The sequence below is a fragment of the Leisingera thetidis genome (assembly GCF_025857195.1).
Lineage (GTDB): Bacteria > Pseudomonadota > Alphaproteobacteria > Rhodobacterales > Rhodobacteraceae > Leisingera > Leisingera thetidis.
Genome location: NZ_CP109793.1, coordinates 57,672 through 109,966, shown reverse-complemented (window position 1 = coordinate 109,966; position 52,295 = coordinate 57,672). Strand labels below are relative to the sequence as shown.

41 protein-coding genes and 7 pseudogenes (1 of these 48 only partly in view) are annotated in these 52,295 nt (G+C 59.4%); 26 read left to right on the top strand and 22 right to left on the bottom strand.

The features are described 5' to 3' along the window. Nucleotides 1–691 precede the first annotated feature (691 nt). The 3 genes from OKQ63_RS25835 to OKQ63_RS25825 all read right to left on the bottom strand — a co-directional run bounded on the left by OKQ63_RS25835 (nt 692) and on the right by OKQ63_RS25825 (nt 2,997). Entirely contained in the window at nt 692–1,804 is a 1,113-nt protein-coding gene (locus OKQ63_RS25835; protein WP_264214730.1) for a Fic family protein, read from the bottom strand. A gap of 383 nt (nt 1,805–2,187) precedes the next feature. Next, entirely contained in the window at nt 2,188–2,601 is a 414-nt protein-coding gene (locus OKQ63_RS25830; protein ID WP_264214729.1) for a helix-turn-helix transcriptional regulator, read from the bottom strand. A 12-nt stretch (nt 2,602–2,613) separates the two neighbouring features. After that, a complete protein-coding gene (locus OKQ63_RS25825; RefSeq protein WP_264214728.1) occupies nt 2,614–2,997 on the bottom strand; it encodes a hypothetical protein in 384 nt (127 codons plus the stop codon). Between the two features lie 116 nt (nt 2,998–3,113). Here OKQ63_RS25825 and OKQ63_RS25820 point away from each other — a divergent pair, with 116 nt between their 5' ends. Together OKQ63_RS25820 and OKQ63_RS25815 are read left to right on the top strand one after the other, a co-directional pair. Continuing rightward, on the top strand, nt 3,114–4,061 hold the full coding sequence (locus OKQ63_RS25820) for an ornithine cyclodeaminase family protein (protein WP_264214727.1): 948 nt from the start codon (nt 3,114–3,116) through the stop codon (nt 4,059–4,061). Nucleotides 4,062–4,079: 18 nt separating this feature from the next. Then, nucleotides 4,080–5,201 carry an aminotransferase gene (locus OKQ63_RS25815; protein WP_264214726.1) on the top strand — a complete coding sequence of 374 codons (1,122 nt, stop codon included), beginning with the start codon at nt 4,080–4,082 and terminating at the stop codon, nt 5,199–5,201. Nucleotides 5,202–5,566: 365 nt separating this feature from the next. On the opposite strand, the gene OKQ63_RS25810 is transcribed toward OKQ63_RS25815, so the two are convergent. Further along, a complete protein-coding gene (locus tag OKQ63_RS25810) occupies nt 5,567–6,406 on the bottom strand; it encodes a hypothetical protein (protein ID WP_264214725.1) in 840 nt (279 codons plus the stop codon). A 13-nt stretch (nt 6,407–6,419) separates the two neighbouring features. After that, complete coding sequence (locus OKQ63_RS25805; RefSeq protein ID WP_264214724.1) at nt 6,420–7,298, bottom strand: nucleotidyl transferase AbiEii/AbiGii toxin family protein; 879 nt, start codon at nt 7,296–7,298, stop codon at nt 6,420–6,422. Between the two features lie 120 nt (nt 7,299–7,418). On the opposite strand from OKQ63_RS25805, the gene OKQ63_RS25800 reads away from it, so the two are divergent. Then, on the top strand, nt 7,419–8,456 hold the full coding sequence (locus OKQ63_RS25800; RefSeq protein ID WP_350356326.1) for an IS4 family transposase: 1,038 nt from the start codon (nt 7,419–7,421) through the stop codon (nt 8,454–8,456). 28 nt (nt 8,457–8,484) lie between these two features. Next, nucleotides 8,485–8,829: an IS4 family transposase gene (locus tag OKQ63_RS26220; protein ID WP_350356325.1), complete on the top strand. Its 345-nt coding sequence runs from the start codon at nt 8,485–8,487 to the stop codon at nt 8,827–8,829. A gap of 244 nt (nt 8,830–9,073) precedes the next feature. Here OKQ63_RS26220 and OKQ63_RS25795 read toward each other — a convergent pair whose 3' ends face one another. Together OKQ63_RS25795 and OKQ63_RS25790 are read right to left on the bottom strand one after the other, a co-directional pair. Then, the gene (locus OKQ63_RS25795; RefSeq protein WP_264214723.1) at nt 9,074–9,796 is read right to left on the bottom strand and encodes a hypothetical protein; all 723 of its coding nucleotides are present in this window, start codon (nt 9,794–9,796) and stop codon (nt 9,074–9,076) included. Between the two features lie 262 nt (nt 9,797–10,058). Next, on the bottom strand, nt 10,059–10,382 hold the full coding sequence (locus OKQ63_RS25790) for an H-NS histone family protein (protein WP_264214722.1): 324 nt from the start codon (nt 10,380–10,382) through the stop codon (nt 10,059–10,061). A gap of 915 nt (nt 10,383–11,297) precedes the next feature. Here OKQ63_RS25790 and OKQ63_RS25785 point away from each other — a divergent pair. Both OKQ63_RS25785 and OKQ63_RS25780 read left to right on the top strand, forming a co-directional pair. Next, a complete protein-coding gene (locus OKQ63_RS25785) occupies nt 11,298–11,660 on the top strand; it encodes a DUF2958 domain-containing protein (RefSeq protein ID WP_264214721.1) in 363 nt (120 codons plus the stop codon). A 188-nt stretch (nt 11,661–11,848) separates the two neighbouring features. Further along, nucleotides 11,849–12,364, top strand: a complete 516-nt coding sequence (locus tag OKQ63_RS25780; protein ID WP_264214720.1) for a hypothetical protein — start codon at nt 11,849–11,851, stop codon at nt 12,362–12,364. Between the two features lie 585 nt (nt 12,365–12,949). On the opposite strand, the gene OKQ63_RS25775 is transcribed toward OKQ63_RS25780, so the two are convergent. Further along, nucleotides 12,950–13,915 (bottom strand): lysozyme family protein, encoded by a 966-nt coding sequence (locus OKQ63_RS25775; protein WP_264214719.1) that lies wholly within the window; start codon nt 13,913–13,915, stop codon nt 12,950–12,952. Nucleotides 13,916–14,195: 280 nt separating this feature from the next. Between OKQ63_RS25775 and OKQ63_RS26295 the strand changes: the two are divergent. Next, nucleotides 14,196–14,290: pseudogene (locus OKQ63_RS26295) on the top strand (IS481 family transposase); the annotation flags it as partial. A 1-nt stretch (nt 14,291) separates the two neighbouring features. Here OKQ63_RS26295 and OKQ63_RS25770 read toward each other — a convergent pair. Together OKQ63_RS25770 and OKQ63_RS25765 are read right to left on the bottom strand one after the other, a co-directional pair. Next, complete coding sequence (locus tag OKQ63_RS25770; protein ID WP_264214718.1) at nt 14,292–15,668, bottom strand: L-serine ammonia-lyase; 1,377 nt, start codon at nt 15,666–15,668, stop codon at nt 14,292–14,294. A gap of 92 nt (nt 15,669–15,760) precedes the next feature. Further along, a complete protein-coding gene (locus tag OKQ63_RS25765; protein WP_264214717.1) occupies nt 15,761–16,810 on the bottom strand; it encodes a LacI family DNA-binding transcriptional regulator in 1,050 nt (349 codons plus the stop codon). 220 nt (nt 16,811–17,030) lie between these two features. Here OKQ63_RS25765 and OKQ63_RS25760 point away from each other — a divergent pair, with 220 nt between their 5' ends. The 9 genes and pseudogenes from OKQ63_RS25760 (at nt 17,031) to OKQ63_RS25720 (ending at nt 30,597) form a co-directional block, all read left to right on the top strand. Further along, entirely contained in the window at nt 17,031–18,503 is a 1,473-nt protein-coding gene (locus tag OKQ63_RS25760; protein ID WP_264214716.1) for an aldehyde dehydrogenase family protein, read from the top strand. A 77-nt stretch (nt 18,504–18,580) separates the two neighbouring features. Further along, nucleotides 18,581–20,212, top strand: coding sequence for a choline dehydrogenase (locus OKQ63_RS25755; RefSeq protein ID WP_264214715.1), 1,632 nt, complete (start codon nt 18,581–18,583; stop codon nt 20,210–20,212). A 92-nt stretch (nt 20,213–20,304) separates the two neighbouring features. Next, on the top strand, nt 20,305–21,336 hold the full coding sequence (locus OKQ63_RS25750) for a proline racemase family protein (protein WP_264214714.1): 1,032 nt from the start codon (nt 20,305–20,307) through the stop codon (nt 21,334–21,336). A 28-nt stretch (nt 21,337–21,364) separates the two neighbouring features. Then, entirely contained in the window at nt 21,365–22,858 is a 1,494-nt protein-coding gene (locus tag OKQ63_RS25745) for an aldehyde dehydrogenase (protein WP_264214713.1), read from the top strand. Nucleotides 22,859–22,948: 90 nt separating this feature from the next. After that, complete coding sequence (locus OKQ63_RS25740; protein WP_264214712.1) at nt 22,949–23,821, top strand: dihydrodipicolinate synthase family protein; 873 nt, start codon at nt 22,949–22,951, stop codon at nt 23,819–23,821. A gap of 65 nt (nt 23,822–23,886) precedes the next feature. Further along, the gene (gene alr, locus OKQ63_RS25735) at nt 23,887–25,032 is read left to right on the top strand and encodes an alanine racemase (RefSeq protein ID WP_264214711.1); all 1,146 of its coding nucleotides are present in this window, start codon (nt 23,887–23,889) and stop codon (nt 25,030–25,032) included. Further along, a complete protein-coding gene (locus OKQ63_RS25730; RefSeq protein WP_264214710.1) occupies nt 25,025–25,900 on the top strand; it encodes an HAD-IIB family hydrolase in 876 nt (291 codons plus the stop codon). Before alr ends, OKQ63_RS25730 begins: the two co-directional genes overlap by 8 nt. Continuing rightward, a pseudogene (locus tag OKQ63_RS25725) lies at nt 25,897–29,336 on the top strand (pyruvate carboxylase). The gene OKQ63_RS25730 and the pseudogene OKQ63_RS25725 overlap by 4 nt, the downstream one beginning before the upstream one ends. Nucleotides 29,337–29,664: 328 nt before the next feature. Beyond that, nucleotides 29,665–30,597: an IS5 family transposase gene (locus OKQ63_RS25720; RefSeq protein WP_264214709.1), complete on the top strand. Its 933-nt coding sequence runs from the start codon at nt 29,665–29,667 to the stop codon at nt 30,595–30,597. A gap of 306 nt (nt 30,598–30,903) precedes the next feature. Here the strand turns inward: OKQ63_RS25720 and OKQ63_RS25715 are convergent. Both OKQ63_RS25715 and OKQ63_RS25710 read right to left on the bottom strand, forming a co-directional pair. Next, nucleotides 30,904–31,932: pseudogene (locus tag OKQ63_RS25715) on the bottom strand (IS110 family RNA-guided transposase). 235 nt (nt 31,933–32,167) lie between these two features. Next, nucleotides 32,168–32,962 carry a GntR family transcriptional regulator gene (locus OKQ63_RS25710; protein WP_264214708.1) on the bottom strand — a complete coding sequence of 265 codons (795 nt, stop codon included), beginning with the start codon at nt 32,960–32,962 and terminating at the stop codon, nt 32,168–32,170. Here OKQ63_RS25710 and OKQ63_RS25705 point away from each other — a divergent pair. The 4 genes and pseudogenes from OKQ63_RS25705 to OKQ63_RS25690 all read left to right on the top strand — a co-directional run bounded on the left by OKQ63_RS25705 (nt 32,961) and on the right by OKQ63_RS25690 (nt 35,899). Next, nucleotides 32,961–33,308 carry a hypothetical protein gene (locus OKQ63_RS25705; RefSeq protein WP_264214707.1) on the top strand — a complete coding sequence of 116 codons (348 nt, stop codon included), beginning with the start codon at nt 32,961–32,963 and terminating at the stop codon, nt 33,306–33,308. The two genes, OKQ63_RS25710 and OKQ63_RS25705, sit on opposite strands and share 2 nt — an antisense overlap. Next, the gene (locus OKQ63_RS25700) at nt 33,298–33,636 is read left to right on the top strand and encodes a malonyl-CoA decarboxylase (RefSeq protein WP_264214764.1); all 339 of its coding nucleotides are present in this window, start codon (nt 33,298–33,300) and stop codon (nt 33,634–33,636) included. The genes OKQ63_RS25705 and OKQ63_RS25700 overlap by 11 nt, the downstream gene beginning before the upstream one ends. Beyond that, complete coding sequence (locus OKQ63_RS25695) at nt 33,524–34,318, top strand: malonyl-CoA decarboxylase domain-containing protein (RefSeq protein WP_350356328.1); 795 nt, start codon at nt 33,524–33,526, stop codon at nt 34,316–34,318. The genes OKQ63_RS25700 and OKQ63_RS25695 overlap by 113 nt, the downstream gene beginning before the upstream one ends. A 14-nt stretch (nt 34,319–34,332) precedes the next feature. Further along, nucleotides 34,333–35,899, top strand: a pseudogene (locus OKQ63_RS25690) (malonate--CoA ligase). A gap of 81 nt (nt 35,900–35,980) precedes the next feature. On the opposite strand, the pseudogene OKQ63_RS25685 reads toward OKQ63_RS25690, so the two are convergent. Continuing rightward, a pseudogene (locus tag OKQ63_RS25685) lies at nt 35,981–37,228 on the bottom strand (IS256 family transposase). Nucleotides 37,229–37,680: 452 nt separating this feature from the next. On the opposite strand from OKQ63_RS25685, the gene OKQ63_RS25680 reads away from it, so the two are divergent. The 6 genes from OKQ63_RS25680 to OKQ63_RS25655 all read left to right on the top strand — a co-directional run bounded on the left by OKQ63_RS25680 (nt 37,681) and on the right by OKQ63_RS25655 (nt 42,915). Further along, nucleotides 37,681–38,691 (top strand): ABC transporter substrate-binding protein, encoded by a 1,011-nt coding sequence (locus tag OKQ63_RS25680; RefSeq protein ID WP_264214706.1) that lies wholly within the window; start codon nt 37,681–37,683, stop codon nt 38,689–38,691. Between the two features lie 108 nt (nt 38,692–38,799). Continuing rightward, nucleotides 38,800–39,615, top strand: a complete 816-nt coding sequence (locus OKQ63_RS25675; RefSeq protein WP_264214705.1) for an ABC transporter permease — start codon at nt 38,800–38,802, stop codon at nt 39,613–39,615. 4 nt (nt 39,616–39,619) lie between these two features. Next, a complete protein-coding gene (locus OKQ63_RS25670; protein WP_264214704.1) occupies nt 39,620–40,435 on the top strand; it encodes an ABC transporter ATP-binding protein in 816 nt (271 codons plus the stop codon). A gap of 100 nt (nt 40,436–40,535) precedes the next feature. Next, nucleotides 40,536–41,597 (top strand): ABC transporter substrate-binding protein, encoded by a 1,062-nt coding sequence (locus OKQ63_RS25665; RefSeq protein ID WP_264214703.1) that lies wholly within the window; start codon nt 40,536–40,538, stop codon nt 41,595–41,597. Next, a complete protein-coding gene (locus OKQ63_RS25660) occupies nt 41,584–42,351 on the top strand; it encodes an alpha/beta hydrolase (RefSeq protein ID WP_264214702.1) in 768 nt (255 codons plus the stop codon). The genes OKQ63_RS25665 and OKQ63_RS25660 overlap by 14 nt, the downstream gene beginning before the upstream one ends. Nucleotides 42,352–42,450: 99 nt before the next feature. After that, a complete protein-coding gene (locus OKQ63_RS25655; protein ID WP_264214701.1) occupies nt 42,451–42,915 on the top strand; it encodes an RbsD/FucU domain-containing protein in 465 nt (154 codons plus the stop codon). Between the two features lie 741 nt (nt 42,916–43,656). On the opposite strand, the gene OKQ63_RS25650 is transcribed toward OKQ63_RS25655, so the two are convergent. From OKQ63_RS25650 to OKQ63_RS25610, 9 genes and pseudogenes are all read right to left on the bottom strand, one after another. Then, the gene (locus OKQ63_RS25650; RefSeq protein ID WP_264210717.1) at nt 43,657–43,953 is read right to left on the bottom strand and encodes a hypothetical protein; all 297 of its coding nucleotides are present in this window, start codon (nt 43,951–43,953) and stop codon (nt 43,657–43,659) included. After that, nucleotides 43,953–45,581, bottom strand: a complete 1,629-nt coding sequence (gene tnpC, locus OKQ63_RS25645) for an IS66 family transposase (protein ID WP_264213928.1) — start codon at nt 45,579–45,581, stop codon at nt 43,953–43,955. The genes OKQ63_RS25650 and tnpC overlap by 1 nt, the downstream gene beginning before the upstream one ends. A 62-nt stretch (nt 45,582–45,643) precedes the next feature. Further along, a complete protein-coding gene (gene tnpB, locus OKQ63_RS25640; RefSeq protein WP_141889229.1) occupies nt 45,644–45,991 on the bottom strand; it encodes an IS66 family insertion sequence element accessory protein TnpB in 348 nt (115 codons plus the stop codon). Beyond that, nucleotides 45,988–46,389: an IS66-like element accessory protein TnpA gene (gene tnpA, locus OKQ63_RS25635; RefSeq protein WP_175393025.1), complete on the bottom strand. Its 402-nt coding sequence runs from the start codon at nt 46,387–46,389 to the stop codon at nt 45,988–45,990. The genes tnpB and tnpA overlap by 4 nt, the downstream gene beginning before the upstream one ends. A 120-nt stretch (nt 46,390–46,509) precedes the next feature. Next, nucleotides 46,510–47,759, bottom strand: a pseudogene (locus OKQ63_RS25630) (IS256 family transposase). Between the two features lie 140 nt (nt 47,760–47,899). Then, the gene (locus OKQ63_RS25625) at nt 47,900–49,672 is read right to left on the bottom strand and encodes a SulP family inorganic anion transporter (RefSeq protein WP_264214700.1); all 1,773 of its coding nucleotides are present in this window, start codon (nt 49,670–49,672) and stop codon (nt 47,900–47,902) included. Between the two features lie 219 nt (nt 49,673–49,891). Continuing rightward, nucleotides 49,892–51,563 (bottom strand): annotated as a pseudogene (locus OKQ63_RS25620) (sulfatase-like hydrolase/transferase). Between the two features lie 190 nt (nt 51,564–51,753). Continuing rightward, nucleotides 51,754–52,218 carry an alpha/beta fold hydrolase gene (locus tag OKQ63_RS25615; RefSeq protein WP_264214699.1) on the bottom strand — a complete coding sequence of 155 codons (465 nt, stop codon included), beginning with the start codon at nt 52,216–52,218 and terminating at the stop codon, nt 51,754–51,756. Continuing rightward, nucleotides 52,167–52,295, bottom strand: the 3' end of a protein-coding gene (locus OKQ63_RS25610) for an alpha/beta fold hydrolase (RefSeq protein WP_264214698.1). The gene runs 141 nt beyond the window's last position; the window shows 129 of its 270 coding nt (coding positions 142–270); its start codon lies beyond the right edge, outside the window — the gene reads right to left on this strand; its stop codon occupies nt 52,167–52,169. The genes OKQ63_RS25615 and OKQ63_RS25610 overlap by 52 nt, the downstream gene beginning before the upstream one ends.

Here is a 52,295-nt window from a genome sequence, read left to right as displayed (position 1 = left end):
TCACTGCTCCTTGTCCGGCCGTCTTTATCGCGGCTCTTCCGTAACGCCGAACGGCCGCTAAGCAGCTTTGTGCGTTACAGTTTCCGTGATGCCACCAAATACCCGCTCCTTGCAAGAGATTTCCATGTAGTGATGATTGTAGTCATGTAAGCGCCTACCGCTATATCTAGTATTATCGCGCAGCTGAGTTTTGTTAACGTATTGAAAGATATTAGCTTTTGACCTCTTCAGGCGGGGTGGAGGCTGACTCCACTTGAAAACTGACGAGGACGGTATAGCGGGGCACAGCGTTGGCGCGGGCCGCTTGCCTAGAAAACGCTCCTAAAGCGATTCTCTTGGAGACTGCAGTAAGGGCCATAAGCTACCGCTACGAAACGCATACTGGATGAACGCTTCCATAACGCGTTCAAACCACGTGGCCGCACCTAAGAGCTTCCACCGCTCTCCGACTACATCACCTATTCTATTGATCTAAGCGCCTTTGGCTGGCCGCTACTAGCCGCTCTAGGATGCCCGTACATGAGTTCATCTCAATCAACCACTGGCAGGGCAAACAGAGTGAAACTTGACGAAAACAAGATACCGGGCTAGCCAGCAGAATTCTGAATGATCTGAAACGAACGCCGGACTGGACGCTTCTTTCACTGGCCACCTGAGAAATACAGCCGACTAGCAGAAGCGGCCGGCGTTCTTAGGCCTCTTCGTCCAGATTCAACCAATATCGCGTATAACGGCGTTCGCCGGTTCGGCTGAGCGCGCCCTTTTCAACGAGATCCTGCAGATCCCGGGTTGCCGTCGCCCGCGATGTACCGGTGATCTTGAGGTACTTCTCAGCGCTCAGCCCGCCTTTGAAACCTTCGGAGCCTTCCCTGAACATCCGCGCAATTGCCTTGGCTTGCCGCTCGTTCAATTGGTCCCGGTGCCTGTCATAGAAGCGCGCCTTACCGATGAGGAAACCGACCCGGTCAAGTGTGACCTGCTGAGCCTTCAGCACAATCTCAGCGAACCAGACAAGCCAAGTTGTTACATCAAGCGTTTTTTGGTGCACTTCGAGCTGGTCGTAATAGGCTCTCCTTTCCCTTTCTATGGTGAAGGCAAGGGCAATGAGGCTTGGTTGACCGAGGTCCTGCGCCAAAGATTTTTCGGCAAGGGCGCGGCCCAAACGGCCGTTCCCGTCTTCGAAGGGGTGAATGCTCTCGAAGTAAAGATGGCTCAGCCCGGCCCGGGTCAGGGCAGGGAGCGGCTCAGGAGCACCCGGCCCGGTGGTATTGAACCAGCCAACATAGCGTTCCATCTCGCGCAGGACCTGACCCGAAGGCGGAGCTTCGAAGTGTACTGTCGGCCGGTCAAGGCGGCCGGAGACGATTTGCATTGCTTCCGCGTGCCGCCTGTAGCCGCCGATGGCTTCAAGACGGCGGTCATGGGACAGGAGCATATGGTGCCAGCGATACAGTGTTTCGTGAGAAAGCGGGCCTGCAAAGCTGGAATAGACGTCCACCATCATCTCGGCGACACCTCGCTCCCGCGGTTTTGCCGGATAGCTGTCAGGCGCCAGCCCCAGATGGCGGCGCAGCGAAGACTGAACGCTGAGCCGGTCCAGGATCTCACCTTCGATGGCACTGGTTTGCATTGCCTCATCGCTGAGTAGCTCGATGCGGAGTTGCTCGCGTTCAGAGCGGCTGACGTGATGCACGGCTCCGAGAATCTCGCCGGAAGACAGCAGAAATTGCCGTTCCAGTGGCTCGAGAGCCAAGGCATCATATCGAAAGCCTGGCCACCCGGGCATTTTCCAACTCCATGGCATGAGGTATAGAGATCCCTTCTATAGCTCAAATAATGTCACATTTCGATCTATAGGGGTCAAGGCTATCGATCAACTGCAATCCAGTTGGGCTCAATGCTATGTGGAAGCGGATGCATGACTTGTCATTCTCAAGTTAGGGGAAGTCACTTTCGAATGGGGCCTTGGCGTAAGCTTGAGGCAGCGCCCGAAAAGACTGCACTCAATTGGCATGCTAGCGGGTCAGTGCACTCACTGGAATTCTTGCCCGCTGAGGGCCCTTTGCCATTTTGCCTGGCCTGAAGAGATCGCGTGTAGCGTAAGACTGTTAGGCAAAACACTCAAAATCATCGTCATTGCCGTCGCGGTGTAAGCTGGTGTCTCAGAACTTGGGAAGAATACTGCTGCTAGCGCGCCTTGCTCTGCCATTGCAGGAAGGCATTGAACAGCTGCTGCTGGGTGCTGATGCCCAGTTTGGCATAGGCGTTCTTGCGGTGCGACTTGACCGTCGGCAGGGCAATCCCGAGGGTCAGGCTGATCGACAGGCTGGAATGGCCCTTGAGGATCATCTGCACGATCTCCGCCTCCCGCGGGGAGAGGCTGTTGCGGGCAAAGTCCTCCAGCGTCCGCTCTGGTTTGGCTGCGCTAAGGCCCGGGGCCTGTCGGGACCAGAGCCGGGCGAAAGCCGCCCCGAACAGCGGCAGAAAGGGGCGCAGCCGGTCCAGCAGATCATCGGGAAAACCGCCGTCTGCCGCAGGACGGGCAAAGCTGACTTCGCCCATGGCTCCACCGGGCAGTTCTGTCAGCAGGGTGAGTTCCACTAGCTCCGCGGGTCAGCCGGGGGTGCGGTAGCCGATTTCCTCGGCGTCCTCGACCAGAATGTCCGGGGTCTCTGGCGCCGGGTTCCAATTGTCGGGTGCCAGGTCCGCCATCCGGTAGAGCCCCGGCTGCAGCCCATCGAGCAGCGTGTTATAGACCGGGTTCAGCAGGTAGGTGCTGTTCGCATAGAGCTGCACCGCGTCCTTGGCGGCACCTTGAGGGCAGCTGTCATCCAGGTAGTGCGGGCGCTGGCCAGGGCGGTTCACCACGCAGAAGGCGGCGGTGAAAGGCAGAAGCGGGCGGGCGGCGGCGATCAGCCCGGCCGCGCCGCGCTGGCCGCTGATGACGCTGGCCAGCGCGCTGTTCGCAGCCGCAATGTCAGTGCCTTGAAATTCCACGTTCTCCTCCCGGTCTGCCTGCCATAACACGCGGCGGGGAGGCATGCATCATCCTTGGGGATGATGGCGGCAGGGCAGGGGGGCCGCTACCCTTCGGACAAAGAAGGAATTTGCCGATGACGAAAACCCCGATTGTGTTGGATGCCGAAGCGGTAGTGCAGCTGCTGCCGCAGGTCGATGTGCTGCAGGAAATGCGCGCGCTTTTTGCAGACCTGGGTCGCGGTCAGGCGGTGCAGCCTGCGCAGACATTGACGCTGTTTCCGGAAGGGCAGGGGGATTTCATCACCTATCTGGGGGCGGCGGCCGGGGCGGGCACCTTTGGCGCCAAGCTGTCGCCTTATCTGCCGCGCGAGGGCGGGCCGGTGATCACCGCCTGGACCGTGCTGATGTCGATGGAGACAGGCCAGCCGCTGATGCTGTGCGACTCCGGCCGTTTGACCACCGAACGCACCGCGGCCACTACGGCGCTGGCGGTGGATCTGCTGGCAGGCGAGGGCGCGGCGCGGGTGGCCATTATCGGTTCCGGAGCTGTAGCGGAGGCGCATTGGCGGCATGTGCAGGGCTTGCGCGACTGGCAGGAGGTGCGGGTCTATTCGCCCGGCCTGGGCGCCGATGCGGACAAGCAGGCCGCTTGGCGCGGGGTCTGTCCCGAGGTTGCCTTTGCCGCCAGCGCCGAAGAGGTTGCGCGGGAGGCGGATGTGGTGATGCTGTGCACTTCGTCAGGGACGCCGGTTCTGGATGCGGCGGCAGTGGCGCCGGGGGCGCTGGTCACTTCGATCAGTACCAATGTGGCGCAAGCGCATGAGATTACGCCTGGCTTCCTGGCCTCGGCGCAGGTCTATTGCGACTACCGCGAGACCACGCCGGCAAGTGCCGGGGAGATGGTGCTGGCCGCGCGGGATCATGGCTGGAGCGTGGATCAGCTCCGGGGTGATCTGGCGGGGCTTGCTGCCGGAACCTGCGAAGGGCCTGAAGCCGGGCGGCCTGTGTTCTTCCGCTCCATCGGGTTGGGGCTGGAGGATATCGCCGTCGCCAATGCCATCTACCGCGCCGCAACCGCCTGAGGAAAAGGAGAGAGCCCCATGCATATCGAACCCTTTGGCGTCGAAATCTGGATGAACGAGTGGGAGACCAAATGCGATTGGAATCTCGCCGAGACTTGCGTTGAAAGCCTGACCATCGAGGAACTGCTGCAGCTGGCCGGGAAAAACTCTGCCGATCTGTCAGAGCTTCTGGCGATGAAGATGACCTATGGCGCGATCGAGGGCTCGGACCGGCTGCGCAATGCCATTGCGGCTATGTATAAAGGGCAAAGCCCGGAAAATGTGATCGTCACCCATGGCACCATCGGGGCGAATATGCTGGTGCATAAAGCGCTGGTCGGGCGCGGTGACCGCGTGGTGGCGGTGGTGCCGACCTATCAGCAGCATTACTCGATCCCGGCCAGCATTGGTGCGGATGTGCATCAGCTGCGCTTGCGCGAGGAGAACGGGTTCTTGCCGGATCTGGACGAGCTGCAGGTTCTGGTGACGCCGGGGACGAAGCTGATTGCCATCAACAACCCCAACAACCCGACCGGGGCGCTGATGGACCGGGCGGTGCTGGAGGAGATCGCCGCCATTGCCCGCGGAGCAGGCGCCTGGATCCTGTGCGATGAGGTTTACCGCGGCACCGATCAGGACGGGGACGGCATGACCGCCTCGATCGCGGATATCTATGAGAAGGGGATTTCCACCGCCGGTATGTCGAAGGCATATTCGCTGGCCGGGTTGCGGCTGGGCTGGATCGCCGGGCCGAGGGAGGTGATTGAGGCGGTGGCCATTCACCGCGATTACGACACCATCTCGGTGGGCATGATCGACGATCATTTCGCCGCGCTGGCACTGGAAAACCGCGCGGCGGTGCTGGCACGCAGCCAGCGGATCACCCGCGGCAATCTGGCGATCCTGGAGGCGTGGGTGGAACAGGAACCGCGGATCTCCTGGGTGAAGCCGCGATCCGGCACCACGGCGCTGCTTAAATACGATCTGCCGATGACTTCGCGGGAGTTCTGCGTGGCGCTGCTTAAGGAAACCGGGGTGATGTTCACGCCGGGTTCGGCCCTGGGCATGGAGGGCTATGTGCGCATCGGCTATGCCAATGGGCCGGAAGTCCTGAAAAAGGGACTGCACCTGGTGTCTGACTTTTTGGCAGCACAGGGGTAGCCGCGCTCTGAACAGGCGTGGCTTTTAGCGTCTCAAAGTGTCGAAACTAACGAAACGAGGGAGAGCTTTGAAATGCGCCTCCCGATGCAACAATTGCTTGCAGCCATCGCTCACGTCAGCCGAAGCACGGGCGCTGCCGTCTGGGCTTCAACAAGAACACGGCGCAGCGGATCTTTCAGTTGAAAGGCTGGCAGGTCCGCAAGCGCGCCGTGGGCATGCGGCCCCGCATCCAGGCCGTGCCCTTCGTTGCCGCCGCGCCAAACGAGCGATGGTCGACCGATCTCGCCCGCATCTGAACGGGCAAGGATGGCTGGGGCTTCGCTGGCGCTGGTGACCAACTGCCACGCGCGGGAGCTTTTGAGAGCTCAGGCTTCGATCCTAAGCTCTTTGAACAGATCTTCCCATGTGTCCCCATCCTCGATCATCAAGCCCGGCTCCAGGTTTGCCATGTTCTCGTCGATGACCGCGTTGTGGTAGTTCTTGAGCCAGCTATATTTGCGTCGCACGGTCGCGTTCGGACTTCCGGAGAGACCGCTCTCCACCAACGTCTTGTGCTTACCTAGAAACGCGACCCAGCCGGCGTATTCGCCGTCGATCTCGCCAAGACTAGCGCGAAGATAGTCAATGTAGTGAAGACCTGACTCGTCTTGGCGCAGGAGGTTGTTCAGGTGACGCGCTTCATCCTCGTAGGAATGTCCCTCGCGCCAAAGAACTCTTTCTTGCCGGTGGCGTCTGATCACGTCTTCATGGATGGCTATGCGCGGGAAGATGACCTCGGCTTCTTCCATAAAATAGGCCTGAACCAGGCCTGGCCCGAACACTGGCCCGCTAAAATCGATGCCGAGATGCATGGGGCCAATCGTCATCGCGCCACGTACCAAAATGCCATTCGCCACGCATTCGATCTGGATGTGCAGCAGATCAATGAGTTCCCAGACCAAAGGGCTGGCCTGGTACTGAGTTTCAATGGTTCTGGTTCTGACGATTGCGTCAGACACGATCTCTGCATGGACTTCGCTGGTCATCCGCATCTCATCGGAGCGGGTCGGCGGCGTGGCATCCCCTTCGGACGCCCGGCGAAACATCGAAAGCAGGTGCCTGATCTCTGCTCCGCTTCGCGTGTGCAGGAGGTTCCGGAAGCCGAGGACGTCAAAAAACGTGACCAAGCATTCTTCATAATCGGGATCGTTTGCAAAAACAGTCATCTCTCACCCATCATCAGCCAAGGAGCTTTTCTAGCTCTTTCCCTTGGGCGGTGTGTTTTTCGGCGTTCTCTGCTTTCAGCTTTTTCACGTTGATCAGCTTCCATCTGACGGCGGGTAACCCGGCGGCTTGTGGCCGACCGATCGCCTCGAAGTCCGGATCGCCTTCATGCAGGGTTCCCAGGAACCTCTTAGCGTCCTCTTCCAGGCGGGACTGGATATCCCCGATCAGGCGGTCGCGCGTTGCGATCAATTCAGTAAGGTCGACTCCGTCCTTCGTCATGCCCTCGAATTCCCGAGCATAGGATTTGTCGAGGTCGATCAGGTTCGGGTTCAGCAGTTCATGCGGCGGGCGTGGTGAACTCGCGACGTAGATCAAGAAGGTACGGAACAACTCGTCCGTTAATCCTTCGTTCTCGTAGAGCAGCTTCACATCATATAGGTCGCGTGGGTGCTGGCGATCGACGGCGGCATGCAGCTTGCCGCTGAACAAGTCTTCAAAGGATACGATGTTCATTTCCGCGTACCCGAATTCATCCTCGACAGCCGCGGAGACTTGGCGTTGCTCCGGTTTGTGTACGACGCCGCGGGTGACGGGAGAGGTCTCGATCTTGATCTCGGCCGTGCCGAGGCGTGCCAGCGCGCGTGTGGCGCCGCCGCCACCGCCGGCAATGCGCTCAGCTTTGGCGCCGGAAATGCCGCTCTCGATCGCGGCGGCAATCCGATCCATCGCGTCATTGATCTCGGCGAGGCTCTCTGTTCGATCTTTGACGGGTAGGTAGGTCAGGTCGATATCGACCGAGAGACGTGGCAGGTCGCGATAGAAGAGGTTGATAGCCGTCCCGCCCTTAAGCGCAAATATCTCCTCTTTTGCGACATACGGAAGTATGCGCACGAGCAGACTTGAAGTTACCCACAAGTCGTGTGGCGAATTGATTCACCCACAAGACTTGGTCTTGCCCGAGAAGCCCCGGTCATGATTCGTCATGTGGCACCGAATAATTGAGGTGCGGGCATGGGGCAGAAGTGGGTGGAAACGGAAACCGCCGGGTGTGATTTGGGTGACGCCCGGCTGAACCGTCGGCTCGGGGCAATGCTCGAGGCTCTCGGGGAGCGGCCGGGGAAATCGCTGCCCACGGCGTTCCAGGACTGGTCGAATACCAAGGCTGCTTACCGTTTCTTTTCCAATGGAAATGTCAGCGAAGACAAGATCCTTGAGGGCCATTTCGCCGCCTCTGCCCTGCGCATCCAGGCGACCGACGGTCCCATCCTGATCCTGCAGGACACTACGGAATTCTCCTTCAAGCGCTCGGCTCCGGAGAAGATCGGGTTCACGAAAGTGTCGACCGGACGCAAGTTGAAGGAAGGCCGCTACCAGAAGCATGCGGTCTGCGGTCTTCTGATGCATGCCAGCCTGGCGATCACGTCTGACGGGCTGCCGCTGGGGTTGACCGCCGCCAAGTTCTGGTCGCGCGCAAAGTTCAAAGGGACCGCCGCGCTCAAGCGCAAGATCAATCCGACCCGGGTACCGATCGAGCAGAAGGAAAGCATGCGCTGGCTCGACAATCTGCGCCTGTCCACTGAGCTGGCAGGCGCGCCCGAGCGCTGTGTGCATGTCGGCGACCGGGAAAGCGACATCTACGAGCTCTACTGCCTGGCTGAAGAACTCGGGACGAATTTCCTCGTCCGGAGTTGTGTCGACCGCTTGGCGGAGGATGGCGGCACAACCATTGCCAAGGTGATGGCGGAGGTGCAGTCGAGCGGAACCCACGAAGTCCGGTTCCGCGACGCGCAGGGCAAGGATCATCGCGCTGTGCTGTCGGTCCGGTACGCAACAATGACGGTCCGGCCGCCGATCGGCAAACAGCGGAAATACCGGCATCAGGACCTCCAGATCATCCACGCCGAGGAGTTCGACCCGCCGGAAGGCCGGGCGCCCGTCATTTGGAAGCTGATCACGAACCTGCCGGTGGCGACCCACGCGGACGCTGTACACAAGCTCGAGTGGTACGCGCTGCGGTGGAAGATCGAGACCTTTTTTCCGGACCCTTAAAACCGGGTGCCGGATCGAAGAGCTGCGCTTGGCCACGGCTGATCGTCTGGCCAATTGCATCGCGTTGTGCTGCGTCGTGGCCTGGCGCGTGTCATGGCTGACGATGCTGTGCCGGGAGGCACCTGAAGCATCTTCGGCTGCCGTCTTCACCGAAGCTGAGCGCCGCATGCTCGAACTCGCGACCCCGGACAGAAAGCGGCAAGAACCGCGCAATCTTGATTTTTATGTCAGAGCGGTCGCGCGCCTCGGAGGCTATCTCGACCGCGCTTCCGACGCGCCACCGGGGACGACCGTCATATGGCGAGGCTTCTCCCGCCTCGCCGACCTCGTCGAAGGAGCCCGTATCGCAACGCCGCCAGACACTTATGGGTAACAGCAAGCTTCGCCGGAGCCTTACGAATCTGACGGCCGAAATGGTCATCAACGGCCTGTCCGCTAATGAGATCACGGTGCGAGCATAACCCAACAAGGCCACGGCCCGTGTGCCGATCAGTAGGCCGAAACATATGAGCGACTTCCCGAGAACATGCCAGAAATCCATTGCGAACAGCAGCCGGTACATACCTATGGGCCGATCTTGTGCAAGCGCCCCATTTTAGGCTCACTGAAGAACACTTTCATTGAACCGGCATCCTTTGCAGCATGTCGTCGGTTTCAAGGTTAAGCACGCTGCGCCAGAGTCGGGTCTTGAACACATGACATGCCTTCGTGCCGGGGCCATCTTCGCGGGCCTCGTTAAGCAATCCCGACCATTCGAGCGGCCGTAGCACACAACAAGAGAACGCGGCCATTTCTCGCCAGCCCGCGGTGTGCCAGTCTTGTGACTCACCGTAGAAGGTTTTGAACAGGGCAGCCTCGGTAGTGCCATGATCGGCCTCCACGTTTATCACGTTTAACCAGACGTCCCATTTTCCAAAGGGGCGATCACTGAAGCGTGCATAGGAAGCGTGATCGACTTGGAGCACAAAGTATGGGATCAGTTCGGCAAACAAGCGGCCAGGGGCTTGAGCGAGATCTGTGCCACGCTGTGTTAGCCGAAACTCACCCTTGAAGTGACGTCCAAGGCGCAGGGAAATTAGAAGGAAATGAAGAACTTCGAGCGGTGGAAAATCATATTCATTGATCACCTTGTTGTAGCGAAGCATCTCCTCTGCATTCTTCCCGGGCCAGTCGAAATGCTCGACGGCCCAATGGACGAAGGCGCGCTTGAACGCCTTCGTTCTGGTTAGACCGATTGATCCGTGTTTCTGTGTATATTTCAGGATCAGCAGAGCGCCCCGAAGCAAAGGAGAATGCGCAAGGTCGGGATGGTCATCTGCGATAGTGCGGAATTTGATCATGCCGGGATGTTGCCACAGGCCGCGCTGTTATTCCATTATGTCCGCACGGAGTGGTCTCACCACCTTTTTGCCATCACACCTGCAATGATATGCCGGATTGATGGGCTGCGCCGCAGCAAGTCGACATATTACTGAAAGGTAACTCAGGGCTGGTTTCTTTCGCCTGGCCAATATGTTGCGCGGCGGCTGAACACCGCCGCCGCACGTTCCTTTTCAGGAAGTTAATGGTTTTAATGAGCGGCACGACCAAGGCTTAGGATCTTCAGATCTCAAGGTCCTCAATAGACTTGCCAGCTTTCAATGCTTCGTGAACCCAAGCCGGTTTACGCCCGCGGCCGGTCCATGTCTGGGATGCGTCTTTTGGATTGGCGTATTTGGCGGGTGCCTTTGTGCCGGGCTTGCGGCCCTTTCCGCCATGAAGTGCAATCACATCTTCGAAGGACACACCGTGTTTGTCTGCGATGGCCAGCATTTCGGAATAGGCGTTTTGCTTGGCCTCTTTCTCCACTTCCACTTTGCGGGATTCTATTTCTTTAGCGAGCGCATCCAGTTCAGCTGCATTCAGGCCGTTTATATCTATTGTCATGTTTCACCTTTGTTTTGATTGTACCCGGTCAAAGCAGATATCGCATTTAGTGGCAAGTGCTTGCATCCGTTACTGAGCATGTATGCATATGGCCATAGCCGTTGTGGTCAGCTATTGATTTCGGCCTGGAAGGCTTCAATTGCGAACAAGTGTTAATCGAGATCAGGAGCATCTCCGATTATCGTTACCTGCATTTTAGCATAGTTCTTGCGAGGCGCGGCTGTGAATATTGATTTGGCATCAATCGCTGCGAGCCGGGTTTTGCGTCCTGATAGTTGGCCCGGCTGCCATGAGGAAGACCGGCTTGCGATGTGTAATCTGGAGCTGGAGACCAAGTCCGTGGAGCGCCCAGGACCTGGCCTCATGGCCGATCAGTAAAGCATATAATAGTATTGGCGTGACATTCTGTAAGCGAGTGGCGTGGCGGTGTCCTGATGGCAGGGCAAATGCAGGATTGTCGTTTTTCCATAATGTGGGCTCGACATTTGGAACCTCTACTCCAGCCTCGTCAGTGTCCAGCAGGCCCGGAATGTCTGGTGCAGGCGTGGGGAAATCCGCGCTTTGAGGGCTGATTGACCGTCGGGGAAGCGGTTTCATTGCCCGAACTGCGAATGCTAAATCCCAAGGTGGCCGAACCTCCGCAAAAAAAGCGGTGCGCATTGCCATGCGCAAATCCTTTGACAAGAGACATTGAGGGGGCTTTGCCCCCACACGCCCGCAACCGGAAACCGACGGGACCGTGTCCTCGGCTGCGCCTGCGGGCCGCACCACTCCCATCGGTTTCCAGTTGCAGTTGCTACCCCCCACGCTTCGCCAGCGGGTCAGGTTTTAGAGACGGCGCCCTTGCAGGGCTCTGCTCAAAACCAGAGCCAAAGGGGACCTCCCGATGGCCAAAAAACAAAGGAGACGTTGGGTATGAACCTGTTTACGAAAGGTCAATTTGAAAAACTGCTGCAGAACGGGGCAATCGCGGCAAAGGAGAGGGCAGGGGAGATTGCTGAGGACATGTCGCGGCAGCCAGTGGTGAAGCTTTTCACACCTTGGGGCGCCGCAACCTGGCTAATCAGCGAAATTGATCCTGAAGACAGGAATCTCGCCTTCGGCCTGTGTGATCTGGGTATGGGCTGCCCGGAACTGGGCAGCGTGTACATCCCGGAACTGATGGCAGTCCGCGGCCCCTTTGGATTGAGGATCGAACGCGACCTATACTGGACATCGTCAAAACCGCTTGTGGACTACGCACGGGAGGCGCGTCTGCACGGTGCCATTCAGGCGTAAGCCGAACCTTGGCTTGCATGGGGTAAGGGCCCGTCCTAACCGTGCTGCCAATACCCTATGAACTTTGGGGCGGCCGACTGGTTTAGGCCAGTTGGCACGCCCGCAGCAGTGAATTTGAGAAATACTGGCGGCGCTAGGAGGACCCGATTTGGTCCGGTGCGCGCACATTCTGTTGAGGATTAAGACCAATGTCTGAACTTGTGAATTCCTTGCGCCAAACCTGGCGCTCTGCCCAGCTGTATATTGGTTTCCACCGGGACCAGAAAGGCGCGCGGCGCGCAGCCCCGAAGGTGTGGCCGCCGAAGAATGCCAGTGCGAGTATTCACAATGATCCAAGCGAACAGGAAGCCTTTGTTGTGGTCAGAAGCGCAGCAGGGGACACGGACCAGGACGTGCAAATCAAGCTGCGCCCGGACAAGATTGTCCTGCGCCGCGATTTCCCGGATGCCTGGAACGGGGTTCTGGTAACGGAAGATTCAGTAACAGTTGCGGTGGCGGGCATTTCGATCCGGATCAGCCATGATGGATCTATCACCCGCGAAAGCAGCAGCGAGACCACCTGGGTGGAGGCAGACGGATCTGTGCTGAAGAAGACAGAGTTCGCTGAGGCCAGCATCTCCGCCGACGGAGTGGATCTGGCACGCCGCACTTCCGATAGCATCGCAGCTGTTGGCAAAGATGGTATCATCGCAAAGGCTCGGTAGGGCGGGGAGTATCCCCGCAGCTTTGATATCTGCTCCAAAATGAGGGCAACTGGAAACAGCAGTTCCCGGCGCCAGAGCCTCAACCGGGAGGAACGCAGGCGGCTGCTGTCCGGGCCGGATTTGTTAACCGGAAACCTGCTACAGTCAGAGCCACCCCGGCATGTGTCCAGGGCATCCCGAGGTTTGGAGGGGCATTTGACTGTACATGGCGCACTCTTTTTTCTGACCGTATCCTGGGCCTCAATCTTCGGGGTCTGGTCAGGGCTTTTTGCGGCCGTTTATTTCCTCTTTTTGTGCGGCGTAAGATCGTGCGGTTTTTTCCGAAGTCTTGATCAGCTCTCAGTCTGGAGGCGAGGATAACAAGTTCAGAAACCGCCGCTCCAATTGTTCATCGCCGGGGGCGGGTACTAGACCGGCCGCCTGCATGTCGCATTCAGCGCCATCCTTCAGAAGCTCGGATAGCTGCCTTTTGCGCCATGAAGGTTTCCCATTTGCCTGTCTCCAGCCGACATTGAACTGGAATATCTGAACCGCGCTTCTGCAATGCCCGTGCGCTTATCACGGGTGGTTGGGCGGCGGTCCGGATCATTGCCCCAGCTGTGTCCAGTCTGTGCTCATAGGTGTTGCCTGAGCCGCCAGAGAGGCTGCTGTGATCCGCGCTGTTCCGGAGTCAAAGATCCTTTTCATCTGGTCACCGTAGAAAGTCCGAGTAATTGTCGCGCGGTTCCCGGAATATCCATGATAAGCAGACTTGCCCGATGCCAGCGGCAGGCCAGCCCAGATGCGCGCCAGGTTGTCCATGAACGCGGCTCGTGAAATCCGGCCAGACGCAAACTTCTGATACCCGGCGTCAGAGATCAGGAGAGCTGCCATACGGTTCTGCGTCTCCCGACTGAAGCGGGTTCCGTCAGGCAGGCCGAGGCGTTTCTGCAAGTTAAGCAAAGTCGAAGGTATGATCTGGAAATTACCGATGGCGTGGGGCTGTCCCGGCGTGCGGTCGATCCAGGTGTAGATATTCGCAAGAGACATTTGAGAGGGTTTCTTGCCTGGCCTCACCTTGGCGCCGTGGTGGATTGCGTCGTAGCGGCCGCCGGGAGCTTCAGCAAAGGCGATGAGGGCAAACAGCTTTTCGACACTGGAGCCGGAAGGCAGACGGAAGGAGGCTGGGGCAGGGGGCTGCTTTCCCGGCCGCGAGCGCTCAAAGGCATCGAGGGCAACCCACTCACTTTCCCTCGTGGCGAAGTTCCAGCCGCCTTGGGAAGAAGCCGAAGCCGAGGCCAGGCTTTCGCGGATTTCGGTGGTCTCTTTCAGGTCGAAGCTGCCGGAGCTGGACCAGTCGCCCGCGGGTGCCGCCACAGGAGCCAGGAGCGCGACCAGAAAGACCGTAAGGGCAGCCCTCACCCTCTGGCCGCGGCGGGAAATTGAGGCGCTAAGCGCCGCTCCACAGCCGGGCTCTTGGCTCAGCCCTCTCGAAGGGATCGGGCCAGCAACGCCCAATTCGGCCCCTTGGACCTCATGGAAGGTCCACACCTCACGCAGCAAAGCTGCCAAAACGCGTCTTCACATGTTCGGCCAGACGGCCATGGTTTCTTAGGAAAACAATGGGGAAATGTGGCTAGCCAAACGACGGATCCTTCCTAAAGCTGCAAGCTTCAGGAAAATTCCTAGCCCAAAATGGATGGCGGTTCTACCCCCAAAATTGATCCACACATTTGCGTCCAGCGATCTCAAATGGCACTTCGACAAAGCCAGAAGATGCCGTTCTGTTATATTCATTTTTGACTGTCAATTGGCTGCAGCCATTGAGTGACACCACGCTGTCAGAGCTGCAATACAGCGATTGCAAGCTACGCTCGGGGGCTGAACCGGGAGACGGGGATCAACCCCAAGACGGTTGTAACGTGGCGCAAAAGGGGGCAACTCCAAATCAACAGTTGGGCACGTTGATGGCCAACCCCCCTAGTGACGTTTCCTTGTAGGATTCGTGCATGTCTTGGCCAGTCTGCCACATGGTTTCGATCACGTCATCCAAATGGACAATGTGTTTCCCATCGCCATGAAGAGCGAGCGAAGCAGCAGCGAGGGCCTTGATGGCACCGAGGCCGTTTCTTTCGATGCAGGGGATCTGCACAAGCCCCTTGATCGGATCGCAGGTCATGCCGAGGTGATGTTCCAATGCAATCTCGGCGGCGTTTTCAATTTGCTCCGGTGTTCCTCCGCGCACTGCCGCTAACCCCGCTGCAGCCATTGCTGCTGCACTCCCAACCTCAGCTTGGCAACCGCATTCTGCACCACTAATTGAGGCATTGTGTTTGATCAGTCCCCCGATCGCAGCGGCCGTTAGAAAGAATTCCTGGACCGACCCCTTGGGCATTTCCTGCATGTGTTTTTGCCAGAACGCGATAACTGCTGGGATTACCCCAGCGGCTCCGTTCGTGGGAGCGGTCACGATGCGCCCTCCTGCGGCATTCTCCTCGTTGACGGCCATCGCATAGGAGATTACCCAATCTGTGTGGTTTTCGGGAAGCTTCTGGCTTGAATTCTGCCGGACCAGCAATTTCCCATGGAGAGCTTTTGCTCGCCTGCGGACATTTAACCCACCGGGGAGTATGCCGTCGTTCTCAAGCCCGTTGTCGATACAATCTTGCATGACTTTCCAGATCCTAGCGATCCCTTCCGTCACTTCGGTTTCCGACCTGTAGGCGCGTTCGTTTGCCATTTTTAGTTCAGAAATACTCAGGCCGGTTTCTGCGCACGTCTTCAGCATTTCAGCAGCGGTGGCAAAAGGGTAGGGTATTTCGTCGACCTTTTTGGCTTCAGTTTCGGCTTCGACCAATTCCTGCGCAGTCGCGACAAACCCGCCACCGACGGAATAATATTGTTCTCTGACCTTGACATGGCCGATTTCGTCGAGCGCCTCCAGAGTCAGCCCATTTGGATGCAGCGGCAAAGCCTTCTCAAAATCGAAAACGAGATCATTCTCTGGAGCGAAGCGAACTTCTCCGAAAGGTTCCAAAACAATCGTTTTTCGCGCCTTGATGGCTTCAAGCGCGCGTTCCGCCGGCTGTGCCGCGAAGGTTTCGGGTTCAAACCCAGCCAAGCCCAGAATAACTGCCCTGTCACTGCCGTGGCCTTTTCCGGTAAAAGCTAGTGAACCATGCAAAGTGGCTCTAAAGCGAGCTATGGGAACATTTTCGTTTTCTAGCTTGGAAAGGAAACGAGAAGCAGCAACCATGGGTCCCATCGTGTGCGATGAGGAGGGACCGATACCGATCTTGAAAATGTCAAATATAGACAGGAACATGTGCTTTGACCTCAGGATTCCACGCGGAACGGGGATCAGTTTTTCCTTTCAGTAGATGACGCCCCAAAAGGGCAGGGCCCTTAGTCTCAACGCTAAGTTGAGACCTGAATCCGTGCATTCGGAGCCGGGCCAATCGAATTGCGCATGGCAATTCTGGTTTCGATAAGGTGGCCTTCAACGGGCTTCTTTTGGGTTATTGCCGCCCATAACGTTTCAGCCGCAAGCTGACCCATTCTGGCTGCGGGTACCGCGATGGTCGTGAGCGGAGGGTCCAAGAGCTCCGCAAAATCGAAATCGTCGCATCCGATGATCGAAATGTCCTCGGGCACTCGCACGCCGCGGTTTCGGCACGCCTTGAGCGCGCCGATGGCGAAGACGTCGCTGTTGCAGATCACGGCAGTGGTCTCCGGGTATTCGTCCAGGATCTGCTCCATGGTACTGACGCCGCTGCGCATTTCATAAGTGTGCTTGTAAACACGGTCGGAACCGATCAGCCCATGACGCTCCAAGGTATCTCGATACGCAGCAATCCTTGCTCGTTGGCGGTCATTGCCATCGGTCATGCTTGCGATCATGGCATAGGATTTGTGACCGAGTTTGGCGAGGTGCTCGACAGCTTCAGCGAAGGCGCGGTAATTATCGAACCCAACTGCAGGAACGGTACTATCTGGCGGAGCGCTGTAAGTTGTTACTACAGGCAGACTGGCGTGGCGCACGAAATCCTTGAGCTTCGGATCTTCAACTTCTCCGACCAACAGAAGTGCTTCGGCGCCCCTGTCTACGAGTTGCCGCACGTCGTCGAACACATCGCGGTTGTCGAAACCGGTGGTGATGACGATGGTGGACGCCCCAAGCGTGGAAAGCGTCTTTTCAAATTCGTTCACCATCCGCGCAAAGATTGCGTAATCTAGCGTCGGTATGGCGGCGCCGACGATGTGGGTTCGCTGAGATCGCAAGGCGCGAGCCGCAGGATGTGGGCGATAATTCATCTCCGCGGCGATCTCGAAGATCTTCTGACGAACTTCTTCCTTGACCAATTCGGGTGAATTAAACGCCCGGGAAACTGTAGATTTCGAAACGCCAACCGCCTGAGCAACAGCTCTGACTCCGCTACCGGCACTGTCAGATTTCTTTCGTGTCACAACCTTGAACTCCTGTGTTCAAACCACTCTGCCACGGAAGATTCCTCTTGACAATAGCTAATGGGACCGTTTCCATGAAAACGTTCCCATAGGACGGGATTCGACCGTTCTTGGACGTAAGGCGTAGGGAATCGCGGTTCATCGAAACGTGCATCCGCCCCGGTTCCACGAGTTTCGTGGGAGCGTGAGTCAAAACAGAATATTGAGAGGTCAGAAAGTCATGCGCTGCTACAATCTTTGGATAAACGGCAAGGATGTACCTGCCATCGGTGGCAAAGCAGCGATCAGGAAATCCCCGGCACATGGCGCGGATCTTGCCTCCTTCGCGCTTGGCACCGCCGGCGATCTGAATGCGGCAGTTGCCGCCGCAAAGAGTGCCGAGGGCGCATGGGCCAACAGTGGCTGCATTGAGCGCGCAGCGCTCCTGACGAAGCTTGCTGATCTGATGGAGGCCAAACTCGACCAATTGGCCGAGATCGAAGCGGAGGAAGTCGGCAAACCGATCAAGGACGGATACGGTGAGCTTAGCCACTCCATCAATCTTACTCGATACGCGGCTGCTCTTGCCTGGGAAATCCCAGGCCGGGCGCAAACCCATCACGGCACGTCGGCACTTGGCATCGTATCCTACGAGCCGATTGGTGTTGTCGGAATGATCACACCTTGGAATTTTCCCGCAGTGACGCTGTTTCAGAAATTGCCTTATGCGCTTGCGGCAGGCTGCACGGTCGTCGTCAAACCCTCTGAAATGACCGCCGGAACCACGTTAGAGATCGCCAGGCTGGCGAAAGCAGCAGGCTTTCCCGACGGGGTCATCAATGTTGTCACCGGTAAAGGCAGCGTGGTCGGCAATGCGATGGTGGAGCATCCTGATGTCAACATGATCTCGTTTACCGGCTCGACCCCGGTCGGCCAGCAGATCGGCGAGAAATGCGCCCGTCAGGTAAAGCGTGCCGGTCTGGAACTCGGCGGCAAGGCGGCCAACATCGTGTTCGCCGACGCCGATCTTGACGATGCTCTGGACGGTGTGGTTTTGGGGACGATCCTAAACCAGGGCGAGGAATGTGTCGCCGGTACCAGACTTCTTGTCGAAAAGAGCATTGCCGAAGATTTCTCAGCCAAGCTGGCCGAGCGTATGTCAATGCTCCGCGTTGGACTGCCGCTGGACAAGGAAAGCGACATGGGTGCGATGATCCATGAAGACCACATGAACTCGGTGTTAGACCACATCGAAACCGCCAAAAAGGAAGGGGCAACAATCCTCTGCGGCGGCGGGCGTCTGACCGGCGGCGACTACGACAAAGGCTACTTCATCGCGCCCACCATCCTCGGAAATGTCACTCCCAAGATGACCTATTTCCGGGAAGAAGTTTTCGGTCCGGTCATTTCAATCACCACTTTTGAGACCGTGGACGAGGCCGTGGCGCTGGCCAACGATACTGAATACGGGCTCGGCAACGGCATGTGGACCAAGGATATCGATAAGGCCCACCAAGTCTCGAAGCGGCTGAAGTCCGGTACAGTCTGGGTGAATACATTTTTGGACGGAGCCCCGCAGATGCCCTTTGGCGGCTACAAGCGCTCCGGCTTGGGTCGCGAAAACGGAAAAGAGGGTTTGACTGAGTTCATGCAAGTCAAATCGACGTTCTTCCGACTTGGGAAACGGTCGAAATCGTTGCCACACACCGCGTGAACTGGATCGGCGGAGATCCAAAGATGACAATTGTTGGATACCCTTGCTTGGAACCCTTGGAACAGATGAGAAACACCATGAAAGTTAAATATGACTATGTTGTCATCGGATCCGGCTCCGCAGGATCTGTCATTGCCGCGCGTCTGGCAGAAGATCCGACGATCAACGTACTCCTTCTCGAAGCCGGGCCAAAAGACGATCACCTATACATCCGGATGCCGGCTGCACTTGGATTTCCACTGATGAACGACAGGTTCAACTGGTTTTATGATTCCGAGCCCGAACCTAATCTGAACAACAGAACCATCCATGAGGCGCGCGGGCGCGTTCTTGGCGGTTCGTCCTCGATCAACGGGATGAACTGGGTGCGCGCAAACCCCTGGGACTATGACAATTGGGCCAGCGCTGGCGTCGAGGGGTGGTCCTACGCAGACGTGCTTCCCTACTTCAAGAAAGCGGAAACCTTTGATCGCGGTGCCAATACCTATCGTGGTGCCAACGGGCCGATGCACGTTGAAACCTGCAAAGCCGAAAATCCGCTCTACCATGCCTTCCTCGAAGCCGGAAAACAGATGGGGCTGGAACATGTGAAGGACCACAACGGCTACAAGCAGGAAGGTGTTCACGTCACCCAGCGGAATGTCGGCAGTGGAATTCGCTTCAATACCCACTATGCATACATTCTCAACCAGCCACCTAAACCTAACCTCTATGTCCAGACAGGCGTACGGGTGAAAAGGATCGAAACCTCAAACAAACGCGCTGTTCGGGTCATAGCAGAATCGCCGTCTGGCGAAGTAAGCTATGAGGTAGAGCGTGAAGCCATCCTCTGTGCCGGTGCCATCAATTCACCTCAACTCCTGCAGTTGTCCGGGATAGGCGATGCTGATCATCTCAGGTCCGTCGGGGTCGGGGTGGTCAATCACCTGCCTGCAGTGGGCCAAGGTCTGAAGGATCATATCGCCGCGCCCGTCATGTACCGTGCTACTAAGAACGTGTCGGCGGCGAAAGAGTTGTCGTTCTTTGGAAAAGCGAAACTCGGAGCGCAATGGCTGTTTTTCAAAAAAGGGCTCGGGGCGACAAACTTCTTTGAAGTAGGGGCGTTTATGCGAGTGCGCGAAAGCGAGATCATTCCTGACGTCCAATTCGAGTTCGTGCCGATGTTAGGTGAGTTTCAGCACGGCAATGTGAAGCTGGAAAACGGATTTCAGTATTTTTTTAGCCTGATGCGGCCGAAGTCCGAAGGCAGGGTTTGGATCGACTCCCCCGACCCGATGAAGAACCCGAAATTCGTGTTCAACTTCTTTGACAATAGGGACGATCTCGACCTTGCTATTCTGGCCACCAAAGCCATCCGGGAAACTGTGGCACAGAGCGCTTGGGATGAGTTCCGCGGCGCGGAGGTGACGCCAGGCAAAGATGTTCGGACGGATGCCAACATCGAAGCTTGGCTTCGCAATACAGCCGGAACGAACTACCATCCCTGCTGCTCATGCCGTATGGGCAATGACCAGAACTCGGTTGTCGACAACATGGGCCGAGTTCACGGGGTAGAAGGGCTGCGTATCGTCGATGCCTCAATCATGCCTGAAATTGTCTCAGGCAACTTGAATGCACCAGTCATCATGATGGCAGAGCGCATCGCCGATGACATTCGCGGCCGCCCGCCGCTGCTTCCAGAGAAGGCCGATTATTACCTTGCAAACTGAAACCATACTCAAATGGGATATCATACGTCAGATCATGCAATCGTTCCCATCGGTTTTTCTCAATCCACGCGAACAATACGGAAACCAAAAATATGAAACTTTCCCGAATGATCAACGTGGTCGGTGCTCATGCCGAAGGAGAGCCGAACGAGGTGATCACCGGCGGCGTCCTGAACGTGCCGGGCAGCACCATGTTCGAAAAGGCGCGATGGCTCGAGAGTGAAGGCGATGATCTACGCGCCTTCCTGCTGCATGAACCGCGCGGCAAGGTCTCGCAATGCACCAACCTTGTGTTGCCTTCGAACCACCCAGAGGCGCAGGCCGGATACATTATTAGTGAGCCTGCGTCCTACCCGCCTATGTCCGGCACCAACACGATCTGCACCGCAACTGTGCTCTTGGAAACCGGCATGATTCCTATGGTCGAGCCGGTGACAAATGTGGTGCTTGAAGCCCCAGGAGGCCTGATCCGGATGCGGGCAACGTGCGAAAACGGCAAGGTTACATCGATCAGCTTCAAAAACCTGCCGGCGTTTGTTCTGCACCGGGATGAAGTTATCGAGGTAGAAAATCACGGCTCGCTGCGGGTCGACGTAGCCTATGGCGGAATGCTCTATGTCATCGTCGATGCCGCTGATTGTGGCTTTGCCATCGAACCGGATGAGGCGGCGGAATTGTCGTCTGTCGGCGAGAAGGTCAAGGCCGCGGCGGCGGAGCAGCTGCCATCGGTGCACCCCGAAAACCCCGAAATCCACACGGTGAACCAAACGCTTTGGGCGGGGCCGCTGCGCGAAGAAAACGGTGTCAAGACATCGCGAAACGGCGTCATCGTCTCACCCGGCCGCCTCGACCGGTCGCCCTGTGGAACCGGCACAACGGCCCGGCTGGCGCTGCTGCACGCCCGAGGAGACATCCAGAAGGACGAAGATTTCGTCCACGAATCCATTATCGGTACGAAATTCACCGGCCGCATCTTCGAAATCGGCCGGACGGGGGAGATCCCCGACGTGTCGGTCGAGATCACCGGCCGCGCCTGGATTACCGCCTTCCATCAATACGTCCTCGACCCTTCCGACCCGTTCCCAACCGGCTACACGCTGTCGGACACCTGGCCGGTGGCGTGAAATCCTACCTTCTTTTAAGGAGACTACAATGAACAAACCAACCGACTTCAAGGCAGCCGCCGCCGCGCTGAACTTCGAGACGCGCGCCTATATCGACGGGAAATTCGTCGATGCAGTGTCGGGCAAAACATTCCCGACGGTCAACCCCGCCACCGGCCAGGTCATCACAAATATCGCGTCATGCGATGCAGAGGATGTCGATCTTGCCGTTGCCGCCGCGCGCCGAGCTTTCGAAGCCGGGACCTGGGCGCACATGGCACCCGGCGACCGCAAGGCCGTGCTTCTGAAATTCGCCGACCTGATCGAAGAGAATATTGAGGAACTGGCCTTGCTGGAGTCGCTCGATGCCGGAAAACCGATCAACGACGCGCGCAATGTCGATTTGCCTGACTCCATTGCCACGCTGCGCTGGCACGCCGAAGCTACCGACAAGATCTATGACCAGATGTCGACCGCGCCACATGACGTGGTGTCGATGATCGTGCGCGAACCGATCGGCGTCGTAGGCGCGGTGATCCCTTGGAACTTCCCGCTTTTTGTCGCCATGTGGAAAATCGGCCCGGCGCTGGCGGGCGGCAATTCGCTGATCGTCAAGCCAGCAGAATTGACGTCCCTGTCGCTGCTCCGTGTGGCTCAGTTGGCCAACCAGGCGGGCATTCCGGATGGCGTCTTCAACGTGGTGCCGGGTCTCGGTCACGAAGCAGGGAAGGCAATCGGTCTCCACATGGACGTGGATTGCGTGAGCTTTACCGGCTCCGGCGAGGTTGGGCGTTACTTCTTGGAATATGCTTCCAAGTCGAACTTGAAGAAGATCATTCTCGAATGCGGCGGCAAGAGCCCTGCCATCGTCATGGACGATGTGAGGGATCTGGGACCGGTCATCGAGAACGTGGCCAACGGTATCTTGTTCTGCATGGGCGAAAACTGTTCAGCGGGTTCGCGGCTGATCGTTCAGGAGGGGATCAAGGATCGTTTGCTGGAAGAGCTGAAGTCCCATTTCGCAGAATGGACGGTCGGCGATCCGTTCGATGAGAACACCCGTGTTGGCACGATGATCGGAGAGAAGCACATGGAAAAGGTGCTTGGCATGATCGAGCGCGGCAAGTTTGAAGGCGCCGCGGTGACCTTTGGTGGCAAGCGCGTTCTGACGGAAACCGGCGGTTACTTCGTCGAGCCTACGATTTTTGAAGGTGTTACCAACGACATGACCATTGCCCGTGAAGAGATCTTCGGGCCGGTCCTATCGGTTATCACGGTCAAGGATGAAGCCGAAGCGGTGAGCATCGCCAATGACACCAGCTACGGGCTGGCGGCGGCGGTCTATACAGATGACCTGAACAGGGCACATCGCATGGCCAAGGCCATTCGGGCCGGAACCGTTTCGGTCAACTGCTACTCGGAAGGTGATTTTGCCGTGCCCTTCGGCGGATTCAAGGAATCCGGTTTCGGCGGCAAGGACAAGGGTCTGCACGCCCACGACCAGTACACCGAGCAAAAGGCGATCTGGATTCAGCTTCGCTAACCCAAGGCAAATTGCAGGGCGTGTCCGCGCCCCGCAATGAAAACGTTCCCAATGAAGAACGCCCCGAATGGGCAACAAAAGGAGACTACTATGAGCAATCTGCAAGGCGTTTGCGTTCCGATCTGCACGCCATTCACCAATAATGGCGCCGGCCTCGACCTCGATGCGTTCAAGGCCAATATCGACTCTCTGATCGAGAACGGGGTTCACATCATCGCGATCAACGGTGGCACCGGGGAATTCCCGTTCCTGTCGGAGGTCGAGAAGCGGGAATTGGCAGAGGTGGCCTGCAAGCACGCCGACGGCCGTGCAAAGGTGATCGTGCAGACCTCGGCCATCCGGACCGAAGATGCGGTCGAGAATTCGAAGCATGCCGAAGGCGTCGGCGCCGATGCGGTCCTGGTCCTGCCGCCCTATTTCGAAGGTCCGGGTGAAGAGGGCGTGCGCTGGCACTACGAACAGATCGCGGCCGCGATTAAGACCCCGATCATGGCCTACAACATCCCGGTCTTCACCCAGTTCGACATCACGCCGGAAATCTTCGCCCGGTTCTCGGAGATCGACGGCATCGACTACATCAAGGACTCGACGGCCGATCCCAGCCGGATCGAGAAACTGGCCGGGCAGGGAGCCAAGGTCTTCTGCGGCTGCGATTTCCTGAACTTCTTTGCACTGGTCAACGGTGCCGCGGGCCTGTTCACCGGCTCGGGCAACGTCGCCCCGGCGGAAGTGGTCCAATTGTGGAACCTGGTCCAGTCCAGCGAATACGGCAAGGCCGAGGAGGTCTGGAAAAAGCTCCAGCCGATCAGCCGGCTGCTGTGGACGCTACCATTCAACCCGGTCGCGAAGGCCGGAAGCGACATGACCGGTCGCAAGGTTGGCCTGTGCCGCATGCCGGTTCCGCCGCTCAAGGCCGACGAGATGAAGCTGGTCGAGCAGGCCGTCGCCGCGCTTTCCGCCTGATCCCAAGCCGACAAACCCCGGGTCGCACCCAGTGCGGCCCGGGCACTCGAAAAGAGAATCCTGGCATGATCCACGAAACCAGTATCTCAACCGATTTGCCCGCCGAGGCCAGACGCCGCCTGACAAGCGAGCCGGTGATGGTCGTCGACCTGGCCGCCATCCGCCGGAATTTCCAAGCCCTGGCGCGAATGGCGCAAGGCTCTTGCGCGGCCATCGTGAAGGGCGATGCCTATGGGCATGGAATGGTTGAATCCGCGCGGACGCTGCTGGCCGCCGGAGCCGAGTTGTTCTTTACCGCCCGGTTCGAGGATGCCTTGGTCTTGCGAAATACGCTGGGGCAGGGACCGCGCATCGCGGCACTCGATGGCGTGACAGAGGACGGCATGAAAGAAGCCGTGGCGCAGGACATCATTCCCGTGGTGAATTCGCGCGAGCAATTGCAAACGGCCTCCGACGCGGCAATCCGGCAAGGCGCGCCTCTTGCCGCCTTCGTACATCTGGACACGGCCATGAATCGTCTGGGCCTGGCACCCGATGACGATGATCTGGCACTGCCTCTGCTGAAGAACTTGGACGTCCAGGCCTACATGACTCATTTCGCGTCGGCGGACGATGTGGATCTAGACCTCTGTCGCCTACAGGCCGAAAGGCTGCGTGACCGCGCGTCCAGGTTTCCCGAAGCCCCGCTCTCAATCGCAAACTCCTGCGGCGTTTTTCTGGGGCAAGAGTTCCATGGCCATATCATCCGCCCCGGGAAATCCACCTTCGGAATCAATCCTCTGGCCGACGCCGCCAACCCGCTTCATGAGCCGGCAACGGTTCTGGCGCCGGTCGTCCAGATCCGGACGCTGTGCAAGGGCGATCCGGTGGGCTATTCCTGCACATGGCACGCCCCCGAAACCCGGCGCGTGGCCATCCTCGCGATTGGCTATGCCAATGGCTATCTGCGCGGCAACAGCAATCTCGGGCACGTAGCGTTCGGGGATCGGATTGCGCCTGTCGTCGGCCGGGTTTCGATGGATTTGACCGCCGTCGATATTTCGGCGCTGCCGGAAAGCACAGTGCATGTCGGCTCCATGGCCGAGATTGTCGGCAAGACAATAAACTACCGTTCTCTGGCCAATACCGTCGGCACAAATGAACATGAGGCGATCATCGCACTTGGCCGGGGATGTTACCGCACCTATGTCGGAGGAGACGCCGTTGCCTGACCTACAAATCTCTCGAAAACTGCCTCTGGACACCCGTCCGAAACTGTTCTTTTGCGATGTCGACAGGACATTGCTGACGCATGATCACAAGCTCCTGCCAACGGTCTCCGCCGCCATGCGCGGACTTGACGCCATCGACCTGCCCATCATTCTTGCGTCGGCACGTTCTCCGGTCGGGGTCGAGCGCGTTCATGCGGAGGTGGGCGCGTCGGACATGGTTTGCTGCTTCAACGGCGCCTGGATCGGCAACTTGCGCAATCGGGAGACGCTCAGAGAAAATCGATTGGACCGCGATTTTGCGCTGGAAGCCATGTCGGTGGTCCATTCTGCCGGCGGCAGCCCGATCTGGTTCGATCTGACCTGTGGCTATGTCCTGACGCCCGATGAACAGGTTGCGAGACGACGGACCGATGTGACCGGGGATGACCTTGCGCTGATCCGGTCCCCGGAAGATGCGCCCGGCGCCCCATTCAAGCTATTGGCGACGTTTCCCGCGGGCCGTATCTCCGATGCCGTCCAGTCATTGTCCCTCACCTTCGCTAACAAATTGACCGTCGCCCAATCCGGTCCGAACCTTGTCGAGCTTGTTTCCCCGGATACGCGGAAAGACCTGGCCGCAGCCTTTCTGGCGGACGCGCGCGCCATTGCCGTTGGCGATGTGGTTGTCGCGGGGGACTCGGATAACGATCTCGAAATGCTGCGATGGGCCGGTTTGGCCATCACGGTTGCCAATGCAAAGCCGCATATCCAGAGCGCGGCGGATATCGTTGCGCCGTCCTGCGACGACGGCGGGTTGGCGATTGCCCTCGAGTGGCTTGTCCAACAGGTTTTGCAATTAAGTGCTGAAGAGGTCCGAGCGCAGGCATGACCGAATTCAAGAAGATCCTGATCGCGAACCGCGGAGAGATTGCCATCCGGGTGATGCGCGCCGCGAACGAGATGGGCAAACGCACCGTTGCCGTCTTTGCCGAAGAGGACAAGCTGGGCCTGCACCGCTTCAAGGCGGATGAGGCTTATCGCATCGGCGAAGGCATGGGGCCGGTCGCGGCCTATCTGTCGATCGACGAGATCATCCGGGTCGCCAAGGACTGCGGCGCGGATGCGATTCATCCGGGCTATGGCCTGCTGTCCGAGAACCCGAAATTCGTGGACGCCTGCGTCAAGAACGGCATCACCTTCATCGGCCCCAAGGCCGAGACCATGCGCGCGCTTGGCGACAAGGCCAGCGCGCGCAAGGTGGCGATTGCCGCCGACGTGCCGGTGATCCCGGCGACAGAGGTGCTGGGCAACGACATGGACGCCATCCGCAAGGAGGCGGCCGAGATAGGCTATCCGCTGATGCTCAAGGCGTCCTGGGGCGGCGGCGGGCGCGGCATGCGGCCGATCCTGTGCGAGGACGAGTTGGAGGAGAAGGTGCTGGAAGGCCGCCGCGAGGCGGAGGCCGCGTTCGGCAACGGCGAGGGGTATCTGGAAAAGATGATCACCCGCGCCCGCCATGTCGAGGTGCAGATCCTGGGCGACAAGCATGGCGAGATCTATCACCTGTACGAACGCGACTGCTCGGTCCAGCGCCGCAACCAGAAGGTCGTGGAACGCGCCCCTGCCCCCTATCTGAGCGAGGCGCAGCGCGCCGAGATCTGCGACTTGGGCCGCCGCATCTGCGCCCATGTGAATTATGAATGCGCGGGCACGGTCGAGTTCCTGATGGATATGGAAACGGGCAGGTTCTACTTCATCGAGGTGAACCCCGCGTGCAGGTCGAACACACCGTCACCGAGGAAGTGACCGGCATCGACATCGTGCAGGCGCAGATCCTGATCGCCGAAGGCAAGACGCTGGCCGAGGCCACCGGTATGGCGTCGCAGGACGATATCAAGCTCAACGGCCACGCTCTGCAAACCCGGATCACCACCGAGGACCCGCAAAACAACTTCATCCCCGATTATGGCCGCATCACCGCCTATCGCTCGGCCACCGGCATGGGCATCCGTCTGGACGGCGGCACGGCTTACGCGGGCGGGGTGATCACGCGGTATTACGACTCGCTGCTGACCAAAGTGACGGCCTGGGCGCCGACGCCGGAAAAGGCGATTTCACGCATGGACCGCGCGCTGCGCGAGTTCCGCATCCGGGGCGTCAGCACCAACATCGACTTCGTCATCAACCTGCTGAAACACCCGATCTTCCTGTCGAACGAATATACCACCAAGTTCATCGACACGACGCCCGAACTGTTCACCTTCAAGAAGCGGCGCGACCGCGGCGCAAGGTTCTGACCTATATCGCCGACATCACGGTGAACGGGCATCCCGAGACCAAGGACCGGCCGCCGCCGCGCCGATCTGAAAGAGCCCAAGCCCCGGCGAAGAAGGCCGAGCAGCAGATGGGCACCCGCAACCTGCTGGAGCAGAAGGGCCCGCAGGCGGTCGCCGACTGGATGAAGGCGCAGCGGCAGCTTCTGATCACCGACACCACCATGCGCGACGGGCACCAGTCGCTGCTGGCGACGCGGATGCGCTCGATCGACATGATCCGGGTGGCGCCGACCTATGCCGCCAACCTGCCGCAGCTGTTCTCGGTCGAATGCTGGGGCGGCGCGACCTTCGACGTGGCCTATCGCTTCTTGCAGGAATGCCCCTGGCAGCGGCTGCGCGACCTGCGCGAGGCGATGCCCAACCTGATGACGCAGATGCTGCTGAGGGGCAGCAACGGGGTAGGCTACACCAACTATCCCGACAACGTGGTGCGGGAATTCGTGCGCCAGGCGGCGACCGGCATCGACGTGTTCCGCGTCTTCGACTCGCTCAACTGGGTCGAGAATATGCGAGTGGCGATGGATGCGGTGATCGAGAACAACAAGATCTGCGAAGGCACCGTCTGCTATACCGGCGACATCATGGACCCGGACCGGGCCAAGTACGACCTGAAATACTATGTCAACACGGCCAAGGAGTTGCGCGACGCAGGCTCCCCACATCCTCGGCCTCAAGGACATGGCGGGCCTGTTGAAGCCGGCCGCCGCCAAGGTGCTGATCCGGGCGCTGAAGGAAGAGGTGGGCCTGCCCATCCACTTCCACACCCATGACACCGCCGGCGTGGCCTGCGCCACCATCCTCGCCGCTTCAGAGGCGGGCGTGGACGCGGTGGATTGCGCGATGGACAGCTTCTCGGGTAACACGTCGCAGGCGACGCTGGGCACCGTGGTTGAGGCGCTGCGCCACACCGACCGCGACACCGGGCTCGACATCAAGGCGATCCGCGAGATCTCCGACTATTTCGAGGCGGTGCGCGGGCAATACGCGGCGTTTGAGAGCGGCCTTCAGGCCCCGGCGTCGGAGGTCTATCTGCACGAGATGCCGGGCGGGCAGTTCACCAACCTCAAGGCGCAGGCGCGTTCACTGGGGCTGGAGGAACGCTGGCACGAGGTGGCGCAGATGTATGCCGACGTGAACCGGATGTTCGGCGACATCGTCAAGGTCACGCCGTCTTCGAAGGTGGTGGGCGACATGGCGCTGATGATGGTGAGCCAGGGTCTGACCCGCGAGCAGGTCGAGGATCCGAATGCCGACGTGGCCTTCCCCGACTCGGTCATCGACATGATGCGCGGCAATCTGGGCCAGCCGCCGGGCGGTTTCCCCGACAAGATCATCCGCAAGGTGCTGAAGGACGAGGCGCCCAACACCGAGCGCCCCGGCAAGCACCTGCCCGCCGTCGATCTGGAAGCGACCCGCACCGAGCTGTCCAGGCAGCTTGATGGCAAGCAGGTCGATGACGAGGACCTGAACGGCTATCTGATGTATCCCAAGGTCTTCCTCGACTACATGGGCCGTCACCGGACCTATGGCCCGGTGCGCACCCTGCCGACGCGGACGTTCTTCTACGGCATGGAGCCGGGCGAGGAGATCACCGCCGAGATCGACCCCGGCAAGACGCTTGAAATCCGTTGCCAGGCCATCGGCGAGACCGACGAGAGCGGCGAGGTCAAGGTGTTCTTCGAACTGAACGGCCAGCCGCGGGTGATCCGGGTGCCGAACCGGCTGGTCAAAGCCTCGACCATCCAGCGGCCCAAGGCGGAAGCGGGCAACGCGAACCACGTGGGCGCGCCGATGCCGGGCGTCGTGGCCACGGTCGCCGTCAGCGCCGGTCAGGTGGTCAAGGAAGGCGACATGCTGCTGACCATCGAGGCGATGAAGATGGAAACCGGCATCCACGCCGAGCGCGACGCAACGGTCAAGGCCGTCCACGTCCAGCCGGGTGGCCAGATCGACGCAAAGGACCTGCTGGTGGAGCTGGATAGCGCGTAATGGGCTCTGATGATGCGACCGCCCCACGGCGGCATCAATGTACCAACGTGGGTCTGCAATGTAAGACCGTATGTCCTTTTGCGGCTGCCCGTGACGGGGGGGAGCCCTACACTGGCGGCTTTCAACGAGGGTTCCTCGGAGAGCAGAGCTTCAAGCCAGGAGGACGAACCATGGTCGAGAATATCGAACTTTTCATCGGTTTGGATGTCTCGAAGGACAGCCATTTGTCCTTGGGCAATCTCACGTCGCAGAAATTCGCAAGGCTTTGTTGCGTAAATGCCGGGGGGGGGGGATTCATCTTGTGAATCCAGCATGGTAGCTGGTCATCATGAACAGACCCATCCCGCCGAGCTACAAGACTAAGAACTGGCCGGCCTACAACGAAGCGCTGAAGCAGCGTGGCTCCCTGACGATCTGGTTCGATCCGGACATGGCGTGGGTGCCGACACCCACCGGTAAGCGAGGCAGGCAGCCGCAGTATAGCGATGCCGCCATCCAGACCTGCCTCTCCATGAAGGTGCTGTTCGGCATGGCGCTGCGGCAGACGACCGGGTTCGTCGAGAGCCTGTTGCGCTTGGTCGGCCTCGACTGGTCGGTGCCCGACTTTAGCACGCTCAGCCGCCGACAAAAGACCCTCGCCGTCAACATCCCATATCGGGGCTCCAAGGGCCCGCTGCACCTACTGATCGACAGTACCGGCATCAAGGCAGAGGGCGAAGGCGAATGGCACGCCCGCAAGCATGGTGGCCCGAAACGCCGTTTGTGGCGCAAGATCCACATCGGCGTCGATGAGCAAACGCTGGAGATCCGGGCCATCGAGATCACCGGTAGCAATGTCGGCGACGCGCCCATGCTGCCCGAACTGCTCAGCCAGATCCCGGCTGATGTGGAGATCGGCTCGGTCACCGCAGACGGGGCGTATGACACGCGCAAATGTCATGACGCCGTCGCCGATCGGGGCGCCCATGCCGTCATTCCGCCCCGCAGGAATGCCAAGCCGTGGAAGCCGTCAACTGGGGGCGCCATCGCACGGAACGAAGCACTGCGCGCAACAAAATACCTCGGCCGCGCAATCTGGCGAAAGTGGAGCGGATACCACCGCCGAAGCCGCGCCGAGACGAAGATGCATTGCGTGAAGCTGCTGGGGCAGAGCCTCATGGCACGAGACTTCGATCGCCAGGTCGCCGAACTCCAGATCCGCGCCGCCGTGCTGAACGGCTACACCGCGCTTGGCATACCTGTCACAGAGCCCATGGGATAAATGCGTCTGGGGAAAGGGGAAGTCCGGGCTTCACGCTATTTGCGCAACATGTATAACCGCCCCTTGCGCAAGAGGGTTTTGGAGCAATTTGGCGCGGTGTCGGGTGCTGACATGTATCCGGCCTCGTGATGCGGCCATCGTCATGCCGCGGGCCCGCATGGTGTTCGCGGGTCGGAACCAAATCAAAGCCGCGTGCTCGATGGCACTCTGTTGCACTCTGGTTCTTCCGACCCCGTCTCACGACCGTTGCGCCAAGCTGCTCTCAGCCCTCCTCCGCTCCGACGACCTCGCGACCGCTGGCGGACCTTACGCCGCCATGGCCGGAGCCCGGTAGATATCACCGCTCTTCATCAGCGCCCAGACGATCCGCGCCATTTTGTTGGCGAGGGCGACCCGGACCAGCATCGTCGGCTTCCGCTCCAGCATTCCCGCCAACCACGTTCCCGGACGAGCCGAAGCGTGGCAATGCCGCTTGATGATAACGCTGTTGGCCCCGATGATCAGCAACCGGCGCAAAGAGCGCTCGCCCATCTTTGTCGTGGCGCCGAGCCTCTGCTTGCCGCCTGTCGAGTGCTGCCGCGGCGTGAGGCCGAGCCATGCCGCGAAGTCTCGTCCCCTCCGGAAAGCTTCCGGCGGCGGAGCCAGAGTGGCGATGGCCGTGGCGATCAACGGGCCGATGCCGGGGATCGTCATCAGGCGCCGGGCAACCTCATCCGTCTTGGCTCGCCGGTCGATCTCGGCATCCAAGGTCTCGATCTGACTGTCGAGCTGGGCAAGCGTTGCAGTCAGGACCGTCAGGGAGGCCCGCGCCGTGGCGGGCAGGCCTGAGGCCTCGTCTGCGACAAGGGCGACCAGGCGCCGGGCATTCGTCGCACCCTGTGGCACGACCCAGCCGTACTCGGTGAGGTGTCCGCGGAGCGCGTTGATGGCCTAGGTGCGCTGCCGGATGAGCAATTCTCGGACGCGGAAGACGCTGGCCGCCCCTTGCGTTTCCTCGCTCTTCACCGGCACGAAGCGCATATTCGGTCTCTGCGCCGCCTCGCAGATAGCCTCAGCGTCCGCCACGTCATTTTTTTGCCGCTTGATGAAGGGCTTCACATAGGCGGGCGGGATGAGTTTGATGTCGTGACCGAGCTTGGCCAGCTCCCGACCCCAGAAATGCGCGCCCCCGCAGGCCTCCATCGCCACCACGCAGGGCGGCAACTTAGCGAAGAATTCAAGCACTTGGGCCCTTCTGAGCTTCTTGCGTAAAACAGCACTGCCTTTGCTGTCAGCACCATGGACCTGGAACACATTCTTCGCCAGATCCAGTCCGACCGTGATAATCTCCGACATGACCGCCTCCCAATATGGATTGTTGCGATCCCACCTTGGCACACCGATGCCGTCGGGGGGCGGTTACAGCATCAAAGCCAATTCGCAATGAAACCGACACTGGAAACCAGGGTCGCATGAGGCGAGAGATCAACCGACGGATTTCCCCGAAAGCTGGAGGGAAATCAAGCTTCAGATCACTTTGTGCAAACAACGGTGCAAGTATATTGACGCGACCAGCAAGGCACCTTGTCTTTCACTGTGCTGCTTCCACCCTCAGCGCCGCAAGCAGATCGTGAAATCGGTCGCCTTGTATCAGAACATGATCCCGCATTGCCTTATCTGCAGCCTTGTCGTCGCCGTTGCGAATTGCGGCAACGACTGCATCGTGTTCCTTGAATGACCGCTTTACCCGGTTGCGGACTTGCAGCTGTATTCGGCGATAGGGTTGAAGCATCGAATGCAGGCGCATGGCCTCTTGCGCAAGAAAGGCATTATGAGACGCTCTGTAGATGCAGCGATGAAATGCCGAGTTGGCAACATAGTATTCGTCGAAGCGCTCTTCCTCTGCCAGTTGGCGGGTGGCTTCGTGCTTTTCTTCAAGTTCCGCCAGTTCCTCGTTTGTAATTCGCCGGGCGGCGAGGCGCGCGCAGGTCGCTTCCAATTCTGCCATTGCTTCGAACCGTTCGGTCAGCTCTTCCATGCTCCATTCAGCGACAAAGGTACCTTGCTTGGAGTGGATGCGGACCAGGCCCGAAGCTTCAAGTTGCTGAAGCGCATCGCGAATTGGTGTGCGGGAACAATTGAACTCGCGAGCCAGCCGTTCCGGGTCTAGGCGAGCCCCGGGCGAGTACTGGCCATTGATGATGGCGTTCTCAAGCGTTTCCCGGATGTGAGCCGTGTTCGACTTGCGTACCAATCGCAATGCTCCTTTCAATCTTTTCAAAGAACATAGAAGGTCCTGGGTGAAAAATCCAGAACCGTTTTTGTTATATACAACATAGTCTTTCGGGTGTATAAGACGCAGAAGCCATCGGGAGACAGAGGTCATGACGGGTTCCAACATCGCATTGCTGAGCGACCTTTTCCAAAGCATCGCAGATCGTATGGGCCTGAAGATAGCCAAGCAAACGTCGACGCAAACAGCCGAAACCAGGCTTGTCAACGGTTGTGCGCAACTGATGCTGCCGGGCGGCGAAGCATCGCGGATGGCCGTGGCCGGCCAAGCGCTCGCAGCCTATGCCGAACTCGACGACGCCGCCAAATCGCGTTTCTTTCGGCTGCTTCTGGACGAATACAGCGCCGACCCAGATGCTCTGAAGGTCGCGTACTTGACCTGGGGAGGCTGGCCAATCGGAAACCGCACTGGTAGACTTGTTCAGAGCCGTGGAGCCTAGGCGGCAGGAGTTGCTGCGCATGCTCAACCACCCGCCCGGCGGCACAATCCAATTGGTCAGGATGCGTCAGGACCTGCTCCGGATGATGCGCTCAGAGCCAGATCTGGCGCCATTGGATAGCGATTTCTGTCATCTGCTCACGTCCTGGTTCAACCGCGGCTTCCTGGTGATGCGCCGGATCGACTGGAACTCACCGGCTGCGATCCTGGAAAAAGATCGTCGCCTACGAGGCCGTACATCAAATCAGGGACTGGAACGATCTTCGACGCCGTCTCGAGCCGTTCGACCGCCGCTGTTACGGCTTCTTCCATCCCGCGACCGGCGATGAGCCACTTATCTTTGTCGAGGTAGCGCTGTGCAAAGGAATTCCGGACGCCATCATGCCGCTGTTGTCCCTCGACAGCTCCGCTTCCAGCGACGCCCCCGATACGGCGGTTTTCTATTCGATCAGCAATTGCCAGCCGGGCCTCAAGGGTGTGTCGTTTGGCAATTTTCTCATCAAGCAGGTGGTTAGCAACCTTTCGCAGGAATTGACAGACATTCGGACCTTTGTGACCTTGTCGCCGGCTCCCGGATTTGCCGGCTGGCTCAACACCCAGGACGACACTGGAGCGCAGGAACTGGCCGCGCAATTGGCCGCCGGAGCATGGCAAAACGACGCGGCCCTGTGCGAGGGTCTTGAGCCCCAGGTCCAGTATTGGGCGGCGCGATACGTTGTCCATGGCAAGACCGCGGCCGGCGCGCCCGTGGATCCGGTGGCGCGCTTTCATCTGGGCAACGGCGCCTCGGCGTATCGGGTCAATTGGCCTGCGGACTTGGCGAAAGGCGCGCTGGAGCGCGCACACGGCGTGATGATCAACTACCTCTACGAGCTGGACGAGATCGAATCCCGACACGAGTCCTTCGCGAACGAAGGCAGCATCGCCTGCGGCCCCTCCATGCGGCGCGCCTTGCGGAGCCATCGGGGGCGCAGCTGCCTGATCGATCCGTCACACCCATACTCCATCTGAAGCGAGATATTGAAATGAGCCGTACAATCCCGGAAATGTTCGACCTCTGTTGCCGCAAGCATGAGTTCAAGGTGCTGTTCGAGCGGCCGGGGCAGTCGCAGATCACCTATGGCGAGGCGCAGGATCTGGCTCTCCGGTTTGCCACGGTGCTTCTGGATCTGGGCGTATCTCCGGGTGACCGGGTTGCTGTACAAGTGGACAAGAGCGCCGAAGCGGTCCTGTTATATCTTGCCTGTCTGCGGACGGGGGCTTTGTTCCTGCCGCTCAACACGAGCTACACCGGCGCCGAAATCGACTATTTCTTGGGCGATGCGGAGCCAAGGCTATTTGTCTGCTCCCCCCGCATGCTCGACCAGAACTCACGATACGCGTCTCCTGCGCTGGCAGTCGAAAGCCTTGGCGCGGAGGGAGACGGTACATTGATGGATCGCGTGGCTGGCGCTGCTCCGGCACGCACGCAGGTCAGCCGGTCGGCAACTGATCCTGCCGCCATTCTATACACGTCGGGAACAACCGGAAGGTCCAAGGGCGCGGTGCTCACCCACGGAAACCTGGTTTCAAACACAATGGCCCTCAACGTGGCCTGGCGCTTCGACAGCACCGACAGGCTTATTCACGCGCTGCCGATATTTCACACCCATGGCCTCTTTGTGGCCTGCAACATGGCACTCACGGCAGGCGCCACGATGATCTTTCTGACCGGCTTCAACGTCGACCAGGTCATCGACGAGATGGCTAATGCCACTGTGCTCATGGGCGTGCCGACCTTCTATACCCGCCTTCTGTCTTCGCCTCGACTCGACCGCGACGCGACCCGGTCAATGCGACTCTTCGTGTCGGGTTCTGCGCCTTTGCTCCAGGACGTGCACACGCAATTTTTTTGTACGGACCGGCCACGTGATCCTCGAGCGCTACGGTATGACAGAAACCTGCATGATTGCTTCGAACCCCTACGATGGGGAGCGCCGAACCGGGGCCGTGGGGTTTCCACTGACAGATGTGGAGATCAGGATCACCGACCGCGAGACGCGCGCGCTTGTTGCCTCTGGTGAAACCGGTGTGATCGAGGTCCGGGGGCCAAACGTGTTCCAAGGCTACTGGCGGATGCCGGAGAAAACAGCCGCAGAATTTCGGTCTGACGGGTTCTTCGTCACCGGCGATCTCGGCTTTGTCGACACCGACGGCTACCTGCACATCGTCGGCCGTGACAAGGACCTAGTGATTAGTGGAGGGTACAACGTCTATCCCAAGGAAGTCGAAACAGCCATCGACGAGCTTCCCGAGATCGCCGAGTCAGCAGTTATCGGTGTGCCCCACCCGGATTTCGGCGAGTACGTGACGGCGGTGGTGGTGCTGCAGCCTGGAGCCGCTCTTGAAAAGGACAGACTTTTCCATGCGCTTTCCGAAAAACTTGCCCGCTACAAGCAGCCGAGGGCAGCGATTGTCGTGGATTCCTTGCCGCGCAACGCCATGGGCAAGGTGCAAAAGGCTGAACTGCGGACCCGATTTGCTGACCTTTATTCACCAAACGGAAACCTTTCCTCACAACCGGGGCAAAAAGGTCCAGTTTTTTGGCGGTAGAGCGCAAGAGCGGTGTAGTCACCGGAGAGCATGGTATGGCCCAAGGCTGAGCTATTGTCAAATCTGGTGTTTGGGCGGTCATCAAGCGGCGGCCTGATCTTGTGTTGATGGCTTGATGCCGTTGATGAAATCGACGCCTTCGATGACGTCTGCGAGATGAGCGAAGCCGCGCAGCTTGCGCCAGCTTTTCTCAGCGCATTGGCCGAGCTTGAACATCATGTGGAGCATCCCGTCCCGGCTCAGGCATCCCTTGGTGCGTTTCGTGCGGTGGCGGATGGTGGCGAACGCGCTCTCGATGGGATTTGACGTCCTGATGCTCTGCCAGTGCTGGGCGGGGGAAGTCGTAGAAGGTCAGCAGTTCGTCGCGGTCCTTGACCAGGCATTCGACCGCCTTGGGGTATTTCGCTTCGTAGGTGCCGACGAACAAGTCAAACTCCTTGCGGGCATCTTCACGGGTCTCGGCCTGCCAGATGTCGTGCAGCGCCTTCTTTGCCTTGGGCTGACTGCGCTTTGGCAGATAGTTCAGAACGTTGCCCGTCTTATGCACCCAGCAGCGCTGTTGCCGGGTGGAGGGATAGACTTCCTCAAGAGCCGCCCAAAATCCCATGGCCCCGTCGCCGACCGCCAGTTTCGGAGCGTTGAGGCCGCGGCTTTTGAGCCCCAGCAGGACCTCGCGCCAGCTTTGGGTGCTTTCCCGCACGCCGTCCTCGATGGCCAGGAAATGCTTCTCGCCGCGCGCATTGACGCCGATCACGACCAGGGCGCAGAGCCGGTCATCTGTGCCGCGCAAGCCGCTGTAGATCCCGTCGGCCCAGACATAGACCCATTCATCACGGCCAAGATCGGCCTTGCGCCAGGCGTCGTACTCCTCCGCCCATTGCGCCTTCAGCCGCGCCACTGTCTTGGCCGAGAAGCCGGTCGCGTCCGGGCCCAGGAGCGCCTTGAGTGCTGCGCCCATCTCGCCCGTAGAGATGCCCTTGAGGTACAGCCAGGGCAGCGCCGCCTCGATCGACTTCGCCTTGCGGACGTAGGCGGGACCAGCGCCGAGCGGAACGCCACAGGCGCGCCCGTCTTCGAGCGCACCTTCGGGATCTGCACCGTGACCGGGCCGATCCCGGTCTGCACGGCGCGTTCGGGGTGGTGTCCGTTCCGAACAACCGCGGCCCGGCCCTCCGGGGTGCGGTGTTTCGCAAATTCGGCCAGGAAAGCGTCCAGCTCCGCCTCGACCGCCGTTTGCAGAAGCTCCCGCGCGCCCTTGCGCAGAAGATCCGTCAGCGGGTCCGACACGGTGTCTCGACCGGCAAATTCGATGATGGTAGCGTCATTCATGGTGGTGCGTCCTCGATGGTTGGTGGTTTGTTTGGCGACATCAAACCAACCAGATGCACCGCCAGCTTTCAAACCGCCCAAACACCAGATTCAGCCATAGCTGCCCAAGGCTTGTCCGGATCGATAGCGTGAACCGATGGTCCAGGATAGAATAACCTTTTTCGAACGAACTGATTTCTGACGAAGATGGGATTGAATGTCATAGATCTCATATCTCGGGATCTTGGATAGCACCGCTGATATATACAACACGGTGAAAAACGTAGACAACAAAAAAAGATAAATGTATAACATGGACACTGGGTGCGAATCGGTTGTGCAAGCTTCTGCGAAGAAATGAAATCGTTCCCATAAGAGAGAATGCCGCATTGGCCACATGAAATCCAGCCTTATTGCGCCATTCGTATCACAGAAAGCCACAGCCCCTTGGGAGAGGGGAAAGGGAGAGAGAAATGACAAGATCCTCGCCGATCCACCAAATCAAGTCGACAACTATACTGACCACCTTGGTTGCAGCCCTTGCTATCGGAGCAGGTGCTGCGAGTGCAGCTGACCTGGAGCGGGTCACGATCTCAACATCGATCGACACGCTGGATGCGATGTTGCCGCAGCTCGGCGAGCATCTGGGCATCATGGAAGCCAAAGGCCTTAACCTCAGCTTTATCCGCGGGGCAAACGGACCGGCGATGGTCTCGGCGGTTGTGGGCGGCTCTGCAGATATCACGCACGTCAGCACGGCGCTCTATTTCCCGGCGATCGAGAAGGGCGCAGATTTTGTGTTCCTGTCTGGAAACTATGACATCGACTACACCTTCATCGGTCAAGCTGGACTCGACTGGCCCAATCAGCAGTCCGGCTACCCTGAGCTCGTCAAAGATCTGGCCGGTCGCCGTATTGGCATTGCTGGTCGTGGCGGCGCCACCGAGCGCATGGTGCGCAAGATGCTCTCCGACGCCGGTATGGATGTCGAAAAGGATGTGACATACGTTTCCGTGGGCACGGGAGTTGGCGCGGCGGGCGCCTTTGAAAACGACCAGGTCGACGCCATGGTGGTGATTCCGCCCACCGATCTCCTCATCAATTCGGAAAAGATGAACCTTCTGGTCGACATCGAGTCGACGCATAACGACGTGTATGCACCGGATTATCTTTTTACGGTCTTTGCCGCGAACAGGGACTTTGTGGAAGAGCGCCCCGATGTGGCCCAAGCCTTCTGCGAAGGCATTCAAGAAACCCTCGCCTTTGCGAAGGAACCAGCCAACCAAGACGAAGTCGTTGGCTACCTTTCCGCTGCGATGAACCTCGAACAGGAGGATGCCGCCCAATTGTGGAACACCTATTCCGGGAACTTCCGGTTCGAACTGACCGAGGAGGGGTGGAACAACATGAGTAACTTCACGGATTTCGTGCCTGATTGGCAAACGTCCGTCTATCAGCCCTGCGTCGATATCACGTCACGCTAACCTCCCTGAAGGAAAGGAGTCGGGGAGGGCATGCGGCAAGCGCATTCGGAAACAGCAGTCTGTTTTTTGCCTATGCTCTCCCCAGACCAACAAACTGGAGTTTACGACATGGCCAGTGTAGCGCTCTCGGCAGATGAGTATCAAACCCTGGAACGTCGCTTAAAGCGAAATGCTAGACTTAAGCTGCTGATGGGCCAGGTGCTCGTGGGCCTTGCATTCCTGGCGTTCTGGCAAGCAGTTTATCAGATGGGCGTGGTGAAGCCGCTCATCGCGCGCAGTCCGAAAGAAGTCTGGGATTTCTTCGTCAAGATATTGCTGGACGGAACGCTTCTACCCGCCCTGTATTCAACACTGGAAGCAACTGTGATCGCGTTCATCCTGGCCAGTGCTGTCGGTATCGTTATCGGAATCGGCTTGGGGCTTTTCCCAAAAATCGAAGCACTCATCGACCCCTATCTGAGCGCGATCAATGCAATGCCAAGGATCGCCTTTGCCCCCGTATTCATTTTGCTTTTCGGCATCGACCAATCGGCAAAGATCGCGCTCGCTTTCTCGGTTGTTGTCTTCATCCTGATCGTCAGTGCGCGAGCCGGAATCCGGACCATTGACAACGATATCCTCACGATGGCACGGGCCATGAACATCAACAAACGACAGATGTTCATGAAGATCCTTCTCCCCAGTGCTGTACCGTCGATATTTGGCGGACTGCGACTGGGCGTGATCTATTCCCTTCTTGGCGTGACCACATCGGAAATTCTCGCTTCTGAAATCGGCCTTGGCCAACTCGTCGCCTGGTACGCTGGAATTTTTGCCCTGGAAGGGGTCTATGCTGTGGTCATCGTCCTAGCTGTAGTGGCCTCACTCATCAACGTCTTGATGGCAATGCTGGAAAAGAAAATTCTGAAACACCGCGCAGGATAATGAAATGATCGACACCAAGCCAAAAACATCCGACAATGTCGTGACAACGGCCAACTTTTCGGCCGAACTTGCCGCAGAGTTTCAGTCGGTGTCCGTGGAGTACCGTCGTCTGGATGGCAGCGTCATCAAGGCCTTGGACAACGTTGACCTGCGTATCCGCGAGGGTGAACTAGTGGTCTTCGTGGGCCAGAGCGGGTGTGGCAAAACGACCGCGCTTAATGTCATCTCCGGGTTGGCCAAACCGAGTTTAGGCCAGATTACCGTTCTCGGAAAACCGCCAAAATCGGCTCTGGATGACATGGGGTACATGTTCGCACGCGATGCACTGCTTCCATGGCGCACCGCATTGGGTAACGTCGAATTCGGAATGGAAATTCGAGGCGTCGACGAAAAGACCCGCAAGGCCACGGCGCGACAGAACCTCGAAATGGTGCGTTTGGGGCATCTCATGGAAAACTATCCGCAGCAATTATCCCAAGGGCAAAGGCAACGGGTGGCTCTCGCCAGAACTTGGGCACTGCACCCCCGCCTCTTGTTGATGGACGAACCCTTCGCAGCACTTGATGCGCAGACGCGGGAATCGCTTCAGGAAGAGTTTCTCCGAACCTGGGAGCAGGATAAGCGCACGATCGTATTCGTTACGCACGATATCAACGAGGCTATCATGCTCGCGGACCGGATCGTGGCATTCCATGATGGGAAAGTGGTCGAGGAATTCCAGGTTACCTTCGACCGGCCGCGAGACCTGTTCGAAATTTCGGCCGATCCGGAATCCCGCGCGATCTTCAACGAGATTCGCAAGATACTCGCGCATGATTAACGGCCGGCCCTCCTCACGAGGGCGTGCACGAGCACTGGACCCAGTCAACCCGGCGCCAGAGACGCTTTGAGTCCCGAAAACACGATAACTGGAATGCGGAATGGACACTGACCTTATCAATAAAGCCAAGCAAGTTCTGATAGTGCCTATGCTTGTGTCCGTCCTCGGGATCTCCGGCACCACCGGCGCCACGGCGCAATCAGAGACCATGGTCACCGTCCGGATCTCGACCTCGATCGACACGCTCGATGGCCTTCTGCCCAAGATTGGTCAGGATCTCGGCATCATGAGAGAACATGGGCTTGAGCTGGATTTTCGGGCTTGGCCAGGCGGCGCGACGATGCTTGCGGACGTCCTGGAGTACAAAGCGGATGTGACCCATGTGAGTGCGGGCCTGGTATTTTCCGCCATCAGCCGCGGCGCGCCACTCATCGTTCTTTCGTCCAATTACGATATCGACTATTCCATCGTGGCCAGTTCGAACATTCCCTTGCCGCACTTCTACTCCCCGTATCCTGAGAACATACGGGATTTCGAGGGCAAGCGCATCGGCGTCGTGGCGCGCGGCGGCGCCACAGAACGGCTGGTTTCAAAGGTCCTGAGCGATGCCGGGCTCGATCCGATTTCCTCAGTTGAATATGTCTCGGTCGGCACCGGAGTGGGCGCTGCGGGCGCAATCATGAACAATCAGGTCGATTTCCTTGTGGTCATTCCGCCCAGCGATCAACTGATCGACTCTGACGCAGCGATTCCGCTAGTTGATAACAAATCGGTGAAGAGCGACGTTTATGGAACCGATTTCCTGTTTTCGGTTTTTTCCGCGAATGCGGCGTTCGTCGAACAGAGTCCCCAGACTGCCGAGGCTTTTTGCAGTGCCCTGACGGAAACATACGCTTTCGTAGTCGACGAGGAGAACAGAAGCGTGGTCCTGTCCTATCTGGAAAATGACATGAACTTGCCTCCTGCTCTGGCGGAACGGATGTGGGACGAGTTCGGGATGAACTTCAATATCAAGCTTGAACACGACCGGTGGGAGAAAATGAGAGATCAAGTCGCGGTTCTGCCGGACTGGGACACGGCCACTTTCGAACCGTGCATCAGGGCCACTGATATCGACATTGCAGTACCGACACGAAAGGCGTCAGCACATGGCAACCTTTGATACTGAATTCGGCAGCGTCTACCACTCTTCCTGGCCTGTCAAAAACCCGACTGCACATCTCGTTTTCCTGCATGGTTTTGGCGAAAACACCGGGCACTACGAACGCTTTTTCGCGAAGTTGAATGCGGCCGACTTTCATGTCTGGGCGCTTGACCAACCTGGACATGGGCGATCCGATGGCGAACGCGGGCGGGTTCAGTCCTTCGAACCTCTGTTGGCGGCGGCGCGTAGACTGTTGTCCTTCGCGGACAGCCAGACCGACGACACGCCTTTGTTTCTCATGGGTCATTCGTTGGGAGGGACAACCGCAGCGCTGCTGACATGTCGTGACGCACTGGCAGATGTTATTCAGGGCCTCGTCCTGACGGGGACGGTCCTGACAGACTCAACCTATGACATTCCGCCGGATACAATCGTTACGAAGGACCCGGACTATTTGAAATTGCTGAGCGAGGATCCTTACGGGTTTGTGGCGCCGCCGGAAAGGATAATTGAACGGCGAAAAGCGACTGAAGACGTGAGGCGCGAAATTGAAGTGGCTCTGGTAGACGTTTCGCTACCGATACTCCTCATCAATGGGACCGAGGACACAATTGCGCCGCCTCAGTTCAACGCCGCTTATGCGGGCCGGCTGAAAAATGCTCGCTTCATCAATGTTCCGGACGGTCATCACGACATCATCAACGACAAGATGCACGATTCGATTGCCGCGGAAGTTATCGAATATCTGAGGGCGAACGTGACACAGTCATGAAGTCGGCTGCCGACTATGCGCGTGACTAGGCTCCCACACGATCAGGATACTTCAAAGAACTCATCTAGTCAGTTTAAGAAACGAAAGAAGGAAAAAAGAATGCAGTACGGTAAGGACGACAGAATTCTCCACGGCACAATTGCAGCAGCTTTGGCATCGCTCCGCCACGGCGAGATCATTTATGTTGCTGATGCGGGCGGACAAATCCCGGACGATATCGGCGTGCCAGTACTGGACCTTGGTGTAGCCCCGGGACTCGTGTCGCTTGAGCAGATTCTGCCACTATTGCGAGATAACGGCGACATCGAAAGAGCGCTCGTGGCGGAAGAAATGGTCGAAATCAATCCCGAAAAGTATACGGCCGTGGTTGAGATATTCGGAGAGCATCGCGTGACGACGACCAAATACCGCCCCAACATGTATGCGATCAGAAATGTTGCAAAGCTAATCATTAGAACCGGCGACTATAGCGTTCATGGCAACGTCGCCCTGCTGGGTGGTTACTCCAGTGCTGATATCAAAATTATTCGCGGAACCGAAGTTGGCGATATCGAGATACTTTGACATTTGAATCGTTAGATCGTCGATACCGGACTCTTTCAGGCTGGCGTGACGCTTGTCACCCCTGGAAGGGTCCGACATGCATCACTTCTAAACAGAAAGCAAACTCTTGGGTTTCATGACGAATATGTTTCAGCATGTGAGTCTTGCACACACCAAGCCATTGAAATCATTTAGCCGCATCGGGTGCGCATAATTCTCGATTTATGCACGTCTGCGTATTCCAGTGTGATCCGGCCACCCATTCCAAAAACATCCGGCCACTGATTCCGATTTTATCCGGCCACTGATTCCGGAACATCCGGCCACCCTTCTGACGCCCTGCTGCGAGGCATCTTTCAACTCGCTACCTTTCGGTTTTCCCCGACCGAAGGAAGCCCGATGAAGAGATTGCCGATGCGGAAGATACGAGACGTACTGCGACTTTCAGCCGAGGGTTTATCGACCCGCCAGATGGCGTCGAGCTTGGCGATCGGCCGCACCACGCTGCAAGGGTATCTGGATCGCGCCCATGAGGCAGGCTTAAGCTGGCCGCTGCCAGCGGAGATGTCGGACAGCGAGCTTGAACGGCTCCTCTATCCGCGCACTGCCCGGGAGGCGGCGCGGCGCGCCTTTCAGCCAGACTGGGCATACGTCCACCGGGAATTGCGGCGCAAAGGCGTGACGCTTCGCTTGCTGTGGGAAGAGTACCGCGCGGCCCATCCTGATGGCTACGGGTACAGCCGTTTCGTAAGCGCCCGATTTTTACCGCAGCGGTTGATTGTTGACGCGGGCGATGATGTCGGGCTCAGCGACGAAGTCTTCGAGGAAGCTGTGCCATGCCTCAACGGACACTCGTGCTGATGCCAGCATGTCGCGCAATTCGTCGATGCCCTCGTCGGTCAGCGCCGTAATGTAGTCGTCCCGTCCGATGTGGACGCTGACGATGTTGCCGTAGGAGAGGTTGTCGTCGTTGCTGACGATGGCCTCGAGAAGTCCAGGATCCTCGCCCAGCAGGCTGGCGACATGGGCGATGGAGCAGACGTAGGTCGTCGCTGCCATCACGCAGCCTCGCTGCGTTTCTGATCTGCCGGCTTCCAGTTCCAAGGGAGTAATTCGGCCAGCCGGTTGACCATGTGATCGTGGATACGGTCCAAGACATCTGCGAGGTAGGCCTGCGGATCGAGGCCGTTCATCTTTGCCGTCTCGATGACGGTCATGGCGCGGGCGAGCGTTTCACCGCCGGTATCCGAACCCGCGAATAGCCAGTTCCGCCTGCCAACGCCAATGGGCCGCAGCGCGCGCTCGGCGGGATTGTTGTCGATGGCCACGCGCCCGTCCTCCAGAAACAGCGTGAATGAAGCCCAGCGGCTCAGCCCGTAGCGGAACGCCTTGGCCAGATCACTCTTACCGGGAATACGGGTGAGCTGCCTTTCGGCCCAGTCCCGGAACGCATCAACCTTGGGCTTGCTTTCCTTTTGGCGCACGGCCAGCCGCAGTTCGGCAGGCTTGCCGCTGATTTCCCGTTCGATGTCGTAGAGCTTGCCGATACGGTCGAGCGCCTCGCGCGCGATTGCGGATTTCGTCGCGGTCCAGACATCGTGAAAGTCGCGGCGAAGATGCGCCCAGCACGCGGCCTCCCGGAACTGGCTCTTGCCGTCCAGGTCCGCGGCATAGAGCTTGGCATACCCCTTGTAGCCATCAGCCTGGAGAATGCCGCTGGTCTCGCTAAGATGGGCGAGGACATGCTCTTCCTTCCAGTCCGGGGCAAAGTGATAGACCGCACCCGGCGGGGCCGTGCCCGCCCATGGGCGCTGATCCCGGACATAGGCCCAGATCCGGCCTTTCTTGACGCCCTTTCCGAGCCCCTTGTCGCGGCGGCCGCGATCGAGAACCCGGATGGGCGTGTCATCTGCGTGCAGAAGATTGCTGGCCATGATCTCGGCCTCGATCTTCTCGATCAGCGGCGCCAGCGTCTTCATTGCCCCGCCGCACCAGTCGACCAGGGTCGTGTCAGGGATGTCTGCCCCCATGCGGGCGAAGATCTCGTTCTGACGATACAACGGCACGTGGTCGTCGAACTTCGAGGTCAGCACATAAGCCAGAAGGTTCGGGCCCGCCATGCTCCGTGGGATCGGACGGCTGGGTGCCGGGCTTTGAACCATACGCTCGCAGCGCCGGCAGGATTTCTTGATACGCGCGATCTCGATGACCTTCAGCTGGGCTGCAATCATGTCGATCAGCTCGCTGACATCCTCCCCGACCACACGCAGATCGCCCCCGCAATCCGGGCAACTGTCGCCGGGGTCAAGCTCGCGGCGTTCGCGCGGCGTGTCCTGCGACACCTTCGGACGGCGGCGCCTCGACTCCCGCGGTTCGGCTGGTTCCGGGGTCTGGTTGTCCGTCTCCGGCTCATCATCGCCCTCCGGCGGCAGTTCATCCGCCTCGGCGAGCGCAACCTGCAGGTCCTCCAGCGCCAGTTCCAGTTGCTCGATCTCCCGCTCGATCTTTTCCGAACTGGAGCCGAATTTCTGCTTCTGCAATCTGGCAATCCGGACGCGCAGCGCCTGAACCAGCAGATCATGCGCCCGCAAACTGGCGGACATCTTTTGGTTTTCCGCCTGCAACGCGGCGATCATCGCCTTCAGAACGGCGGGATCATTGGGGAGAGGCGTGGCTTCTACGGACATGGTGGTGGATACCATTCTCCCAGATCGGACGCCATAAAAACAAACAATTCCAGAGAGATAAATCAGCCCGTCCGGGCTGGTGGCGCGCCCCAATCCGGCCTGCGCCAGTCGATCCCCTCCCAGAGCATGGCCAATTGAGCGGCGGTCAGACGCACGCTGCCATCCGTCGCCGCAGGCCATGGGAAACGACCCTTCTCCAGGACTTTGTAATACAGGCAAAAGCCCTGGCCATCCCAATACAGAAGCTTCACCCTGTCGCCGCGGCGCCCTCGAAACGCGAACACGGCACCGTTCGATGGCCGCTGCCTCAAGACATCCTGCGCGATCGCTGAAAGCCCCGCGATACCTTTGCGCATATCAGTGTGACCGCAGGCCAGGTAAACGCGAATGCCGGTGCCCGGGCCGATCATGCCGCCTCCACCGCCTGGATCAAACGGGTCAGCACCGCCGCATCCACATGGGCATCGACCCGCAAGCTGCGACCATTGCGCAGAACCACCTCAATCAACGCCAAGCTCGCTTCAGGGGCGCACGCTTCCGGCGGTTCCGGCGGCGACGTAATATCGACGGGCAGGAATAGCGTCGCGTCGTCTGGCGTCAGAAGCCCCTTCCTCCTCAGCTCGTATCGCCAGGCATAGATCTGCTGCCGCCTGATCTCGTGGCGCTGTGCGACCTGCGACACGGTCGCGCCGTTCACCCCGACCGAAAGCACAATCGCCAACTTCTCGTCGTCACTCCAGCGGCGCCGACGCTCCAAGCCAAGAATTTCGCCCCGCACAGCTGCCTCCCTCCCTGTAGGAGACGTCATTAAAGACGTCTTTATGGACGTCTCTTAGCAATCTCCAGGACACACGAGCAGGCGGTTCAAATCGGGCGGTTACGCCGTTTCTGTGACGAGCTATTGTCAAATCTGGTGTTTGGGCGGTCATCAAGCGGCGGCCTGATCTTGTGTTGATGGCTTGATGCCGTTGATGAAATCGACGCCTTCGATGACGTCTGCGAGATGAGCGAAGCCGCGCAGCTTGCGCCAGCTTTTCTCAGCGCATTGGCCGAGCTTGAACATCATGTGGAGCATCCCGTCCCGGCTCAGGCATCCCTTGGTGCGTTTCGTGCGGTGGCGGATGGTGGCGAACGCGCTCTCGATGGGATTTGACGTCCTGATGCTCTGCCAGTGCTGGGCGGGGAAGTCGTAGAAGGTCAGCAGTTCGTCGCGGTCCTTGACCAGGCATTCGACCGCCTTGGGGTATTTCGCTTCGTAGGTGCCGACGAACAAGTCAAACTCCTTGCGGGCATCTTCACGGGTCTCGGCCTGCCAGATGTCGTGCAGCGCCTTCTTTGCCTTGGGCTGACTGCGCTTTGGCAGATAGTTCAGAACGTTGCCCGTCTTATGCACCCAGCAGCGCTGTTGCCGGGTGGAGGGATAGACTTCCTCAAGAGCCGCCCAAAATCCCATGGCCCCGTCGCCGACCGCCAGTTTCGGAGCGTTGAGGCCGCGGCTTTTGAGCCCCAGCAGGACCTCGCGCCAGCTTTGGGTGCTTTCCCGCACGCCGTCCTCGATGGCCAGGAAATGCTTCTCGCCGCGCGCATTGACGCCGATCACGACCAGGGCGCAGAGCCGGTCATCTGTGCCGCGCAAGCCGCTGTAGATCCCGTCGGCCCAGACATAGACCCATTCATCACGGCCAAGATCGGCCTTGCGCCAGGCGTCGTACTCCTCCGCCCATTGCGCCTTCAGCCGCGCCACTGTCTTGGCCGAGAAGCCGGTCGCGTCCGGGCCCAGGAGCGCCTTGAGTGCTGCGCCCATCTCGCCCGTAGAGATGCCCTTGAGGTACAGCCAGGGCAGCGCCGCCTCGATCGACTTCGCCTTGCGGACGTAAGGCGGGACCAGCGCCGAGCGGAACGCCACAGGCGCGCCCGTCTTCGAGCGCACCTTCGGGATCTGCACCGTGACCGGGCCGATCCCGGTCTGCACGGCGCGTTCGGGGTGGTGTCCGTTCCGAACAACCGCGGCCCGGCCCTCCGGGGTGCGGTGTTTCGCAAATTCGGCCAGGAAAAAGCGTCCAGCTCCGCCTCGACCGCCGTTTGCAGAAGCTCCCGCGCGCCCTTGCGCAGAAGATCCGTCAGCGGGTCCGACACGGTGTCTCGACCGGCAAATTCGATGATGGTAGCGTCATTCATGGTGGTGCGTCCTCGATGGTTGGTGGTTTGTTTGGCGACATCAAACCAACCAGATGCACCGCCAGCTTTCAAACCGCCCAAACACCAGATTCAGCCATAGCTGCCTGTAGCGCCGGGCAGCGCCTTAGCGCGCACCGGCCCTAGGTGTTTTCTCCCGCAGTTTGATACGGTGATCCATTCGCGCCGGAATGGCCCGGCTGAGCGGCGCATTCCCGGAAGATCCGCGCGGTGCAAGTGCGGCAGATGTCCGGATCGAGCAATGGCACGATCTCCGAAACCGCATCGCCCTTGCTCAGATGAATGTGTTTCTTCGTCAAGGCGCGCATGACCTTGAAGCGGGCCAGCTTGGTGATCGTCTTCGGCGTCCGGGTCATGATGTGAAACGAGCCGCCGCGCCGGTGGCGCCGTCCGGCCTCCTCGATCAGCAGGTCCGATCCGGGCATGTCGACCTCGCCGACCCCTTTCATTGCAAACAGCATGTGCTTCTGGTCCGGGCGCTCCCGCTCGACAGAGCGGAACTTGCGGCGCACGAATTCCACCGAGCCGAAGAACAGCGGCCCGTCCAGGCGCATGACGACCAGCTGCGGGCATTCCTTCAGCCCGTTTTCCTCGGCATTCCTGAACATGCGTGTCGCGGTATTCGGATCTGGCGCGCCAATGCCGAAGGTCGGCCGCGAGGATGAGCGCACAAAGAACAGGAAGGACAGAAAGACGCCGACATAGACCGAGAATTCGAGGTCGATGAAGAGTGTCGCCAGGAACGTGCTGAGCGCAATTGCGCTTTCGCTCGCGGAGGTCGTCGCGATATGCCGGATTTCCTTAAAGTCGATAAGGCGCCAGGCCACCAGCAGAATGACACCTGCCATCGCGGACACCGGCACGTAGACCGACCAGGGCGCCACGAATTGGAGGATCAGAAACAGGAAGCCCGCCGCGAAGATGGCCGAAAGCGGCGTCCTGGCGCCGTCCTCGTAATTCACCCCGGACCGCGTGAACGAAGCGGAACCGGGATAGCACTGGAAGAAGCTGCCGATGAAATTCGACGCGCCCTGGCCGACGATTTCACGATTGCCGTCAATCGGCTGGCCGGAGCGCGTCGCGATCGCGCGGCTCACCGCCAGCGCCTCGAGCAGTCCGACGAGGGCAATCGCAAAGGCGGCGGACCCGTAGGTCCGCAACAGATCCGCCCCGGCCGGCGGCAGCATCGGACGGGGGGCCGCGGCATTGATGACCCCGATACTGGCAATCTCTGCTCCGCTCCGCGAGAACACCCAACCCACAACGGACCCGGCCGCGAGGGCAAGAAGATAGTTCGGCAAGCCGGGCCGCCAGCGTTTGACACCGATCCCGGCAGCCAGCGTGACGATGCTCACCACAACGGCCGGCCAGCTGACACCGGATGCCCGCTCCAGCAGCATCTCGAGGAAGAGCGGCAGATGGCTCGGCCGCGGCAGATCAATCGCGAGGATATACTGCAGCTGGCTGAGCGCGATCAGGATGGCGGCCCCAGCCACGAAACCAGTCATGACTGAATGCGAGACGAAATCGACGAGCGCCCCCAGCTTGGCAAAGCCGAGCAGCAGCTGAATAATGCCGACCATCAGCGACAAAGCGATCGCCACCTGGATGAATTCGGCCGAAAAGGGTTCAAGACTGCCCGCCAGCGCGCCGAAGACCAGCGCCGAGATGGCCGTTGTCGGCCCGGAGACCGCATGCCAGCTCGATCCGGCAAAGGCCGCGACCACCGGCATCACCATGGCGGTGAAGAAACCGTATTCCGGAGGCAGCCCCGCGATGGCGGCAAAGGCGACGGCCTGCGGCAGGACGATCGTCGCACCGGTCAGCCCCGCCAGAACGTCGCTGCGCAGCGCCTCGCGGGAAACACCGCCGAGCCATGGCGGAACAACCGCCATGGCCGCCTGTGAGAGCGACGATGCGCCTGACCTCACCTTATTCATGTTCTATCGCTTCCAGTTCGGTTGCAGCCCGTGCTGCAGGATCAGCTGGCCTCGGGTCTGCAACCCGGCATCTCGCGCGCTAGTGCCGCGGTGGCGGCGGGCCGGCCGTACCGGGGGCACAGACCGGCCCCCAGGCGGTCAAGCGCGGCATTCGACAGCGCCGGTCGGAGGCCGCTAGTCCAGCGTGTCTTGGCGCGCCGGCACCGCCGGAACCTTGCAGAGATTTTCCTCCTGCACCTCCGAGCCGTCATAGAGCCCCAGCAGAACGCCCTGGCGCGGGTATTTGCCCTGCATCGCGTCCAGTTTCGCATCCGAGATTGCGGTGCGCTGCGACAGCCGCCGCGACCAGGCGTGCAGATGGTCGTACATCCGCCGCCTTTCGCTCTCGTAGGCGGGATCGCGGCCCAGATCCTTGAGTTCATCGGGGTCGTCATGCAGATCGAACAGCAGCGGCGGCAGACCGCCTTCGGCATGAACCAGCTTCCACCTTCCGTCGAAGACCATGAACAGACGCGCATCCTTATGCGGCATCGAAAGCGATTTCGCCATTTGCGTGGTGGAGTAATCCATTTCGCTGATCACCACCTCGCGCCAGTCCCCGGGCGCCTCGCCATGCAGCAGCGGGCACAACGACCGCCCCTCGACGATATGGTCCGGCACCTCCTTGCCTGCGCATTCGATGAAGGTCGCTGTCAGGTCGATGGCTTCGACCAGCGCGTCGCAGCTCTGGCCGCGGGTGGCATCGGCCTCCGGGCGCGGATCATAGATGATCAGCGGGATCTTGACCGAACAATCGTGGAAGAAGTTCTTTTCGCCCAGCCAGTGATCGCCAAGATAATCGCCGTGGTCGGATGTGACCACGATCATCGTGTTTTCCATCCGGCCGACCTCTTCGAGATAGGTGAACAGGCGCCCCATCTGGTCATCGGCCTGCTTGATCAATGCCATATAGGACGGGATCGCCTTTTCGCGGACCTCCTGCCTGGAGAAGGAGCGCGCCACCAGCGTCTCCATATAGGCCGCAAAGACCGGATGCGGATCGTTCTTCTCGTCCTCGCTGCGGACCGGCGGCACCACATCCTCCGGCCCGAACATCTCGTTGTAGGGCGCGGGGACGACATAGGGCCAATGCGGCTTGATATAGCTCAGATGGCACAGCCAAGGGCGGTCATCGCGCCCCGGCTGATCGAGGAAGTCGATCGCCTGCCCGGTCAGCCAGGGCGTCTCACTGTCGGGTTCTGCCACGTTGGCCGGCCGGTTGATGTATTTCATGAACCAGCCGGAGGTGACCTCGCCATTTTCCAGCGCGACCGCATTGGCGTTTTCCGACCAGCCGTTTTCTGCCGGGTATCCCTTGCTGCGCAGGTAGGTATTGTAAAGGCGAGACGCGCGTGTCGTAGGGACCGTCCGGCCCCTCCGTCCACAATCCGTCATCGCGCAGGACAACGTCGAAACCGCATTCCGACAACCGCGCGCCGATCACCGAATCCGGCGGGATCCCCAGCCGTTCCAGCCCTTCGGCGTCTGCCTCCATATGGGTCTTGCCGATCAGGAAGGCATCCATTCCCGCCGCCCGGAGGTGATCGCCGAGCGTTACTTCCCCCACCTTCAGGGGGAAATTATTGCGCTGCGCGCCGTGGCTCTGAACATAGCGTCCGGTGTAGAAACTCATCCGCGACGAGCCGCAGATCGGCGATTGCACATAGGCGTTGGTGAACCGCATCCCTTTCGAGGCCAGCCGGTCGAGATGCGGGGTTTTCAAAGTTGGATGCCCGGTGCAGCCGAGGTAATCCCAGCGCAACTGATCGAACATGATGAACAGTATGTTTTTCACTGTGTTGGGCATCGGATTCACCTTGTTCACGAAAGATTGCCGCGGGCAGAGGCCGGTTCGGCGGTTGCCCAGAACTGGCGGGCAACCTCGTTGAAGGCGCCGGGCTGCTGCCAATGAGCAAACCGCCCGCCCCCCCGGGATCATGGCGCCTTCGCGGAAGGATTTCATCGCCGCAAGGACCTCGGGTTCATCCTTGAACGGATCATCCTCGCCGCAGATGCCCAGCACCGGGGATATCGAGCTTCTCGAACCGGGAGACCAGATCCGGCACCGACGAGGCGACTTCGAGCATGCCATTGCGGTAGTGCTCGGCCTTGTGGCTGGCCATCAGGTCGATGACTGGCTCGCGCAGCGGGTCGCCCTCCGGCGGGATCACCATGAACATCGACTTGCCGCCTTCCTTGCGCAGCAGCTCGACCAGCGCCTGTTTTCCGCCCTGGTCCACCGCCTCGGCGGCCCGCCGGCCGGCCACTTCCCAGCGTTCGAGATAGGACAGCGCGTCATGCAGCTCGCCCCAGGCGCCGATGATCATCGACTCGGCGCGCTCGGGGTTCTGGTTGGCAAAATTGGCGGAGATGGTGGTGCCGAAGGCCAGCGCGACGATCTTGGGCCGCTTCATGCCGAAGTGATCCAGCAGCGCGCGCAGATCGCGGGTCTGGTTTTCCACCGAGAACCCGAAAGCGGCGCTGTCGCTGCCGTGATGCCCGCGCCGGTCATAGGCCAGAGGCAGCGGTGATCCTTCAT

Excerpts from the sequence above, each read along its gene's own strand:
- OKQ63_RS25745 (WP_264214713.1), top strand. The coding sequence starts at position 21,365 with ATGAACAAACCAACCGACTTCAAGGCAGCCGCCGCCGCGCTGAACTTC.
- tnpA (WP_175393025.1), bottom strand. The coding sequence starts at position 46,389 with ATGACGTCTCCTACAGGGAGGGAGGCAGCTGTGCGGGGCGAAATTCTT.
- OKQ63_RS25770 (WP_264214718.1), bottom strand. The coding sequence starts at position 15,668 with ATGTTCCTGTCTATATTTGACATTTTCAAGATCGGTATCGGTCCCTCC.
- OKQ63_RS25785 (WP_264214721.1), top strand. The coding sequence starts at position 11,298 with ATGAACCTGTTTACGAAAGGTCAATTTGAAAAACTGCTGCAGAACGGG.
- OKQ63_RS25810 (WP_264214725.1), bottom strand. The coding sequence starts at position 6,406 with ATGACTGTTTTTGCAAACGATCCCGATTATGAAGAATGCTTGGTCACG.
- OKQ63_RS25660 (WP_264214702.1), top strand. The coding sequence starts at position 41,584 with ATGGCAACCTTTGATACTGAATTCGGCAGCGTCTACCACTCTTCCTGG.
- OKQ63_RS25720 (WP_264214709.1), top strand. The coding sequence starts at position 29,665 with ATGAACAGACCCATCCCGCCGAGCTACAAGACTAAGAACTGGCCGGCC.
- OKQ63_RS25755 (WP_264214715.1), top strand. The coding sequence starts at position 18,581 with ATGAAAGTTAAATATGACTATGTTGTCATCGGATCCGGCTCCGCAGGA.
- OKQ63_RS25680 (WP_264214706.1), top strand. The coding sequence starts at position 37,681 with ATGACAAGATCCTCGCCGATCCACCAAATCAAGTCGACAACTATACTG.
- OKQ63_RS25705 (WP_264214707.1), top strand. The coding sequence starts at position 32,961 with ATGACGGGTTCCAACATCGCATTGCTGAGCGACCTTTTCCAAAGCATC.
- OKQ63_RS25795 (WP_264214723.1), bottom strand. The coding sequence starts at position 9,796 with ATGATCAAATTCCGCACTATCGCAGATGACCATCCCGACCTTGCGCAT.
- OKQ63_RS25750 (WP_264214714.1), top strand. The coding sequence starts at position 20,305 with ATGAAACTTTCCCGAATGATCAACGTGGTCGGTGCTCATGCCGAAGGA.
- OKQ63_RS25655 (WP_264214701.1), top strand. The coding sequence starts at position 42,451 with ATGCAGTACGGTAAGGACGACAGAATTCTCCACGGCACAATTGCAGCA.
- OKQ63_RS25675 (WP_264214705.1), top strand. The coding sequence starts at position 38,800 with ATGGCCAGTGTAGCGCTCTCGGCAGATGAGTATCAAACCCTGGAACGT.
- alr (WP_264214711.1), top strand. The coding sequence starts at position 23,887 with ATGATCCACGAAACCAGTATCTCAACCGATTTGCCCGCCGAGGCCAGA.
- OKQ63_RS25800 (WP_350356326.1), top strand. The coding sequence starts at position 7,419 with ATGGGGCAGAAGTGGGTGGAAACGGAAACCGCCGGGTGTGATTTGGGT.
- OKQ63_RS25670 (WP_264214704.1), top strand. The coding sequence starts at position 39,620 with ATGATCGACACCAAGCCAAAAACATCCGACAATGTCGTGACAACGGCC.
- OKQ63_RS25710 (WP_264214708.1), bottom strand. The coding sequence starts at position 32,962 with ATGACCTCTGTCTCCCGATGGCTTCTGCGTCTTATACACCCGAAAGAC.
- tnpB (WP_141889229.1), bottom strand. The coding sequence starts at position 45,991 with ATGATCGGCCCGGGCACCGGCATTCGCGTTTACCTGGCCTGCGGTCAC.
- OKQ63_RS25835 (WP_264214730.1), bottom strand. The coding sequence starts at position 1,804 with ATGCCATGGAGTTGGAAAATGCCCGGGTGGCCAGGCTTTCGATATGAT.
- OKQ63_RS25780 (WP_264214720.1), top strand. The coding sequence starts at position 11,849 with ATGTCTGAACTTGTGAATTCCTTGCGCCAAACCTGGCGCTCTGCCCAG.
- OKQ63_RS25650 (WP_264210717.1), bottom strand. The coding sequence starts at position 43,953 with ATGGCAGCGACGACCTACGTCTGCTCCATCGCCCATGTCGCCAGCCTG.
- OKQ63_RS25820 (WP_264214727.1), top strand. The coding sequence starts at position 3,114 with ATGACGAAAACCCCGATTGTGTTGGATGCCGAAGCGGTAGTGCAGCTG.
- OKQ63_RS25815 (WP_264214726.1), top strand. The coding sequence starts at position 4,080 with ATGCATATCGAACCCTTTGGCGTCGAAATCTGGATGAACGAGTGGGAG.
- OKQ63_RS25790 (WP_264214722.1), bottom strand. The coding sequence starts at position 10,382 with ATGACAATAGATATAAACGGCCTGAATGCAGCTGAACTGGATGCGCTC.
- OKQ63_RS25625 (WP_264214700.1), bottom strand. The coding sequence starts at position 49,672 with ATGGCGGTTGTTCCGCCATGGCTCGGCGGTGTTTCCCGCGAGGCGCTG.
- OKQ63_RS25760 (WP_264214716.1), top strand. The coding sequence starts at position 17,031 with ATGCGCTGCTACAATCTTTGGATAAACGGCAAGGATGTACCTGCCATC.
- OKQ63_RS25665 (WP_264214703.1), top strand. The coding sequence starts at position 40,536 with ATGGACACTGACCTTATCAATAAAGCCAAGCAAGTTCTGATAGTGCCT.
- OKQ63_RS25740 (WP_264214712.1), top strand. The coding sequence starts at position 22,949 with ATGAGCAATCTGCAAGGCGTTTGCGTTCCGATCTGCACGCCATTCACC.
- tnpC (WP_264213928.1), bottom strand. The coding sequence starts at position 45,581 with ATGTCCGTAGAAGCCACGCCTCTCCCCAATGATCCCGCCGTTCTGAAG.